General features: G+C 69.5%; 53 protein-coding genes and 1 riboswitch. Of the genes, 30 read left to right on the plus strand and 23 right to left on the minus strand.

The genetic code is table 11. The features are described 5' to 3' along the window. Positions 1-111 precede the first annotated feature (111 nt). The 5 genes from FGX59_RS12020 to FGX59_RS12040 form a co-directional block, all read right to left on the minus strand. Positions 112-774: a phosphoribosylanthranilate isomerase gene (locus tag FGX59_RS12020; protein ID WP_138466776.1), complete on the minus strand. Its 663-nt coding sequence runs from the start codon at positions 772-774 to the stop codon at positions 112-114. Positions 775-778: 4 nt separating this feature from the next. After that, complete coding sequence (locus tag FGX59_RS12025) at positions 779-1,147, minus strand: LapA family protein (protein WP_138466777.1); 369 nt, start codon at positions 1,145-1,147, stop codon at positions 779-781. Positions 1,148-1,162: 15 nt separating this feature from the next. After that, positions 1,163-1,450, minus strand: coding sequence for an integration host factor subunit beta (gene ihfB, locus FGX59_RS12030; RefSeq protein WP_138466778.1), 288 nt, complete (start codon positions 1,448-1,450; stop codon positions 1,163-1,165). Between the two features lie 249 nt (positions 1,451-1,699). Next, the gene (gene rpsA / locus FGX59_RS12035) at positions 1,700-3,400 is read right to left on the minus strand and encodes a 30S ribosomal protein S1 (RefSeq protein ID WP_138466779.1); all 1,701 of its coding nucleotides are present in this window, start codon (positions 3,398-3,400) and stop codon (positions 1,700-1,702) included. A gap of 219 nt (positions 3,401-3,619) precedes the next feature. Then, complete coding sequence (locus FGX59_RS12040; RefSeq protein WP_171060621.1) at positions 3,620-4,249, minus strand: nitroreductase family protein; 630 nt, start codon at positions 4,247-4,249, stop codon at positions 3,620-3,622. Between the two features lie 214 nt (positions 4,250-4,463). On the opposite strand from FGX59_RS12040, the gene queC reads away from it, so the two are divergent. From queC to queE, 3 genes are read left to right on the plus strand one after another with little or no spacing between them, the layout of a single operon-like run. Next, complete coding sequence (gene queC, locus FGX59_RS12045) at positions 4,464-5,165, plus strand: 7-cyano-7-deazaguanine synthase QueC (protein ID WP_138466781.1); 702 nt, start codon at positions 4,464-4,466, stop codon at positions 5,163-5,165. Then, positions 5,165-5,518, plus strand: coding sequence for a 6-carboxytetrahydropterin synthase (locus FGX59_RS12050; RefSeq protein WP_138466782.1), 354 nt, complete (start codon positions 5,165-5,167; stop codon positions 5,516-5,518). Before queC ends, FGX59_RS12050 begins: the two co-directional genes overlap by 1 nt. Beyond that, the gene (gene queE / locus FGX59_RS12055; protein WP_138466783.1) at positions 5,515-6,222 is read left to right on the plus strand and encodes a 7-carboxy-7-deazaguanine synthase QueE; all 708 of its coding nucleotides are present in this window, start codon (positions 5,515-5,517) and stop codon (positions 6,220-6,222) included. The genes FGX59_RS12050 and queE overlap by 4 nt, the downstream gene beginning before the upstream one ends. 14 nt (positions 6,223-6,236) lie before the next feature. Here the strand turns inward: queE and FGX59_RS12060 are convergent, their stop codons facing one another. The 3 genes from FGX59_RS12060 to trmB form a co-directional block, all read right to left on the minus strand. After that, positions 6,237-6,848, minus strand: a complete 612-nt coding sequence (locus FGX59_RS12060) for a d(CMP) kinase (RefSeq protein WP_138466784.1) — start codon at positions 6,846-6,848, stop codon at positions 6,237-6,239. Positions 6,849-7,303: 455 nt separating this feature from the next. Then, positions 7,304-8,647 (minus strand): 3-phosphoshikimate 1-carboxyvinyltransferase, encoded by a 1,344-nt coding sequence (gene aroA / locus FGX59_RS12065; RefSeq protein WP_138466785.1) that lies wholly within the window; start codon positions 8,645-8,647, stop codon positions 7,304-7,306. Between the two features lie 34 nt (positions 8,648-8,681). Then, positions 8,682-9,398, minus strand: coding sequence for a tRNA (guanosine(46)-N7)-methyltransferase TrmB (gene trmB, locus FGX59_RS12070; protein WP_171060629.1), 717 nt, complete (start codon positions 9,396-9,398; stop codon positions 8,682-8,684). 287 nt (positions 9,399-9,685) lie between these two features. Here trmB and FGX59_RS12075 point away from each other — a divergent pair, with 287 nt between their 5' ends. Then, entirely contained in the window at positions 9,686-10,156 is a 471-nt protein-coding gene (locus FGX59_RS12075; protein WP_138466787.1) for a hypothetical protein, read from the plus strand. Between the two features lie 69 nt (positions 10,157-10,225). On the opposite strand, the gene FGX59_RS12080 is transcribed toward FGX59_RS12075, so the two are convergent. Further along, positions 10,226-10,720 (minus strand): hypothetical protein, encoded by a 495-nt coding sequence (locus tag FGX59_RS12080; protein ID WP_138466788.1) that lies wholly within the window; start codon positions 10,718-10,720, stop codon positions 10,226-10,228. Between the two features lie 102 nt (positions 10,721-10,822). On the opposite strand from FGX59_RS12080, the gene FGX59_RS12085 reads away from it, so the two are divergent. Continuing rightward, a complete protein-coding gene (locus tag FGX59_RS12085; RefSeq protein WP_138466789.1) occupies positions 10,823-12,037 on the plus strand; it encodes a hypothetical protein in 1,215 nt (404 codons plus the stop codon). A gap of 63 nt (positions 12,038-12,100) precedes the next feature. On the opposite strand, the gene pgi is transcribed toward FGX59_RS12085, so the two are convergent. Genes pgi through zwf form a run of 3 tightly spaced genes read right to left on the minus strand, consistent with a single transcriptional unit; the run spans position 12,101 to position 15,837 of the window. Continuing rightward, on the minus strand, positions 12,101-13,711 hold the full coding sequence (gene pgi / locus FGX59_RS12090; protein WP_138466790.1) for a glucose-6-phosphate isomerase: 1,611 nt from the start codon (positions 13,709-13,711) through the stop codon (positions 12,101-12,103). 12 nt (positions 13,712-13,723) lie between these two features. Next, positions 13,724-14,389 (minus strand): 6-phosphogluconolactonase, encoded by a 666-nt coding sequence (gene pgl, locus FGX59_RS12095; RefSeq protein ID WP_138466791.1) that lies wholly within the window; start codon positions 14,387-14,389, stop codon positions 13,724-13,726. Beyond that, complete coding sequence (gene zwf, locus FGX59_RS12100) at positions 14,386-15,837, minus strand: glucose-6-phosphate dehydrogenase (RefSeq protein WP_138466792.1); 1,452 nt, start codon at positions 15,835-15,837, stop codon at positions 14,386-14,388. The genes pgl and zwf overlap by 4 nt, the downstream gene beginning before the upstream one ends. Before the next feature lie 142 nt (positions 15,838-15,979). On the opposite strand from zwf, the gene FGX59_RS12105 reads away from it, so the two are divergent. Next, positions 15,980-16,939, plus strand: coding sequence for a radical SAM protein (locus FGX59_RS12105; RefSeq protein ID WP_138466793.1), 960 nt, complete (start codon positions 15,980-15,982; stop codon positions 16,937-16,939). 65 nt (positions 16,940-17,004) lie between these two features. Next, a complete protein-coding gene (locus tag FGX59_RS12110) occupies positions 17,005-19,053 on the plus strand; it encodes a tetratricopeptide repeat protein (RefSeq protein ID WP_138466794.1) in 2,049 nt (682 codons plus the stop codon). On the opposite strand, the gene FGX59_RS12115 is transcribed toward FGX59_RS12110, so the two are convergent. Further along, positions 19,050-20,087, minus strand: a complete 1,038-nt coding sequence (locus FGX59_RS12115) for a hypothetical protein (protein ID WP_138466795.1) — start codon at positions 20,085-20,087, stop codon at positions 19,050-19,052. The two genes, FGX59_RS12110 and FGX59_RS12115, sit on opposite strands and share 4 nt — an antisense overlap. 149 nt (positions 20,088-20,236) lie before the next feature. Between FGX59_RS12115 and FGX59_RS12120 the strand changes: the two genes are divergently transcribed. After that, positions 20,237-21,526, plus strand: a complete 1,290-nt coding sequence (locus tag FGX59_RS12120; protein WP_138466796.1) for an O-acetylhomoserine aminocarboxypropyltransferase/cysteine synthase family protein — start codon at positions 20,237-20,239, stop codon at positions 21,524-21,526. 43 nt (positions 21,527-21,569) lie between these two features. Here the strand turns inward: FGX59_RS12120 and FGX59_RS12125 are convergent, their stop codons facing one another. Next, positions 21,570-22,265, minus strand: a complete 696-nt coding sequence (locus FGX59_RS12125; protein WP_138466797.1) for an SIMPL domain-containing protein — start codon at positions 22,263-22,265, stop codon at positions 21,570-21,572. 122 nt (positions 22,266-22,387) lie between these two features. Here FGX59_RS12125 and FGX59_RS37555 point away from each other — a divergent pair, with 122 nt between their 5' ends. The 3 genes from FGX59_RS37555 to FGX59_RS12135 all read left to right on the plus strand — a co-directional run bounded on the left by FGX59_RS37555 (position 22,388) and on the right by FGX59_RS12135 (position 26,742). Continuing rightward, the gene (locus FGX59_RS37555) at positions 22,388-24,397 is read left to right on the plus strand and encodes a hypothetical protein (protein WP_171060622.1); all 2,010 of its coding nucleotides are present in this window, start codon (positions 22,388-22,390) and stop codon (positions 24,395-24,397) included. Positions 24,398-24,498: 101 nt separating this feature from the next. Beyond that, positions 24,499-26,427: a cation:proton antiporter gene (locus tag FGX59_RS12130; protein ID WP_138466798.1), complete on the plus strand. Its 1,929-nt coding sequence runs from the start codon at positions 24,499-24,501 to the stop codon at positions 26,425-26,427. Positions 26,428-26,430: 3 nt separating this feature from the next. Then, positions 26,431-26,742 carry an MmcQ/YjbR family DNA-binding protein gene (locus tag FGX59_RS12135; RefSeq protein ID WP_138466799.1) on the plus strand — a complete coding sequence of 104 codons (312 nt, stop codon included), beginning with the start codon at positions 26,431-26,433 and terminating at the stop codon, positions 26,740-26,742. Positions 26,743-26,764: 22 nt separating this feature from the next. Here the strand turns inward: FGX59_RS12135 and cobT are convergent, their stop codons facing one another. After that, positions 26,765-27,781 carry a nicotinate-nucleotide--dimethylbenzimidazole phosphoribosyltransferase gene (gene cobT / locus FGX59_RS12140; protein ID WP_138466800.1) on the minus strand — a complete coding sequence of 339 codons (1,017 nt, stop codon included), beginning with the start codon at positions 27,779-27,781 and terminating at the stop codon, positions 26,765-26,767. 42 nt (positions 27,782-27,823) lie between these two features. Here cobT and FGX59_RS12145 point away from each other — a divergent pair, with 42 nt between their 5' ends. From FGX59_RS12145 to FGX59_RS12175, 7 genes are all read left to right on the plus strand, one after another. Beyond that, positions 27,824-28,609: an adenosylcobinamide-GDP ribazoletransferase gene (locus tag FGX59_RS12145; RefSeq protein ID WP_138466801.1), complete on the plus strand. Its 786-nt coding sequence runs from the start codon at positions 27,824-27,826 to the stop codon at positions 28,607-28,609. A 341-nt stretch (positions 28,610-28,950) separates the two neighbouring features. Beyond that, a complete protein-coding gene (gene urtA, locus FGX59_RS12150; RefSeq protein ID WP_138466802.1) occupies positions 28,951-30,228 on the plus strand; it encodes an urea ABC transporter substrate-binding protein in 1,278 nt (425 codons plus the stop codon). Positions 30,229-30,305: 77 nt separating this feature from the next. After that, entirely contained in the window at positions 30,306-31,910 is a 1,605-nt protein-coding gene (gene urtB, locus FGX59_RS12155; RefSeq protein ID WP_138466803.1) for an urea ABC transporter permease subunit UrtB, read from the plus strand. 247 nt (positions 31,911-32,157) lie between these two features. Further along, positions 32,158-33,261 carry an urea ABC transporter permease subunit UrtC gene (gene urtC / locus FGX59_RS12160; RefSeq protein ID WP_138466804.1) on the plus strand — a complete coding sequence of 368 codons (1,104 nt, stop codon included), beginning with the start codon at positions 32,158-32,160 and terminating at the stop codon, positions 33,259-33,261. Beyond that, on the plus strand, positions 33,258-33,995 hold the full coding sequence (gene urtD / locus FGX59_RS12165; RefSeq protein ID WP_138466805.1) for an urea ABC transporter ATP-binding protein UrtD: 738 nt from the start codon (positions 33,258-33,260) through the stop codon (positions 33,993-33,995). Before urtC ends, urtD begins: the two co-directional genes overlap by 4 nt. A 26-nt stretch (positions 33,996-34,021) precedes the next feature. After that, a complete protein-coding gene (gene urtE, locus FGX59_RS12170) occupies positions 34,022-34,717 on the plus strand; it encodes an urea ABC transporter ATP-binding subunit UrtE (protein ID WP_138466806.1) in 696 nt (231 codons plus the stop codon). A 106-nt stretch (positions 34,718-34,823) separates the two neighbouring features. Then, positions 34,824-35,324: an NUDIX hydrolase gene (locus FGX59_RS12175; RefSeq protein ID WP_171060623.1), complete on the plus strand. Its 501-nt coding sequence runs from the start codon at positions 34,824-34,826 to the stop codon at positions 35,322-35,324. Between the two features lie 1,223 nt (positions 35,325-36,547). Here the strand turns inward: FGX59_RS12175 and metK are convergent. The 5 genes from metK to FGX59_RS12200 form a co-directional block, all read right to left on the minus strand. Then, positions 36,548-37,729, minus strand: a complete 1,182-nt coding sequence (gene metK / locus FGX59_RS12180) for a methionine adenosyltransferase (RefSeq protein ID WP_138466807.1) — start codon at positions 37,727-37,729, stop codon at positions 36,548-36,550. Between the two features lie 4 nt (positions 37,730-37,733). Continuing rightward, positions 37,734-37,785, minus strand: a riboswitch (SAM-SAH riboswitch). A 38-nt stretch (positions 37,786-37,823) separates the two neighbouring features. Beyond that, positions 37,824-39,422: an apolipoprotein N-acyltransferase gene (gene lnt / locus FGX59_RS12185; protein WP_240722411.1), complete on the minus strand. Its 1,599-nt coding sequence runs from the start codon at positions 39,420-39,422 to the stop codon at positions 37,824-37,826. Continuing rightward, entirely contained in the window at positions 39,403-40,299 is an 897-nt protein-coding gene (locus FGX59_RS12190) for a hemolysin family protein (RefSeq protein ID WP_138466808.1), read from the minus strand. The genes lnt and FGX59_RS12190 overlap by 20 nt, the downstream gene beginning before the upstream one ends. A 2-nt stretch (positions 40,300-40,301) precedes the next feature. After that, a complete protein-coding gene (gene ybeY, locus FGX59_RS12195; protein ID WP_240722415.1) occupies positions 40,302-40,838 on the minus strand; it encodes an rRNA maturation RNase YbeY in 537 nt (178 codons plus the stop codon). After that, positions 40,810-41,838 (minus strand): PhoH family protein, encoded by a 1,029-nt coding sequence (locus tag FGX59_RS12200; protein WP_138466809.1) that lies wholly within the window; start codon positions 41,836-41,838, stop codon positions 40,810-40,812. Before FGX59_RS12200 ends, ybeY begins: the two co-directional genes overlap by 29 nt. Before the next feature lie 271 nt (positions 41,839-42,109). Here FGX59_RS12200 and FGX59_RS12205 point away from each other — a divergent pair, with 271 nt between their 5' ends. Beyond that, positions 42,110-42,463, plus strand: a complete 354-nt coding sequence (locus tag FGX59_RS12205; RefSeq protein WP_138466810.1) for a DUF4870 domain-containing protein — start codon at positions 42,110-42,112, stop codon at positions 42,461-42,463. A gap of 24 nt (positions 42,464-42,487) precedes the next feature. Here the strand turns inward: FGX59_RS12205 and miaB are convergent, their stop codons facing one another. Continuing rightward, complete coding sequence (gene miaB, locus FGX59_RS12210) at positions 42,488-43,813, minus strand: tRNA (N6-isopentenyl adenosine(37)-C2)-methylthiotransferase MiaB (protein WP_138466811.1); 1,326 nt, start codon at positions 43,811-43,813, stop codon at positions 42,488-42,490. A 158-nt stretch (positions 43,814-43,971) separates the two neighbouring features. On the opposite strand from miaB, the gene FGX59_RS12215 reads away from it, so the two are divergent. Beyond that, positions 43,972-44,757: a hypothetical protein gene (locus FGX59_RS12215; RefSeq protein ID WP_138466812.1), complete on the plus strand. Its 786-nt coding sequence runs from the start codon at positions 43,972-43,974 to the stop codon at positions 44,755-44,757. 4 nt (positions 44,758-44,761) lie between these two features. Here the strand turns inward: FGX59_RS12215 and FGX59_RS12220 are convergent, their stop codons facing one another. Then, positions 44,762-45,388 (minus strand): lysozyme inhibitor LprI family protein, encoded by a 627-nt coding sequence (locus tag FGX59_RS12220; RefSeq protein WP_138466813.1) that lies wholly within the window; start codon positions 45,386-45,388, stop codon positions 44,762-44,764. 89 nt (positions 45,389-45,477) lie between these two features. Continuing rightward, positions 45,478-45,903, minus strand: coding sequence for an iron response transcriptional regulator IrrA (gene irrA, locus FGX59_RS12225; protein ID WP_138466814.1), 426 nt, complete (start codon positions 45,901-45,903; stop codon positions 45,478-45,480). Between the two features lie 168 nt (positions 45,904-46,071). Here irrA and fabA point away from each other — a divergent pair, with 168 nt between their 5' ends. From fabA to FGX59_RS12275, 10 genes are all read left to right on the plus strand, one after another. Continuing rightward, entirely contained in the window at positions 46,072-46,578 is a 507-nt protein-coding gene (gene fabA / locus FGX59_RS12230) for a bifunctional 3-hydroxydecanoyl-ACP dehydratase/trans-2-decenoyl-ACP isomerase (protein ID WP_138466815.1), read from the plus strand. Positions 46,579-46,615: 37 nt separating this feature from the next. Continuing rightward, positions 46,616-47,842 carry a beta-ketoacyl-ACP synthase I gene (fabB, locus tag FGX59_RS12235; protein ID WP_138466816.1) on the plus strand — a complete coding sequence of 409 codons (1,227 nt, stop codon included), beginning with the start codon at positions 46,616-46,618 and terminating at the stop codon, positions 47,840-47,842. A gap of 7 nt (positions 47,843-47,849) precedes the next feature. Then, complete coding sequence (locus tag FGX59_RS12240) at positions 47,850-48,638, plus strand: enoyl-ACP reductase (RefSeq protein ID WP_138466817.1); 789 nt, start codon at positions 47,850-47,852, stop codon at positions 48,636-48,638. Between the two features lie 70 nt (positions 48,639-48,708). After that, the gene (locus FGX59_RS12245) at positions 48,709-50,019 is read left to right on the plus strand and encodes a hypothetical protein (RefSeq protein ID WP_138466818.1); all 1,311 of its coding nucleotides are present in this window, start codon (positions 48,709-48,711) and stop codon (positions 50,017-50,019) included. A gap of 31 nt (positions 50,020-50,050) precedes the next feature. Continuing rightward, positions 50,051-51,262, plus strand: coding sequence for an acyl-CoA dehydrogenase (locus FGX59_RS12250; RefSeq protein ID WP_138466819.1), 1,212 nt, complete (start codon positions 50,051-50,053; stop codon positions 51,260-51,262). 106 nt (positions 51,263-51,368) lie between these two features. Then, complete coding sequence (locus tag FGX59_RS12255) at positions 51,369-52,274, plus strand: protoglobin domain-containing protein (protein WP_138466820.1); 906 nt, start codon at positions 51,369-51,371, stop codon at positions 52,272-52,274. A gap of 3 nt (positions 52,275-52,277) precedes the next feature. After that, positions 52,278-52,637 (plus strand): STAS domain-containing protein, encoded by a 360-nt coding sequence (locus tag FGX59_RS12260; RefSeq protein WP_138466821.1) that lies wholly within the window; start codon positions 52,278-52,280, stop codon positions 52,635-52,637. Next, a complete protein-coding gene (locus FGX59_RS12265; protein WP_240722419.1) occupies positions 52,634-53,053 on the plus strand; it encodes an anti-sigma regulatory factor in 420 nt (139 codons plus the stop codon). Before FGX59_RS12260 ends, FGX59_RS12265 begins: the two co-directional genes overlap by 4 nt. Continuing rightward, on the plus strand, positions 53,038-53,682 hold the full coding sequence (locus tag FGX59_RS12270; RefSeq protein WP_138466822.1) for a SpoIIE family protein phosphatase: 645 nt from the start codon (positions 53,038-53,040) through the stop codon (positions 53,680-53,682). The genes FGX59_RS12265 and FGX59_RS12270 overlap by 16 nt, the downstream gene beginning before the upstream one ends. Beyond that, positions 53,679-54,797 (plus strand): ATP-binding protein, encoded by a 1,119-nt coding sequence (locus FGX59_RS12275; RefSeq protein ID WP_138466823.1) that lies wholly within the window; start codon positions 53,679-53,681, stop codon positions 54,795-54,797. Before FGX59_RS12270 ends, FGX59_RS12275 begins: the two co-directional genes overlap by 4 nt. The last annotated feature ends 146 nt before the right edge of the window (positions 54,798-54,943 follow it).

Below are 54,943 nucleotides of genomic sequence, written 5' to 3' on the forward strand. Positions count from 1 at the left end.
ATTGTCCCCGCCCCCCGGGAGGCCGGAGCCTCCCGGGACGCGCGGACCGGACCGGGGCGAAAAGCGCCCCGAAGCGGGCCCCCAAGGGGGCCCTTCCGCGTCGCGGAGACCTCAGCGCAGGATCGGCACCGGATCGACGGAGACCTGGGCCGCCGCGATGAAACGCGCGACCTTCTCCGCGTCCTTGATCCCGGGCGCGCTTTCCACCCCCGAGGAGACATCGACATTGGGCGCGCCCGTCAGGGTCACCGCCTCGGCCACGCTGTCCGGCGTCAGCCCGCCCGCCAGCATCCAGGGCCGGGCAAAGCGCTTGCCCGCCAGCAGGCGCCAGTCGAAGGCCAGGCCGTTGCCGCCCGGCAGGACCGCGTCCTTCGGCGCCTTGGCGTCGAGCAGGAACATGTCCGCCACGCCGTTGTAGCGCGCCACCCCGGCGACATCATCGGCCGTGGCGATGCCGAGCGCCTTCATCACCGGCATCTGGAAGCGCTCCTTCACGGCGGCCACTCGCTCGGGGCTTTCGCGGCCATGGAGCTGCAGCAGGTCGAGCGGCACGGCCGCGGTGATCGCCGCCAGCGCGTCGTCATCGGCATCGACCGTCAGCGCCACCTTGCACACGCCCGCGGGCACGGCAGCGGCCAGCGCCGCCGCCTGGTCGAGCGAGACGCAGCGCGGGGATTTCGCGAAGAACACGAAACCGACAAAGGCGGCCCCTGCCCGGGTCGCCGCCTCCACCTGGTCGCGGGCCGTCAGCCCGCAGATTTTCACGCCTGTCATCGGTTCAGCGCGCCGGCGCGGTTTCCTCGACCATCACGAGCACCGGGTCCTTGCCGGCATTCTCGCGGGCCTTCATCTTCTTCACCTCGGCCTGCAGCTCCGCCTTGGACTGGCGGCCCTTGACGGCCTCGTGGCGGTGCTTGTACTCGCGCAACCATTCCCAGAAGAAGCCGAGCACGAGGCCCAGCACCAGGAAGCCGATGGCGACGCCCCAGAGCGGCACCGAGACCGGCCCCATCAGGGCGTTGAGCCCGATGAAGCTCTCCAGCGTCTCCGGCAGGATCACCAGCTCGACGATCTGGCGGTTGGCATAGAAGATGGTGATCAGCGGGATCGCGATGAGGATCGCGATGGCAATCTTGACGTAACGCATGGTTCTGGCCCGGTCCTATTCTTCCTCGTCGTTCAGGCGGTCGCGCAGCAACTTGCCCGTCTTGAAGAATGGCACGTGCTTCTCCTCCACCTCAACCGCCTCGCCAGTGCGGGGATTGCGGCCAATTCTCGCGTCGCGCTTCTTGACCGAGAAGGCGCCGAAACCGCGCAGTTCAACGCGGTCGCCGCGGGCCATCGCCTCGATGATCTCCTCGAAGATCGTGTTCACGATTTTCTCGACGTCGCGCTGATACAGGTGCGGGTTTTCGTCGGCTATTTTCTGGATCAGTTCCGACCGGATCATCAAGGCCCTCCTCAGCGCTGCCCTTGTCTGTGCGAACCTACAGGGAAATCTCCACACGCAGGAAGGGTTTTCTCTCGTAATCCACAGAAATGGCAAGAGAAATGCACGCAGCCGGCCAGAAATTCGCGCTTCGGCCCGTGCCGCGCCGCGGCATCGGGTGCACAGGCACCGCCCATCTGCCCGAATCGCAGGCAAGAAAAAAGGCGGCCCCCGGAGGGACCGCCCTGAATTCGCCACTGACCGGATGGATCAGTTGTCGCCGCCCTTCAGCGCGGCGCCCAGGATGTCGCCGAGCGATGCGCCGGAGTCGGAGGAACCGTACTGTTCGACGGCTTCCTTCTCTTCGGCGATCTCGCGGGCCTTGATCGACAGACCCAGGCGGCGCGAGCGCGCGTCGATATTGGTGACGCGGACATCGACCTTGTCGCCGACCTGGAAGCGCTCGGGGCGCTGCTCGGCACGGTCGCGGCTGAGGTCGGAGCGGCGGATGAAGGACTTCATGCCTTCGTATTCCACTTCGATCCCGCCATCTTCGATCGCGGTGACGTTCACGGTGATGATCGCGCCGCGCTTGACGCCGTCAATCGCCTCGGCGAACGGATCGCCGCCCAGGGCCTTGACGGAGAGCGAGATGCGCTCCTTGTCGGTGTCCACCTCGGTGACCACGGCCTTGACCAGGTCGCCCTTGCGGTAGTTGCCGATGACATCCTCGCCGCGGCCTTCCCAGGTCAGGTCGGAGAGGTGCACCATGCCGTCGATCTCGTCGTCGAGACCGATGAACAGGCCGAACTCGGTGATGTTCTTGACTTCGCCTTCGACCTCGGTGCCCACCGGATGCTTCTCTTCGAAGACTTCCCACGGGTTGCGCATGGTCTGCTTCAGGCCGAGAGAGACACGGCGCTTGGCGGAGTCGATCTCCAGCACCATGACTTCCACTTCCTGCGAGGTGGAGACGATCTTGCCGGGATGCACGTTCTTCTTGGTCCAGGACATTTCCGAGACGTGAACGAGACCCTCGACGCCCGGCTCCAGCTCGACGAACGCGCCGTAGTCGGTGATGTTGGTGACGCGGCCGGTATGGACGGTCTCCAGCGGGTACTTCTGCTCCACCGAATCCCACGGATCGGCCATCAGCTGCTTCATGCCGAGGCTGATGCGGTGGGTTTCCTTGTTGATCTTGATGACCTGGACCTTCACGGTCTCGCCGATCGACAGGATCTCCGAGGGGTGGTTGACGCGGCGCCATGCCATGTCGGTGACGTGCAGCAGGCCGTCAACGCCGCCGAGATCGACGAACGCGCCGTATTCGGTGATGTTCTTGACGACACCGTCGACTGCATCGCCTTCGGACAGCTTGCCGATGACTTCGGCGCGCTGCTCGGCGCGGGACTCTTCGAGGATCGCACGGCGCGACACCACGATGTTGCCGCGGCGGCGGTCCATCTTGAGGATCTGGAACGGCTGCTTGAGACCCATGAGCGGGCCTGCGTCGCGCACCGGGCGGACATCGACCTGCGAGCCCGGCAGGAACGCGACCGCGCCGCCGAGATCGACGGTGAAGCCGCCCTTGACGCGGTTGAAGATGGCGCCTTCGACGCGCTTCTCTTCGGCATAGGCTTTTTCGAGACGGTCCCAGGCTTCCTCGCGGCGGGCCATCTCGCGCGAGATCACGGCTTCGCCGCGCGCGTTCTCGACCTGGCGCAGGTAGACTTCGACCTCGTCACCGATGGTGATGTCGGGAGCCTCGCCGGGATTCGCGAATTCTTTGAGATCGACCCGGCCTTCCATCTTGTAGCCCACGTCGATGATTGCCTGGCCGGCTTCGATTGCCAGCACGCGGCCCTTGACGACGTTGCCTTCGGTCGGGGTCTCGAGTTCGAAGCTTTCGTTAAGGAGGGCTTCGAATTCCTCCATGGATGCGTTCGCCATGTGGCTCCGGTTTTCCTTCATGTCATGTTGCTGGCCGAGCGGTTGTCTCCGCCGGTCTTAGGATTGGTCTGTCGCGTCTGGAACGGAGGGCCACACATAAACAAAACGGGCCGGAGCTTTCCCCGACCCTGCCCGCGTCCCGGCTCTGACGGCCTTCGACGCTGCGCCATATAGAGGCAAATTCGCGCAATGGCAAGCACGGGCGGCGCGAAACCCGCCGCCCGGCCCCGCCATGGCCCGTCAGGCGATGACGGTGAACAGCTCGTCGGCCGGCTTGCGCACCTTGGCCATGCCCTGCAGCCAGTCGCCTTCCTCGGCGCGCACGCCCAGCGGCAGCAGCGTGACCGAGCGCAGGCCCTTCTCGCGCAGGCCGAGAATCTCGTCGACCTTGGCGGGATCGAAGCCCTCCATCGGGGTCGAGTCGACCTCCAGCTCGGCGGCGGCGGCCAGCGCGAAGCCGAAGGCGATATAGGCCTGGCGCGCGGCGTGGTCGTGGTTCACTTCTTCGGTGCGCGGCAGGTACATGCCCTTGAGGCGTTCGTAATAGGCGGCCAGCGTCTCGGAGGCGCCGCGCGCCTTCTGGGTCTGCTCCAGCACCGCGTCGATGCGCTCGGCCGTGTAGTTGTCCCAGGCGGCGAAGACCAGCAGGTGCGACCCCTCGGTGATCTGCGGCTGGCCGAAGGAGGCCTCGCGGATCTTCTCGCGCAGCGCGGGATTGGTGACCACGAAGACCTCGAAGGGCTGCACGCCCGAGGAGGTCGGCGCGAAGCGGATCGCCTCGAGGATCTTCTCGACCTTCTCTTCCGGAACGGACCGGGTCGGATCCATCTTCTTTACGGCATAGCGCCAGTTGAGCTTGTCCAGCATCACTTGAACTCCTGACAGGACGGGACCGGCCGCGAGTCGGCCGGTGTTGCCGACAAGCTAGGTGCCGCAGTGCAGCGATTGCAACCTGCCCTGGCGCACAGCCGGGTTGCGCCCAGGAGAGACCTGCGCGCCGCCCATGGACATCCGCGCGCCGGGAAACTAGGCAGGGCGCCACCCGGTCGCAGCCTACCCGGGCAACAAAACAAGGACTGACACCATGAAGACGACCCTGGTCTGCTACGGCGGACTCGATTCCGTGTCGCTCGCGCATGTGCTGCATGCCGCGGGCGATCTTTCCCGCCTTGTCTCCTTCGATTACGGCCAGCGCCACCGCAAGGAGCTCGACAGCGCCGCCGCCTGCGCGGCGCGGCTCGGCGTGCCGCATCACGTCATCGACCTGCGCGGCGTCGGCGCCGCGCTGACCGGCTCGGCGCTGACCGACGATCTCGACGTCCCCGACGGGCACTATGCCGAGGAGACGATGCGGATCACCGTCGTGCCGAACCGCAACGCGATCATGCTGGCCATCGCCTACGGGATCGCCGCGGCCAATGGCGACGAGGCCGTGGCGACCGCCGTGCATGGCGGCGACCATTTCATCTATCCCGACTGCCGCCCGGCCTTCACGCAGGCCTTCGACGCGATGCAGCGCGCCGCGCTCGACGGCTATGCCGAGGTGGCGCTGTCGACGCCCTTCGTCCACCGCTCGAAGGCCGATATCGTCGCCGCGGGCGCCGCGGCCGGGACGCCCTTCGCCGAGACCTGGTCCTGCTACAAGGGCGGCGCGCGGCATTGCGGGCGCTGCGGCACCTGCGTCGAGCGGCAGGAGGCCTTCGCCCTGGCCGGCGTCGCCGATCCGACGGAATACGAGGATCCGGACTACTGGCGGGCGGCCGTCGCGGCGCGGGAGGACGGCTGATGTACCGCATCTCGAAAGAATTCGCCTTCTCCGCCTCGCACTGCCTGTCGCATCTGCCGGAGGGGCACCAATGCGCGCGGCTGCATGGACACAACTATGTCGTCGTGGTGGAGCTGGCCGCGGCCGGGCTGAATGCCGACGGCTTCGTGCGCGACTACCACGAGCTTAAGCCGCTGAAGGACTATATAGACGCCGCCTTCGACCACCGGCACCTGAACGACGTTCTGGACGTGCCCTCGACCGCCGAGAACCTGGCGCGGCATTTCCATGACTGGGCGAAGGCGCGCTGGCCGGAAGTGTCCGCGGTGAAGGTCTCGGAGACGCCGAAGACCTGGGCGGAGTACCGGCCGTGACCCTGCGCATCTCGGAAATTTTCGGCCCCACGATCCAGGGCGAGGGCGCGCTGATCGGCGAGCCCACGGTCTTCGTGCGGGCCGGCGGCTGCGATTTCCGCTGTTCCTGGTGCGACAGCCTGCATGCGGTGGAGAGCCGCTTCCGCCATGACTGGGCGGTGATGGAGACCGGCGAGATCTGGGCCGAGATCGAGCGGCTCTCGGGCGGGCTCCCGCTGACCGTCTCGCTTTCGGGCGGCAACCCGGCGATCCAGGATTTCGGCCCGCTGATCACGCAGGGCCGCGCGGCGGGCTACCGCTTCGCCTGCGAGACCCAGGGCTCCGTCGCCCGGCCCTGGTTCGCCGGTCTCGACATGCTCGTGCTGAGCCCGAAGCCGCCCTCCAGCGGCGAGACCACGGACTGGGACGCCTTCGCCGACTGCCTGGCGATGGCAGGCGACGGGCCGCAGGTGGTGATGAAGATCGTCATTTTCGACGACGTCGACCTGGCCTGGGCGCGGGCGGCGGCCGACCGGCACCCGGAGCTGCCGCTCTACCTGCAGCCGGGCAATCCCGAAAGCGACCCGTCGGTGGCGGTCGACCAGGAGAAGGCGACCGCGCGGCTCGACTGGCTCGTGGCCGAGGTTCTGGGCACGGGCTGGTTCCGGCCGCGGATCTTGCCGCAGCTGCATGTGCTGCTCTGGGGCAACAAGCGGGGCGTCTGACGCCCCGCAGCCGGTCAGACCGCCATCTTGGCGATCACCGCCGCGCCGGCCATCTCGATCGCTTCCTCGATGGTCAGCTCCGACGTGTCGAGCAGCAGCGCATCCGCCGAGGCGGTCATCGGCGCCGTGTCGCGGCCGGCATCGCGCATGTCGCGGGCGCGCAGATCGGCCAGCACCGCCTCGATGGTCAGCGACGGGTCCTTCTGCGACAGCTCGGCATGGCGCCGCTTCGCCCGCACGTCATCCGTGGCGGTGACGAAGAGCTTCACCTCCGCCTCCGGGCAGATCACCGTGCCGATATCGCGCCCGTCAAGCACCGCCCCGCCCTCGCGCCGGGCAAAGTTCTTCTGGAAGTCGAGCAGCGCCGAGCGCACTTTCGGCATCGCCGCCACGCGCGAGGCGACCTGCCCGACCTCGGCCGTGCGCAGCCCCTCGGCACGCAGATCCGCCGATTGCAGCGCCAGCGCCGCGGTCAGCGCGTCCTCGCCCGCCATCACCCGCCGCGCGGTGGCGCGGTAGAGCAGGCCGGTATCGAGATGGCCGAAGCCGAACTGCGCCGCCAGCGAGCGGGCAATCGTTCCTTTACCGGCCGCGGCCGGACCGTCGATGGCAACGGTGAATTTCATCGCGCTTCCCCGCAATTTCGCTTTCAGCCTCCCTATCCAAGCCGCCTGCCCCTGACAACCGCGCCGCCACGCCGGAGCGGGAAAATCGACGGCACCGCCGGCACCTGGGCGGAGATGCGCCCGCCGCGCGCGCGGCCGGGGGCCCGGCCCGCATGTGGCCCCTGTCGCGCGACGGCCTCCCCCCCGGGTCACGACCGGAAAGAGGCGCGAAGCCTCCGGCGCCCTCTTTGCCAGCGGCCCCTTCCCTGCAAGCGGGCCCGCGGCGAGGACCGCCCCCGGGGACCTGCCGACGCGCGGCAGAGCTCGGCCGAACGGCCCGCCTGCCCTGCGGAGCCGCGGCAGGCTACAAAGCGGGGATCCGGCAACGAGAGATGCCTGCTGGAAAGACTACCGCGCGGAGGCACACCGTCACGACGGCCCGCCGGGACCAGCTATCGCGGCAGCCGGCGGCGGGGCTAGGCGCGCTGCAGATCGGCGCCGAGGCCGATCATCAGGGGAACGAAATCCGGGAAGGAGGTGGCGACCGGCCCGGCATCGTCGACCGTCACCGGCTGCCGCGCCGCCATGCCGAGGCAGAGGAAGCTCATCGCGATCCGGTGGTCGAGCCGCGCCGCCGCGGTCGCCCCGCCCGGCACGCCGCCCGGGCCCATGCCATGGACCGTCAGCATGTCCTCGTCCTCTTCGACGCGCACGCCCATCGCCTCGAGCCCGCGGGCCATGGCGTCGATCCGGTCGCTTTCCTTCAGCCGCAGCTCGCGGATGCCGCGCATCACCGTGGCGCCTTCGGCATTCGCCGCCAGCACCGCCAGCACCGGGTATTCGTCGATCATCGAAGCTGCGCGCGCGGGCGGCACCTCGACGCCCGAAAGCACCGAGTGGCGGACCCGCAGATCGGCGACTGGCTCGCCGCCCTCGACGCGCAGGTTGCCGCGCTCCAGATCGGCGCCCATCTCGGCCAGCGTCTCGTAGAACCCGGCCCGCGCCGGGTTCAGCCCGATCCCCGGCACCAGGATCTCCGAGTCGGGCACCAGCAGCGCGGCCGCCACCGGGAAGGCGGCGGAGCTCGGGTCGCGCGGCACGGCAAGGGAGCGGTGCCCGAGCTCGGGCCGCCCGGTCAGCGTTATGACATGGCCCTCGGGCGTGACCTCGGTCGTGATCTCGGCACCGAACTCCGCCAGCATCCGCTCGGTATGGTCGCGGGTCGCGACCGTCTCGATCACCACGGTCCGGCCCGGCGCGTTCAGCCCGGCCAGCAGCATCGCGGATTTCACCTGTGCCGAAGGCACCGGCGTCGCGTAGCGCACCGGCAGCGGATCGGCCGCGCCCGCGAGCGTCATCGGCAGCCGTCCCCCGGACCGGCCGAAGGCGCGCGCGCCGAAAAGCGCCAGCGGCTCCGTCACCCGCGCCATCGGCCGCGCCCTGAGCGAGGCGTCGCCGGTGAAGGTCGCCGTGATCGGAGAGGTCGCCATCGCCCCCATGACGAGCCGCGCGCCGGTGCCGGAATTGCCGCAGTCGATCACCTCGGCGGGCTCGGCGAAGCCGCCGACACCGACGCCATGGACCGACCAGTTGCCCGCGCCGTGGCGGATCACCTCCGCGCCGAAGGCCTGCATCGCCCGCGCGGTGTCGAGCACGTCCTGCCCTTCGAGCAGCCCGGCGATCTTCGTCTCTCCCACCGCCAGCGCGCCGAGGATCAGCGCGCGGTGCGAGACCGACTTGTCCCCCGGCACGAAGGCCGTGCCGCGCAGCGGGCCGCTGGCGCGCGAGGTCATCGGGGTGGCGGAGCCGTGGGAGGCCATCGGGTCGTCTCCTGGTCGCGGGCCGCGGCGCGGCCTAGAGGCGGCGGAAGGTCAGGTAGTGCGGGGTGCGCCCCTCGCGCAGCGCCTTCTGCTCGTAGCGGGTCGAGATCCAGTCGTCCCAGGGCTGGCGCCAGTCATCGGGCCCCTCGGCCAGCCATTCGAAGGCCGGATCGGGCATCAGCTCTTCCAGCGTCTGGCGGACATAGTCGGGAATGTCGGTCGCCACGCGGAAGATCGCGCCCGGCTTCAGCACGCGCGCCAGCGGGTCGAGATAGTCGCGGGTGACGAAACGGCGGCGGTGGTGCCGCTTCTTCGGCCAGGGATCGGGATAGAGCAGGAAGGCGCGGCTGATCGAGGCATCCGGCAGCACGTCGAAGAGATCGCGCACGTCGCCGGGATGCACGGCGAGGTTTTCCACCCCCGCCTGGCGGACCTTGCCCAGCAGCATCGCCACGCCGTTGATATAGGGCTCGCAGCCGATGAAGCCGGCCTCCGGATGCAGCGCCGCCTGGTGCACCATGTGCTCGCCGCCGCCGAAGCCGATTTCCAGCCAGACCGGCTTGCCGCCGAAATGCGCCGCCGGGTCGAAGACCTGCCGCTCGTCATTGTCGCGCCGCGAGATGCCCGGCAGCGCCAGCTCCTCGAGGTCGTCCTCGAGATAGCCCTTCTGGCTGTCGCGCAGATGCTTGCCCTGGCGCCGCCCGTAGAAGTTGCGCCAGCCGCCCTTCGGTATGCTCTGATCCTGTCCCATGGCGCGCGGGATGCGGCAGGGGCGCGCGAAGGTCAAGACGGAATGCATCTCCTGCCGCGCCTGCGGGAGCGCGCGCAATGCCGGAGATCGTTTCCGCCTGCAAGCCAATTCACGTCTGTTTGTTGTGCAGTTTTGCACATCATGCGGAGCGATCCGGACAGTTTTGATCCTCAGTGCAGGAGCCTAAATCCCCCTCATCCGAGGCGGCCACTGGTGCCGCCGAGATGAGCGCCCCTCCCGGCGCAGAGATGCACGCGCCCGTCCCGGCGCAGAGAAAGGAAAGACCCATGATCAATAAATTTGCCTTTGCCGCCTTCGCCCTCGCCGCTTCCGGTGCCGCCGTTGCCGCGCAGGCCAATGACCAGCTCGCCCGTTCGCTGGGGATCGACACCGGCGCCTATAGCAGCACCCAGCTGGTGCAGCTGCGCAAAGCCCTGGAAGAAGGCGACAGCCAGCGCGTGTCCTACATCGTCGATGGCCCGGCCATGGGCGGCGTGACCGCCTCCGACCAGCTGGCAGCCAGCCTGAATGTCGAGCCCGGCACCTACACCGCCGCCGAGCTGGTCGCCCTGAAAGGCGCTGTCGAGGATGACAACGTCTCCCGCGCCGCCTATGTCACCGGCGCCAACCAGGTGACCTCGCGCGACAGCGCAACCGCCGGCAGCCAGCTGTCCCGCTCGCTGGGCGCCACCTCCGATGCAGGCACCGCCGCTCTGGCCGCTGCCTATCTCGAGGAAACCGGCCGCGGCGACGACTGATCCGGAACACCTCTCCAATGGTGGAAAGCGCCCCCTCGCGGGGCGCTTTTTCCGTATCTGCCGCCCCGTTCACGGCACCGTGGCGAAGCGCGCCGGATAGGCGCGCGCGAACCAGCTGACCGCGGCGGGGCTGCGCAGGAGCACGCAGCGCGGCGTTCCCCGCCCGTGGCAGGCCGCGGCCAGCCGCAAGGCCGGCGCCGGGTCGTAGCTCCGCGCCGCCTGCCAGTCCGTGTCCCTTTCCCCGTGCAGGACACGCTGCCGCGCCAGCCGCCAGAGGCGCCGCTCGACCGGCAGGTCGATCGCCACGACCAGATGGCCGCGCGCCGCCAGATGCGGCCAGGCGGCGGGCGCGGCCGTGGCGATGATCCAGTCCGGACGGCGCGCCGCCTCGAGCGCGGCGGCGATCTGCGCCCCCGCCTCCGGCCCCTCGCCCGGCACGCCGGGCGCCACGACCGGCAGGCCAGACATCCCGGCGATCTCCGCCGCCAGCGTGCGGCGGCCCGATCCGGGACCGCCGATCACCAGGATCCGCCGCACCGCGACGGGCTGCCTGCCCGGAGCCATCCGCGCCTCCTTCGCTGCCTCCTCTTGACCTCGGTCAAGGTACATCTCCGGCGCGGCAGCCCATACACATTTCATGATGTGAATATGAATGGAGCCGGAGCCATGGCAAGATCCCTCTCTCGCGCCGCCGACCGCTACTCGCCTCTCTACTTCCTCGCCTCGCTCGGGGCCGGCGGGCTGGCCGTCACCTTCTTCATGTACCTGATGTTCTGGGTGCCGCATCCGGGCCAGCCGGTGCCGGTCTTCGAAGATCTGGCGCAGGTCCTCGCCACCGGACCGGCCTGGCTGCGCGCCGCGACCGTGATCGCGGCCAGCGGCATCGCCCTTCTGGCCGTGGCGAATCTGTGGCTGCTCTTCTGGAACCTCGCCCGCTACCGCCGCTTCGCCGCCGCGCCGGGCTTCGCCGCCTTCCGCGCCTCGAATGCCGAGACGCAGATCCTCGCCATGCCGCTGGCCATCGCGATGTCCGTCAATGCGGGCTTCATCCTCGGGCTGGTCTTCGTGCCGGGGCTCTGGCGCGTGGTCGAGTACCTCTTCCCGGCCGCGCTGCTGGCCTTCGGCCTGACCGGCTGGCTGGCGCTGGCCCAGGCCGGGCGGTTCCTGCGCCGGGTGCTGACCCGGCCCGGCAGCTTCGACATCGAGGCCAACGGCTCCTTCGCGCAGATGATGCCGGCCTTCGCCTTCGCCATGGTGGCGGTGGGCTTCTCCGCCGCCGCGGCGATGAGCCAGGTGCCGCTGACCGTGGGCGCCGCGCTGGTCGGATCGACCTTCTTCGCCATGGCCGCCGCGATCTGGGCGGGGGCCGCGGCGGTGATCGCCCTGCCCGCGATGCTGCGCAACGGCGTCGCCCCCGAATCGGCGCCGACGCTGATGGTGGTGATCCCGATCCTCACCGTGCTCGGCATCATGATGATCCGCCAGGATCACGGGCTGCACGCCACCTTTGACGGCCATGTCGCCAAGGTGGAGACGCTGATGATGCTCTCGAAGATCCTCTCGGCGCAGATCCTCGCCGGGATGGCCGGTCTGGCAGTGCTGCGGGCACAGGGCTACGGCGCGCGGTTCCTCTGGGGCGGCACGCCCTCGGCCGGGGCCTTCGCGCTGATCTGCCCGGGCGTGGCGCTGTCGGTGATGCTGCAATTCTGGATCGGCAAGGGGCTGGTCGCGACCGGGCTCGTCGCCAGGTTCTCCCCCGCCTTCTGGGGGCTGACCGGGATCGCGCTGGCGCTGCAGGCGGCCATGCTGGCGCTGATGGCCTATCTCGCCTGGCAGCATTTCGCGCGGCACCGCCCGGCGGTGGAACTTCCCGCGGAATGAGCCGCGACGCAAAAAGGCCCGGAGCGCACGCCCCGGGCCTTTCCGCACTCCCTGACGGGCCGCTCAGCCGTGGCTGCGGATGTAGTCCACCAGCATCGCGGTCGAGCCGTCCTTGTCTTCCGTCCCGGTCTCGCCCGCCAGCACCGGCCCCAGCGCCTTGGCGAGCTCCTTGCCGAGCTCCACGCCCCACTGGTCGAAGCTGTTGATGCCGAGGATCACGCCCTCGACGAAGACCCGGTGCTCGTAGAGCGCGATGATCTGGCCGAGGATCCCGGGGGTGAGCTGCGGATAGACCAGCATGGTCGAGGGCCGGTTGCCCGGAAAGACCCGGTGGGCGGCCTGCCGCTCCAGCTCGTCGCCCTCGAAGCCCGCCTTCTCCATCAGCCCGCGCGCGACCTCCATCGGGCGGCCAAGGAGCAGCGCCTCCGCCTGGGCGAGGCAGTTGCCGACCAGCAGCTGGTGGTGATGCGCCAGCTCGGGCTCGTGGCCCTTCGCGGCGACCATGAATTCGCAGGGCACGACGCCGGTGCCCTGGTGGATCAGCTGGTAGAAGGCGTGCTGGCCGTTGGTGCCGGGCTCGCCCCAGACGATCGGGCCGGTGACAGTGACCGGGGCAGAGCCGTCCATGCAGACCGACTTGCCGTTCGATTCCATCTCGAGCTGCTGCAGATAGGCCGGCAGCCGCGCCAGGCGCTGGTCATAGGGCAGCACCGCGCGGCTGGGATAGCCGCAGACCTGGTGGTGCCAGATGCCGACCAGCGACAGCAGGACCGGCAGGTTCTCGGCCAGCGGCGCGCTGCGGAAATGCGCGTCCATCTCCGCCCCGCCCTTCAGGAAGGCGCGGAAATCGTCGGCGCCGATGCCGATCATCAGGCTCAGCCCGATCGGCCCCCACATCGAATAGCGCCCGCCGACCCAGTCGGCGAAGCCGAAGACGCGGCTGGCGTCGATGCCGAAGGCGGCGGTCTTCTCGGCCGAGGTCGAGACGGCGGCGAATTGCGCGGCCGGATCCGTGACCGACTTGCCCATCCAGGCCTTGGCGGTCTCGGCATTGGTCATGGTCTCGATCGTGGTGAAGGTCTTCGAGGAGACAATCACCAGCGTCGTTTCCGGATCGAGCTCCGCCAGCGTCTCGGCGATCTGCGCGCCGTCGACATTCGAGACGAAATGCAGCTTCGGCCCGTCGGCATAGGGCGACAGCGCCAGCGCCGCCATGGCGGGTCCGAGATCCGAGCCGCCGATGCCGATATTGACCACATCGGTGATCTTGCCGCCCTGCCCCTGGAAGACGCCCGAGCGGACATCCTCGGCAAAGGCCGCGCAGCGCGCCAGCGTCGCGCGCACGTCGGGCATGACGTCCTCGCCGTCGACGATCACCGAAGCATCGAGGTTGCGCAGCGCGGTATGCAGCACCGCGCGGCCCTCGGTATCGTTGATCTTCTCGCCCGCGAACATCGCCTCGCGCCGCGCCTCGACGCCGCGATCCGCGGCCAGCCCGGCCAGCAGGCCCAGCGCCTCCGCGTCGATCGAGGTCTTGGAATAGTCGAACAGCATCTCGCCGAGCCGGGCGGAAAAGCCCTGCGCGCGGCCGGGATCGGCGGCGAAAAGATCGGCGATCCGGCTGCCTGCGGTCGCGGCGCGATGGGCCGCCAGCTTCTGCCAAAACTCAGACATGGTATTCTACTCTCACTCTGCCCAGTGGATGGTGGCGTCGCCGAGCACAGTACGGATCGGCGCGTCTTTCGCATCGTGGAGCTTTGCCGCAGTCTCCAGCGCCGCGCGCTTCTCGGCGCCGGTGATCAGCACATGGATCGACATCGCCGATTTCAGCGCCCGCCCCGAGAGCGTCACCCGCGGCTCCAGCCCGTCCTGCGGCGTCATCGTCACCACCGCGGGCGCGTCGGGCGCCAGCGCCGCCTCGAGCTCGGGCGCGCCGGGAAAGAGCGAGGCGGTGTGCATGTCCGCCCCCATGCCCAGAAGCAGCAGGTTCAGCGGCAGATGCGCCTCGACCTCCTGCTGCAGCGCCTCGAGCTGCACCGCCGGGTCGATGGCGAAGGAGACGAATTTCGCCGCCGCGGCCTTGCCGGTCAGCAGCCGCTCGCGGATCAGCCGGGTGTTCGAGCGCTCGGAGCTTTCCGGCACGCAGCGCTCGTCGCCGAGCATCACGGTGACATTCTCCCAGTCGAGATCGACATCGCAGAGATTGTCGAAGACCGGCCCGGGCGTCGATCCGCCCGGCACCGCCAGCGTCGCCGTGCCGTTCGAGGCCAGCGCGGCGCGCAGCTCGCCGGCCATCATGTTGGCGACGTCGATCATCATCATTTCCCGGTCGGGATAGGTGACGAGGTTCATCCCTTGATCTCCCTCCAGCTCCGCCCCGAGCGGTGCAGCAGCGCCAGCGACTGGTCGGGGCCCGAGCTGCCCGGCTCGTAGGGGATCGGGCGGTCGTGCTTCTCTTCCCATTCCTGCAGGATCGGGTCGGTCCAGGCCCAGGCGGCCTCCACCTCGTCGCCGCGCATGAAGAGCGTCTGGTTGCCGCGGATCACGTCCATAATCAGCCGTTCATAGGCGTCGCTGCCTGCCGCCTCCTGGCCGAAGCGCTCGGCGAAGGTCATGTCGAGCGGCACGTCGATCAGCCGCATGCCGCCCGGGCCCGGCTCCTTGATGGTGACGCGCAGGTCCATGCCCTCGTTCGGCTGCAGCCGGATGACCAGCTGGTTCGGCATGCCGCCGGCATCGGCGTCGAAGATCGAATGCGGCGTCGCCTGGAAGGTGATGACGATCTCCGACACCCGCGCCTTCATCCGCTTGCCGGTGCGCACGAAGAAGGGCGTGCCCTTCCAGCGCCAGTTGGAGATCGACAGCTGCATGGCGATGAAGCTCTCGGTCATCGAGCCGGGATTCTCCACGTCGTCGAGATAGCTCGGCGTGTCCGGCCCGGCGGCGTACTGGCCGCGCACGGTATGTTCGCGCAGCGCCGGGTCGAGCGCGCGGATCACCTTCAGCTTCTCGTCGCGCACCGCGTCCGGATCCATCTTCGCGGGCGGTTCCATGGCGATCAGGCAGATCAGCTGCATGATGTGGTTCTGCACCATGTCGCGCATCGCGCCGGAATGGTCGTAGTAGCTGCCGCGGCCGCCGACGCCCACGGTCTCGGCCACGGTGATCTGGACGTTGTCGATGTACTGGTGGTTCCAGAGCGGCTCGAAGAGGATGTTGCCGAAGCGCACCGCCATCAGGTTCTGGACCGTCTCCTTGCCCAGGTAGTGGTCGATCCGGTAGATCTGGTCTTCCTCGAAATGCTCCGCCAGCGAGGCGTTGAGCGCCCGGGCCGAGGCGAGGTCGTGGCCGAAGGGCTTCTCCACCACGATGCGGCTGTCGCGCAGCGCCAGCCCGTGGGTCCGCAGCCGCTCGGCGATGTCGCCGAAAAGCGAGGGGCTGACCGAGAAGTAGAAGGCGCGCACGACATTCTCGCGCAGCTTCGGCTTCATCTCGTCCCAGCCGCCCTCGCCCTTGGCGTCGACGCTCTGGAAATCGAGCCGGTCGAGGAAGCTGGCGACATCCGACGGACGGCAGTCCGAGGGCGACAGGAATTCGTGCAGCGCGGCACGCACGAAGTCGCGGTAGCCGCCCGCGTCCATGTCGCCGCGCGCGGCGCCGATGATGCGCGCCTCGGGCGGCATCTGGCCGGTGACGAAGCGGCGGTAGAGACCCGGAAGGATCTTGCGCCGGGCAAGGTCCCCGGTCCCGCCGAAGATGACCAGGTCGAAATCCTCGACCGGAATAATGCGTGCTGCCATGATCCTGCCCCAGCTTCCTGCCCCGCATCACTGGCGGGGCGTCTTCAAATCGTCCCTGTTCACAGCTCCGACAGCGGAGCCCGCGATCCTTTGCCGATCCCCGCAGGCGGGATATGTTGCCCGGCAGACGACAGGGGGACCGATGAAAGACCATCCCGATCACGCCATGCCCGCCCTGGGCAACAAGTTCCGGCACCGGCATGTTACCGCTAAAGGAGAGACCCGCGCAACCGTGCCCCTCCGCGACCCGAAGACACTGTGGTTCAATACCGGCACGCTTTGCAACATCGCCTGCGCGAACTGCTACATCGAGAGCTCGCCCGTCAATGACCGCCTGGCCTACCTGTCGCCGGCCGAGGTCGAGGACTACCTGCGCCAGCTCGAGGCGCGGCGCTGGGGCGTGTCCGAGATCGGCTTCACCGGCGGCGAGCCCTTCATGAATCCCGGCATGATCGACATGGCGGAAGCGTCGCTGGCGCGCGGATACGAGGTGCTGATCCTGACCAATGCGATGCAGCCGATGATGCGGCCGCGGGTGCAGGAGGGTCTCCGGCGGCTGAACGCGGCCCATCCCGGCAGGATGACGCTGCGCGTCTCGCTCGACCATTACGGCGAGGCCCAGCACGATGCGGAACGCGGCGCCGGCAGCTATGCGCGGACGCTCGACGGGATGGACTGGCTGCGCGACGCGGGCATCGCGATGACGGTGGCCGGGCGCACCATCTGGGGCGAGACCGAGGCCGCGGCGCGCGAGGGCTTCGCCCGGCTCTTCGCGACGCGCCACTACGCCATCGACGCCGCCGATCCGGCCGCCTGCGTGCTCTTCCCCGAGATGGACGAGACCGTCGACGTTCCCGAGATCACGACCGCCTGCTGGGACATCCTCGGCAAGTCGCCGGACAGCGTGATGTGCGCCTCCTCCCGCATGGTGGTCAAGCGCAGAGGCGCCGCGCGCCCCGCGGTCCTGGCCTGCACGCTGCTGCCCTACGACCCGCAATTCGAGCTGGGCGAGACACTGGAGGAGGCCGAGGCCGACGTGGCCCTCAACCACCCCCATTGCGCCAAGTTCTGCGTGCTCGGCGGGGCCAGCTGCTCGGGCTGAGAAGCCGGGTTTGCATGCGGCCGGACGCCCGGTATTCCTTGACCATGTGTTGAGAATGATTGCCGATGCCCGACCTGCCCGAGCGCCTCTTGAATGCCGCCGACCTGCTGGTGCGGGTGCTGTCGGTCGCCGTCGATCCCACGGGGCTGAGCGCCGCCGGTCATGTGGTCGGCGGGATGATGAACCTGCGGACGGTGTTTTCACGCAAGGATGCTGCCGCGCCGCTGGCGGCGCAGATCGCGCAGGGCTTGCAGGCGCGCTTCGCCACCGGCGACTGGCCGGACGAAGCGGAGGTGCTGTTTCCGCAGATGCTGGAATCGGCGATGCCCGCTCCGTCGGACCTTGCCGCTGGGGACCTGAACGCCGGGCGGGTGCTGGATCGAATGGCCGCGCGGCTTGCAGACATGGATCCGGAGTTCCGCCGCGCGGGGATGATCGAGGGCTTCCGCCGCTGGCTCGAACCGGTTCTTGCCGGGCTGCTGGCTGACGCGACCTTTTCATCCGCACTTGCCCCGGTCATTGCGACGGAAGCGCTGAACCGGCTGACACGGATCGAGACGGCGCTCGCCCAGCTTGCGGCGCAATACGGCTCGGTCGGCGAGGCGCTCGACTCGGTCGGGGCGCTGGCAAGGGCGAGCGCCGACCAGTTGGAGGCGCTGGCGACCCGCTTCGGGATCGCCGATGCCTTCGAGCGGAGCTCCGGGGAGCTGCGCGAGCTGCTTGAACAGAAGGCCAAGGACTACCGCGCGCTCTTGCGGCAGGTGGAGGGTCTGGACGATCGGGTGGCGGCGATTGCGACCCTCAAGGGCGCGGCACAGGACGCGATCCGGCGCGGCGATCTGGAGGAGGTGGAGACGCTCCTGTGCCGCGTCGACGAGGTCGAGACCGAGATCGCGGCGGAAACCAAGCTGGCCCGCGCCGACAACGCCCTGCTACGCGGCCGGGTGGGGGAGGCCTACCGCATCCTCTCCGCCGCCGCCGACAGCTTTGGCAGCATTGATCCGGCCGAACCGGCACGGCGGCGGATCAACTACGGGAGCCAGCTCCGTGCGCACGGATTGCGCTATGGCGGGATGGGACTGGCCCACGCCATAGACATGTACAGGGCAGATCTGTGGCGGATCTCCCAGAAGGCACAGCCGCAGCTGAGAGCCGAGCTGCAGAACAATCTGGGCCTAGCCCTGCAGGACCTGGGCGGCCGCACCGCCGGAGAGCCGGGCACCGACATGCTGGCCGAGAGCGTCTCTGCCTTCCGCGACGCCCTCGCCGTCTTTACCGCGGACACCCAGCCGCTGAACTGGGCGATGGCCCAGAACAATCTCGGGATCGCGCTAGCGCAGCAGGGCAGACGCACGGCCGGCGATCCGGGGACGATCCTGTTTTCCGACAGCGCCAACGCCTGCCGAGAGGCCCTGACCGTCTACACGCGGGACGCGCACCCGCAGGACTGGGCCATGACCTTGAACACTCTCGGCCTTGCGCTTCAGGAACTGGGGCGGCGCACGGCCGGCGGGGCGGGCATCGATTTCCTTGCGGAAAGCGTCGCTGCATTTCAGGAGGCCCTCGCCATCTACACCGAGGACGCTCTGCCGCTGGAATGGGCCATGACCCAGAACAATCTTGGCGTCACTCTTGCCCAGCAGGGAAGACGCACGGCCGGAATGCGTGGCGTCGGGCTGCTTGCCGAGAGCACAGACGCCTATCAGAAGGCGCTCGCCATCCATACCCCGGATGCGCACCCGTTCGACTGGGCCATGACCCGGATGAATCTCGGCGCTGCCCTTCTGCAGCAGGGCATCCGCACCGCCGGAGAGGCCGGCACCAGCCTGCTGGACAGGAGCGTCGAGGCCTTTCGCAGCGCCCTCGCGATCTACACCCGGGAGGCAGAGCCGCTGCAATGGGCCACGACCCAGGAGAATATCGCGATAGCGGAGGAGGCTCTGGCCAGGCACGACGCCTGTACCGACCGCGCGGCGGCGCTGGCGCGCGCGCTGTCGGCGGTGGAGCGCGCGCTGGCCGTCTACGATCCGGTGCATCTGGGCTTCTACAACGAGAAGGCCAGCCGGCTAAGGCAGCAGATCCTCGACGTGCCCGGACGCGAGACGCCGGGCTAGAGCGCGAAGATCGCCGCCCAGCCGCCGAAGAGGAGCAGCGGGAAGACGTAGCGGGAGACGCGGTCGAGCCGCCGCGCGGCACGCTTGTCCGACGGCCGGCCCTCGCCGCCCTTGTTCACCTGCCAGGCGATCAGCGACTCCACCATCGACAGGAACACCAGCCCCACCGCCCAGATCAGCATCCGGTCCATCACCGTCAGGTAGCCCAGCGTCGGCAGCTGCCCGGCGATCGACAGCGAGAAGGCGATCGCCGTCAGCATCGCCGTGGCGCCCAGCCCGATGCGGAACTCGAACCGCTCCGGCGCGCCCCAGAAGATCGACCAGGACATCGCCACCACGAAGCTCAGGGGCAGCAGCACCCGGTAGATGTAGTAGGTCGCCTCGCGCTTGGCGGTGATCGTCAGCGACAGCACGCTGGCCGGGTGGTCGAGCGCGGCAAGGGAGCGGACCTCGGACGACAGCGCCGCCCCCTCGACATCCCAGCCCTCGACATTCAGCCGGTCGGCGATCCGGGGCGCGGCGTCCGCGGGCACCAGGACCAGCTGCTCCGGCGTCATGTCGGGGGCCAGAACGCGGATCTCGAAGGCCTGGCGGTCGAAGGGGAAGCGCTCCAGCCGGTGGTAGGAGGAGATCCAGCCGGTATAGCGCTGGATGTAGCGCACCCGGCCGTTCTTCCCGACCGAGACCTGATTGCGCGAGATCCGGAAGGCCTCGCGCAGCGAGGCGGAATTGCCCAGCATCACCGGCGGGAACCAGACGTCGCTGACCGCGAAACGGCAGCCGTCGAGCCCGTCGAGCCGTGGGTCGGTCCATTCCATCACCATGCGCAAATCGAGATCGACATTCTGGTCGGCATCGCTGACGCCGAGGAAATCCGCCACAGCGAAGGAGACCGCGACCTCGACCGGGCCGCTGCCCGGAAAGGGCGCCTCCTCGGTGCGCAGCTCGGGCAGCGCGCAGGCGGCGAAGGTCATGGCAGGCAGGCAGGAAAGCAGTAGGAAAAAGGCGCAGAACCGTCCGAATAGCCGCCGCATGATCTCCCCCCAAGCATCTGGACTGCCTCAGCTATCCACAAAGCCGGGGCGTCGCGCAATAGCGTTGCGCCCCCGCAGGTTGCGGCGCCAAATCCGTTGAGAAGCCCTGCCGGATCGCCTAAGCCTTGCAGCCAAGAGGGAGGACAGACATGACCGACGCACCCGACTACGGCTTCGACACGCTGCAGATCCATGCAGGCGCCGCGCCGGACCCGGCCACTGGCGCGATCCAGACGCCGATCTACCAGACCACCGCCTATGCCTTCCGCGATGCCGAGCATGCCGCGAAGCTCTTCAATCTCGAGGAGATCGGCTACATCTATTCGCGGCTGACGAATCCGACGGTCTCGGCGCTGGCAGCGCGGATCACCGCGCTCGAGGGCGGCGCAGGCGGCATCTGCTGCTCGTCGGGCCATGCGGCGCAGATCATGGCGCTGTTCCCGCTGATGGGACCGGGGCGCAACATCATCGCCTCCACCCGGCTCTATGGCGGCACGGTCACGCAGTTCAGCCAGACCATCCGCCGCTTCGGCTGGTCGGCGAAATTCGTCGATTTCGACGATCTCGACGCGCTCGAGCATGCCATCGACGGCGACACCCGCGCGATCTTCTGCGAGTCGATCGCCAATCCGGGCGGCTACATCACCGATCTCGACGCGGTCGCCGAGATCGCCGCCGGAGCGGGGCTGCCGCTGATCGTCGACAACACCTCGGCCACGCCCTATCTCTGCCGCCCGTTCGAGCATGGCGCGACCCTCGTCGTGCATTCCGCCACGAAGTACCTGACCGGCAACGGCACGGTGACCGGCGGCGCGGTGATCGACAGCGGCACCTTCGACTGGACGGCCTCGGACAAGTTCCCGTCGCTGTCGCAGCCCGAGCCCGCCTATCACGGGCTGACCTTCGCGGCGCTGGGGCCGATGGCCTACACGTTCCACTCCATCGCCATCGGCCTGCGCGACCTGGGCATGACGATGAACCCGCAGGGCGCGCATTACACGCTTTGCGGGATCGAGACGCTGAGCCTGCGGATGGAGCGCCATGTCGCCAATGCGAAGGCCGTGGCCGCGTGGCTGGAGAAGGATCCGCGGATCTCGCGGGTGACCTATGCCGGGCTGGAAAGCTCGCCCTGGCACGACCGGGTGGCGCGGATCTGCCCGAAGGGCGCGGGCGCGCTCTTCACCTTCGGGGTCAAGGGAGGCTACGAGGCCTGCGTCAAGCTGGTCGACAGCCTGAAGCTGTTCAGCCATGTCGCCAATCTCGGCGATACCCGGTCGCTGATCATCCATTCCGCCTCGACCACGCACCGCCAGCTTTCGGAGGCCCAGCAGGTCGCCGCGGGCGCAGCGCCCGACATGGTGCGGGTGTCGATCGGGATCGAGGACGTGCAGGACCTGATCGCCGATCTGGACCAGGCGCTGGCGATCGCCACCGCCTGAGGATGGTCGCGGCCGTCCCTCAGGGGGCGGCCGCGCGCCAGGGCTACTGCTCCAGCGCGAAGACGATGGTGATCTGCTCGCTCACCGTCAGGGCGCCCGGCGCCACCGGCACGCCGCCATCGGCCATGGCCAGCCGCGCGGCGAATTCGGGACGGGCGCCGCCGCCCCCGGCCTCGCCGATCGACAGGATCGGGCCGCGTTCCACCCCGGCCGCCTCGGCAATGAGCGCCGCGCGCGCCATCGCGTCGGCCACCGCGTCGCGGCGGGCGTCGTCGCGCGCCATCGACGGGTCCTGCAGCCCGAAGCTGAGCCCGCGGAAGCTGTTGGCGCCTTCGGACACCACCTGGTCGAGAATGCCGCCGAGTGCGTCGAGATCGCGCACCGTCACCCGCAGCGTGTTGCCCGCCTCGAAGCCCAGAAGCCGCGGCGGCCGGTTCACGTCGTCGCGCGCCCGCTCGTAGACCGGGTTCAGCGTCAGCCCCGCGGTCTGCACGTCCTCGGCCGCCACCCCGGCGCCCGAAAGCGCCTTCAGCACTGCCGCGATCCGCGCCGAGGCCTTGCCCATCGCCTCTTCCGCGCTGTCGCCCTGCTCTTCGACACCCAGCGTCACAGTGGCCATGTCGGGCAGCACCTGCACCTCGCCCTCGCCCGTCACGGTCAGCTCGCCTGCCGTCTCGGACCAGCCGATTGCGGGCAGCGCCATCGCGCCCGCCAGTGCAATCGCAAAGATCTGCCTCATTTTAACCGCCTCCCGGTAATTTCCGTCAATCCAGTGTTTACCGCATATAGTGTCGGGATATCTGGATATGCTATAGTCATGCAAAACCAAGACCTGCCGAAAAGCAGGTGAAGAGCGGAAACATGCAACCGAACCTGGCCCTGTCCCTGTCCACCGACGAGGTGGTGCTCTATGCCGGCCTTCCCGAAGGCTGGCAGCGTCTCGGCCGCGTCGCGATTGCCGAGCGCAATCTCGGCCTGCAGATGTCGGTGCTGCGGCGGATCGCGCAGAGCCATTGCGGCCCTGCGCCCTATGACACGCTGCTCTGCGTGCCCGCCGACCAGGTGCTCTGGACCCGGTTCGACCAGGACGGCGTCGGCGGCAGCCCGGCCGAGATCGACGCGCATATCCGCCGCTGCCTGGCCGATGCCACCCCCTATCCGCTCGAGGCGCTGCGCTTCGACTGGCGCCGCAGCGGCGCCGGGATCGATGTCGCGGTGATCGCGCAGGAGACGCTGGAAGAGGTCGAGGAATTCATCTCGGGCCACGGTTTCCGCCCGGCGGGCATCGCCGCCCTGGCCGAACCCGGCGCGGGCTTCGAGGGCACCGCCTGGTTCGGCCTGGCCGGGGCGCCCGCCGTGCCGGACGGGCGCGAGGTGATCGCCGCGCCGCATGCCGGGAACGCCATCGCGCTCGACAGCGCCCTGCCCGCCGCGCCCGCCGAGATGGCCGCGCCCCAGGCGCCGCCGCGCGCCCCGGCCGCGCCCGCCCCGGCGCCGCGCCGCTCGGCCGCCGCAACGGCCGCGCGCCATGGCCGCAAGCTTGCCGGCTACATCCTGCCGGGCCTCCTGACCGCCGGTCTGTGCACCGCGCTGGCGATGGCCGCCTTCTACCTGCCCGATGGCGGCATGCCCGATGCCGAGCTGGCCGCGCTGACCGCCCCTGCCGCCAACGACGCGGCCTTCGCCGCGGATGACGGGCTCGAGCTCGATGGAGAGGAGCCCGGCTCCGAAGCCGAGGCGCTGCTTTTCGACACCGCCCCCGCCGAACCGGACGCCGCCGCGGCGGCAGATGCCGCGCTTTCCGGCGATCCGCTGCCGGTCGAGGCCGCTCCCGGAAGCGGCGACGGGCTCGAGGGCAGCTTCGTCGCGGTCGCCCCGGTCTCCATCGCCCGGCTCGGCGGCTGGAGCGCCGACGACCTGGCCCAGCCCAGCGTCGACATCGTCGCGCAGCGCGACGCGCTGGCGCTGAACCAGCAGGAGGTCGAGCCGGCCCGGATCCTTCCGGTGGCGATGACGCCGCCGCCGCGGCCGGACCAGGACCGCAGCCAGACCGATGCCGCGGGCTTCGTGCGGCCGAGCGCGGCGGGCAACCCCGCCCCCGGCGGCTACCTGGTCAAGACCGGCACGCCGCCGCGCCTGCCCCTCGCCCGGCCCGCGCCCGATCCCGCGGACGAGCTGGTCACCCGGCTGGCCGATGCCGGCACCGCCTCCCCGGGCGAGCGGCCGCGCAAGCGTCCCGGCAACCTGCCCGAACAGGTGGAGCGCCAGCAGCTCGGCGGGCTGACCTCGAACGAGCTGTCGCGGCTGCGCCCGCGGCCGCGCTCGGGCGATGCCGCCGCGGTCGCCGTCGCGATCTTCGCCGCGCGCAATCCGGTGCCCCTGCCCGCGGTGCCCGAGATGCCCGCGCTGACCGCCTCGGACGACACGGCGCGCCCGGCGCCGCGGCCCGGCAACCTGCAGGACCGCGCCCATGCCGCCCAGGTCGCCATGGCGCGCGACGCCGCCCAGGCCGCTGCCGCCGCCTCGACCGCCGCCGTGCTGACCCGCCCGGCCGCCGCGGCCGCCCCGGCCCCGACCAAGACCGCCGCCCCGGCCGTCCGCGCGCCCGACACCGTCCCGGCCCAGGCGCCGGGCAATGTCGCGCGCCGCGCCACCGACGACAACGAGATGAACCTGCGCCGGGTGAACCTGCTCGGCACCTTCGGCAAGCCCGGCGCCCTGCGCGCGCTGGTGCGCATGCCCAACGGCAATGTCGTCAATGTCTCGGTCGGCGACCGGCTGGACGGCGGCAAGGTCGTGGCCATCGCCGAGGGCCAGCTGCGCTACCAGAGGAAGGGCCGCAACGAGGTCCTGAACATGCCCAGCGGCTAGGACCGCCCCGGCTGCCATCATGCCGCGGAGGCACGTTTTCCGGTCGCCCGGCGGCGCCCGTCGTCTATACCTGTTGCTGACCCCCTGATCCGGACCGCGCCATGGAAAGCTTCCTGTTTCAAGCCACGCTCTACCTGACAGCCGCGGTCATCGCCGTGCCGCTGGCAGCACGGCTGGGGCTGGGCTCGGTCCTGGGCTACCTGGCGGCCGGGCTCTGCATCGGGCCGCTCCTGGGGCTGGTCGGCAACGAGGTCGGCGAGCTGCAGCATTTCGCCGAATTCGGCGTCGTGATGATGCTGTTCCTGATCGGGCTGGAGCTAGAGCCGCGGGCGCTGTGGGACATGCGCCACCGGCTGCTCGGGCTCGGCGGGCTGCAGGTCGCGGGCTCGACGCTCCTGATCATGGGCGCGGGGCTGGCGCTCGGGTTCGGCTGGCGCGAGGCGCTGGCGATCGGCCTGGCCTTCTCGCTCTCCTCCACCGCGATCGTGCTGCAGACCCTGTCGGAAAAGGGGCTGATGCAGACCGCGGGGGGCCGCTCGAGCTTCTCGGTGCTGCTGACCCAGGACATCGCGGTGATCCCGATGCTGGCCTTCCTGCCGCTGCTGGCGCTGCCGGTGCTCGGCGCCGCCGATGGCAGCTTCACCATGGTCGGCGCGGGCGGCGGCGGCGGGGCGCTCGAGGACCTGGCCGCCAACGAGCATGCCGAGGCCCTGGCCGCGATGGTCGACCGGCTGCCGGGCTGGGGCGTGACCCTGGTCACGCTGGGGATCGTCGCCGGGATCATCCTGGCCGGGCTCTACCTGATCCGCCCGGTCTTCGCCTATATCCACAATGCCCGGCTGCGCGAGCTGAACACCGCGCTGGCGCTCTTGATCGTCATGGGCATCGCCTTCCTGATGAGCATCGTCGGCCTCTCTCCGGCGCTCGGCACCTTCCTGGCGGGCGTGGTCCTGGCCAGCTCGGAATTCCGCCACGAGCTCGAAAGCGACATCGCCCCGTTCAAGAGCCTGCTCCTGGGGCTCTTTTTCATCACCGTCGGCGCGGGCATCGATGTCGGCCAGCTCGCCGCCGAGCCGGTGCGGCTGATCGGGCTGACGCTTGCGGTCATGGCGCTGAAGGGGCTGGTGCTCTTCGCGCTCGCCTGGCTCTTCAAGCTGCGCCAGCGCGACCGCTGGCTCTTCACGCTGGGCCTCGCCCAGGCCGGGGAGTTCGGCTTCGTCCTGGTCGGCTTCGCGCTGCAGCAGCGGGTCATCCCCGGCAGCCTCGGTCCGACGCTCTTCCTCGTGATCGCGCTGTCGATGCTGCTGACGCCGCTCTTCTTCATCCTCTACGAATATGTCTCGAAGCGCCTCGCCGAGGCCGATGCCGAGGAGCAGGCCGCCGACGAGATCACCGAGCAGGGCCCGATCATCATCGCCGGGATCGGCCGCTTCGGCCAGGTGGTGAACCGGATGATCCAGATGTCGGGCTTCCGCGCGGTGGTGCTGGACCACGACCTCTCGACCATCCGGCTGATGCGCCGCTTCGGCTTCAAGAGCTTCCTCGGCGACCCGACCCGGCCCGAGCTGCTGCATGCCGCGGGCCTTGCCAAGGCGAAGGTGCTGGTCGTGGCGATGGACGACAAGGACGCCTCCACCCGGATCGTCGCCTATGCGAGGAAGGAGCGGCCCGACCTGCACATCGTCGCCCGCGCCTATGACCGGGTGCATGTCTACGAGCTCTACCGCGCCGGGGCCGACGACATCGTCCGCGAGATGTTCGACTCCAGCCTGCGCGCCGCGCGCTACGTTCTGGAGAACATGGGGCTGAGCGAATACGAGGCCGCCGAGGCCGAGCGCGCCTTCTACAAGCACGACCGCCACGCCATGCTGGAGCTGGCCGAGGTCTGGAAGCCGGGCATCTCGGTTGCCCAGAACGAGGCCTATGTCGAGCGCGCCAAGGAGCTGAACAAGGAGATGGAGACCGCCATGGTCACCACGCTCGGCGAGGAGATCGAAACCGCCGAGATGCGCCGCAGCGAAGGCGGCTGAGCGGTGACCGGGGCGGAGTTCGACACCCTGGCGCGGGGCCTCGCGGGCAGCACCGCAAGGCCGCATTTCGACCGCATGGCTTACCGCGTGCGGCGCAACTTCGCCACGCTGGCGGCCGACGGGCAGAGCGCCAATCTCTGCCTCTCCCCCGAGGAGCAGGCGCATTGGTGCGCGCTCCTGCCCCGGGCCTTCGCGCCGGTGCCGAACAAATGGGCCGCGCGCGGCTGGACCACCGTCGCACTGGCCGCGATCGATGCGGGCGGGCTGCGCCCGGCGCTCGACGCGGCCTGGCGCAGCGCGGGCGGGCAGGACTGAGCGCCCCGCCCCGCCAGCCAGGTCAGTCGCGTTCCGAGACCCCGGCCTCGCCGAAGCTCGCCATGCCCGAATGGCAGGCCACCGCCGCCTTCAAGAGCGGCACCGCCGCCGCCGCGCCCGAGCCCTCGCCCAGCCGCAGGCCGAGCCGCAGGACCGGCTCCATCCCCAGCGCATTCAGCAGCCGCAGATGCGCCGACTCGGCCGAGCAATGCCCCGCCACCGCATGGTCGAGCCCGCCGAACACCGCCTGGGACAGCACCGAAGCCGCCGCGCAGGAGATGAACCCGTCGAGCACCACAGGGATTCGCAGCACGCGCGCGCGGGCATAGGCGCCGGTCATCGCCGCGACCTCGCGCCCGCCGAGGCAGCGCAGGATCTCCACCGGGTCGCCCGCCTCGATCGCATCGGCATGCAGGTCGAGCGCCGCCTCCACCGCGGCCGCCTTGCGCGACAGGCCGTCCTCGTCGACGCCGGTGCCGCGCCCGACCCAGGTGCCCGCGCCTCCGCCGTAGAAGGCCGCCGACAGCACCGCCGCGATGGTGGTGTTGCCGATGCCCATCTCGCCCGCGACGAACAGGTCCGCGTCCGGATCGACCGCCTCCCAGCCCGCCGAGAGCGCGGCGCAGAGCTCCGCCTCGGTCATGGCCGGGCCTTCGGTGATGTCGCCGGTCGGGGTGTCGAGATCCAGCGGATGCACGCTCAGATCCGCCCCCGCCACGCGGGCGAGCTGGTTGATCGCCGCGCCGCCCTCGCTGTAATTGGCGACCATCTGCACGGTCACCTCCGGCGGATAGGCGGAGACGCCCTTGGCCGCGACGCCGTGATTGCCCGCGAAGATCGCGATCTGCACCTTCTCCAGCTGCGGCCGCGCGTCGCCGCGCCAGGCAGCGTACCAGAGCGCGAGGTCCTCGAGCCGTCCGAGCGCCCCCTCGGGCTTGGTCAGAAGCGCGTTGCGCGCCTCCGCCCCGGCGCGCGCCTGGGTGTCGGGTCCCGGAAACCGTGCAAGCTCTGCCTTGAATTCCTCGATGGTCTTGAACATGGATGGCCTGCCTTCCGCCTCTACCTCTGCCAAGGACGCGCCATGCCTGCCCGCCCCGGACCGCTCTTCGATCTGCGCGACATTCCAGCCGCTCTGGGCTTGCTGACGCGCTTGCCGGTGAAGGTCAACACCGCGTTCGCGCTAACACGCGGCGCCGCCGCGGCCTGGGCCTGGCCCCTGGCAGGCGCCGCCGTGGCGGTGCTGGCCGGCGGGACCGGCTGGGCGGCGCATCACTGGGGCGGGCTGGCGCCGGGGCTGGCGGCGGGGATCGTCCTGCTGCTCCAGGTGCTCCTGACCGGGGCGATGCACGAGGACGGGCTGGCCGACTGCGCCGACGGGATCTGGGGCGGCTGGACCCGCGCCCGGCGGCTGGAGATCATGAAGGACAGCCGGATCGGCGCCTATGGCGTGCTGGCGCTGGTGCTGGTGACCGGGCTGCGCTGGCAGGCGCTGGCGCTGGCGCTGCCCCTCGGCGCGGCGGGCTGGGGGGCCGTCCTTGCCGCCGCGATGCTCTCGCGCGGGATCATGGCCGGGGCGATGGCGCTCTTGCCCCATGCCCGGCCCGGCGGGCTCGCCGCCTCGGCCGGGCGGCCCTCGCGGGTGACGGCGGCGGCGGCGCTGGCGCTCGGGCTCCTGCCGCTCTTGCAGCCCGGGGGCAACGCCCTCGCCCTCGCGGCGCTGGCGGCCATCGCGCTCGCCGCCGGGCTGGCGCGGCTCGCGCGCAAGCGGCTCGGCGGGCAGACCGGCGACGTGCTCGGCGCGCTGCAGCTTTGCTCCGAGACCCTCTTCCTGGTCCTCGCCCCCGGCCTCGCGGGTGCCGGAGGCTGAACACCGCGCCGCTTCGGCCCCGGTTTCGGCAAAGTTCCGCCGGTCGGCCCTGAGCGGGTTTTTCACGATCTGCCCATGGATCGTACACAATCGCAAAAAGCGCAGGCAGAGTCCGGCCAAAACCGCCGCTCGCGCACTGCTCCCGCCAGTTCACAGTTCCGTCACACTGCCCCGCCGGCAAACCCTCCTTCGCAGGCGCTGCCCGTTGGCGGCGCGCCAGAGGGGAGGTCCGGCGCCATGCCGGGCGTCCGGAGACAGGAGACGGCGGGGGGACAGCGGCGCGGGCACCTTTGAGGGCACCGGCCGGCCGAGCCGTCCGAGCTTTTAGGGGAAACCGCTACATGACCAGATTCACCAAGACGCTGACCGGTTTCGGCGCCGCTGCGATGCTGATGGGCTCCACGGCCATGGCGCAGGAAGACACGATCAAGATCGGCATCCTGCACTCGCTCTCGGGCACGATGGCGATTTCCGAGACGACGCTCAAGGACGCCATGCTGATGCTCATCGAAGAGCAGAACGAGGCGGGCGGCGTGCTCGGCAAGACGCTGGAGCCGGTGGTCGTCGACATCGCCTCGGACTGGCCGCTGGCCAACGAGAAGGCGCGCCAGCTGATCGAGGCCGACGGCGTCGACGTGGTCTTCGGCTGCTGGACCTCCTCGTGCCGCAAATCGGTGCTGCCGGTCTTCGAGGAGCTGAACTCGATCCTGTTCTACCCGGTGCAGTACGAGGGCGAGGAATCGCAGCGCAACGTGTTCTATACCGGCGCCTCGCCGAACCAGCAGGCGATCCCGGCGGTCGACTACCTGATGGAGAACGAGGGCGTGGAGCGCTGGGTGCTGGCCGGGACCGACTATGTCTATCCCCGCACCACCAACAAGATCCTCGAGGCCTACCTGAAGGACAAGGGCGTCGCGGAAGAGGATCTGATGATCAACTACACGCCCTTCGGCCATTCCGACTGGCAGACGATCGTCTCGGACATCAAGGAATTCGGCTCGGCCGGCAAGAAGACCGCGGTGGTCTCGACCATCAACGGCGATGCCAACGTGCCGTTCTACAAGGAGCTCGGCAACCAGGGCATCTCGGCCGAGGACATCCCCGTCGTCGCCTTCTCGGTCGGCGAGGAAGAGCTCTCGGGCCTCGATACCGCGCCGCTGGTCGGCCATCTGGCGGCCTGGAACTACTTCATGTCGATCGACACGCCGGAGAATGACGCCTTCATCGAGAGCTGGTGGGATTTCATCGGCTCCGAGGAGCGCGTCACCAACGACCCGATGGAGGCCCATTACATCGGCTTCAACATGTGGGTGAAGGCGGTCGAGGCGGCCGGCACCACCGATGCAGACGAGGTCATCGCCGCGCTGCCGGGCACCGAGACGCCGAACCTGACCGGCGGCATCGCCACCATGCTGCCGAACCACCACATCACCAAGCCGGTCTTCGTCGGCGAGATCCAGGATGACGGCCAGTTCGACGTCGTCTGGGAGACCGACGACCTGGTGCCGGGCGACGCCTGGTCCGACTACCTGCCGGAATCGGCACCGCTGATCTCCGACTGGGTGGAGCTGGCCTGCGGCAACTACAACACCGAGACCAAGACCTGCGGCGCCGAGTGACCCGCGCCTGAGCCACCGGGCGGCCCCCGTTCCGCGGGGCCGCCCTTCCCGTCCCGTCTCCCGCCGGAGGGTTTCCATTGCGGCTCCTGCCCCGCCTGATCCTGTCCATCGCGCTCCTTCTCTGGGCGCCCTTCGTCCTGGCCCAGAGCCTCGAGGAGCTGGTCGCCGCCCTGCCCGAGGGCAGCTATGACGACCGCGCCGCCGTGATCGCGCAGATCGCCGCCACCGGCGACGACCGCGCGCTGAAAGTGCTGGAAGTGCTGCTGGCCGGCGATCTCGAGCAGCTCGATTCGAACAGCCGCATCGTCGAGATCTACGGCCAGGGCCGGGACGATTTCGCCCGGGACATCCTGACCGGCGAGGATTACGGCGAGGTGCCCTCGCGCGGCTCCTCCAAGGTGCGGGTCAATAACAGCCTGCGCCGCGACATCCGCACGGCGATCGGCACGATGACGCTGCGCCATCCCGATCCGGCGCGGCGCCTTGCGGCCGCGCAATCCGCCTTCCGCAGCCCCGATCCCGAGCAGGCCGAGCTCCTGGCCGAGGCCGCCGCCGCCGAGGCCGATCCGGAGGTCGCCCGCGCGCTTGCCGAGGCGCTGGCCGTGGTGACGCTGGCCGGGGACGGCGCCGCGGAGGCCAAGATCGCCGCCATCTCGGTGATGCGCGACCGCGGCGACACCGAGGCGCGCACCGTGCTCTCCTCCGCGCTGGACAACGGCGATCCGCAGGTCGCCGCCGCCGCAGAAGAGGCCGTGCGCCATATCGAGCAGATGCAGCGGCTCTGGGGCATGGCGCAGAATGTCTGGTTCGGCCTGTCGCTCGGCTCGGTGCTGCTCCTGGCCGCGATCGGGCTGGCCATCACCTTCGGCGTGATGGGCGTGATCAACATGGCCCATGGCGAGCTGGTGATGCTCGGCGCCTACACGACCTTCGCGGTGCAGGAGGCGATCCGCTCCTCCTTCCCGGCGCTCTTCGACTGGTCGCTGCTGATCGCGGCGCCGCTGGCCTTCCTGGTCGCGGGCGGGATCGGCGTGGCGATCGAGCGCGGCGTGGTCCGCTTCCTCTACGGCCGGCCGCTGGAGACCCTGCTGGCCACCTGGGGGATCAGCCTCATGCTGCAGCAGCTGGTGCGCTCGATCTTCGGACCGAACAACCGCGAGGTCGGCAACCCCTCCTTCATGTCGGGCGCCTTCGAACTGGGGCAGATGACGGTCACCTGGAACCGGCTCTGGATCCTGGTCTTCGCGCTGGCGGTCTTCGCGGTGCTGCTCTTCGTGCTGAAGAAGACGCCGATCGGGCTGCAGATGCGCGCGGTGACGCAGAACCGGGCGATGGCGGCGAATATGGGCATCCGCACCGGCTGGGTCGACGCGATGACCTTCGGGCTGGGCGCGGGCATTGCCGGGCTGGCGGGGGTGGCGCTGAGCCAGATCGACAACGTCTCGCCCAATCTCGGGCAGAGCTACATCGTCGACAGCTTCATGGTCGTGGTCTTCGGCGGCGCCGGGAATATCTGGGGAACGCTGGCCGGGGCCTTCTCGCTCGGGATCGCCAACAAGTTCCTCGAGCCCTGGACCGGCGCGGTGCTGGCGAAGATCCTGGTGCTCGTCTTCATCATCCTCTTCATCCAGAAACGGCCCCGCGGCCTCTTCGCGGTGCGCGGACGGGCGGTGGACGCATGACCGGAAAACAGGCGCTCCCGCCCGTCATCGACCCGCCGCTGCGCGGCCCGTCTCTTCCCGTTGGGCCGGGCCGCTCCGCGGCCCTCGGGGACATCGGCCGGCCACGGTGCCCGGCAGCCGCGCGCCAGCGCGGCCCGGCCCAACGGGAGGCGCTGCGCGGCAGCGCGGCAACGACGGGCGGGAGCGCCCCTTCTCCCCTTGCCCGGCGCCGCCGCCTTCCCTCCAGCCAGCTGACCCGGAGCCTGCCATGCTGAGCCTGATCGACCGCCGGATGGGCATCTTCCTCGCCGGCCTCTTCGTCCTGACCGTCGCCGTCCCGGTCGGCAACCTCGCCCTCGACGGGCAGCCGGTCCCCTCCTATATCGTCGCGCTCCTCGGCAAGTACCTCTGCTACGCGCTCCTCGCCGTCGCGCTCGACCTGGTCTGGGGCTATTGCGGCATCCTCTCGCTCGGCCATGGCGCCTTCTTCGCGCTCGGCGGCTACGCGATGGGCATGCACCTGATGCGCGAGATCGGCCCGCGCGGCGTCTATGCCAATCCGCTGCTGCCGGATTTCATGGTCTTCCTGAACTGGGACAGCCTGCCCTGGTACTGGCTGGGCTTCGACATGTTCGGCTTCGCGCTCCTCATGGCGCTAGCCGTGCCGGGGCTCCTGGCCTTCGTCTTCGGCTGGTTCGCCTTCCGCTCGCGCGTCACCGGCGTCTATCTGTCGATCATCACCCAGGCGATGACCTATGCGCTGATGCTGGCCTTCTTCCGCAACGAGATGGGCTTCGGCGGCTATAACGGCCTGACCGACTTCAAGGACGTGCTCGGCTTCAGCCTGCAGGCCGACACCACCCGCGCCGGGCTCTTCGTGCTCTCCGCCCTCGCGCTGGCCGCGGGGCTGCTCGTCGCCAAGGCGATCACCTCCTCGAAGCTCGGCAAGGTGCTGATCGCGATCCGCGACGCCGAGAGCCGGACGCGCTTCATCGGCTACCGGGTGGAGGAGTACAAGCTCTTCGTCTTCGTCGTCTCCGCGATGATGGCCGGGCTCGCCGGCGCGCTCTACGTGCCGCAGGTCGGCATCATCAATCCCGGCGAATTCAGCCCCGCCAACTCCATCGGCATCGTCATCTGGGTGGCGCTCGGCGGCCGCGGCACGCTGGTCGGCGCCGCCATGGGCGCGATCATTGTCGGCTTCGCCCAGACGCTCTTCACCTCCTGGTTCCCCGAGCTGTGGCTCTTCGCGCTCGGCGGGCTCTTCGTCTTCGTCACCATCTTCCTGCCCCAGGGCGTGCTCGGGCTGATCGAGAGCCGCCTCGGCCGCAAGCCGCCCCCCGCCCCGGCACCAGAGGAGGCCAGCGCATGAGCGTCCAGCTGCTGCTCGACGGCGTCAACCGCAGCTTCGACGGGTTCAAGGCGATCAACGACCTGAGCCTGACCGTGGAAAAGGGCGAGCTGCGCGCCATCATCGGCCCGAACGGCGCCGGCAAGACCACGATGATGGACATCATCACCGGCAAGACCCGCCCCGATACCGGCAAGGTGCTGTGGAACCAGTCGGTCGACCTCACCCGCTCGGACGAGGCGGGCACGGCGCGGCTGGGGATCGGGCGGAAATTCCAGAAGCCCACGGTCTTCGAGACCCAGACGGTCGAGGACAATATCGCCCTCTCGCTGAAGGAGGACCGCTCGGTCTGGGCGACGCTCTTCTACCGCCGCTCGGCCGAGGACAGCGCGCGGATCGCCGAGCTGCTCGCGCTGGTCAAGCTCGACCATGTCGCGGGCTGGATGGCGGGCGATCTCTCCCACGGGCAGAAGCAGTGGCTGGAGATCGGCATGCTGCTGGCGCAGGATCCCGAGCTGCTGCTGGTCGACGAGCCCGCCGCGGGGATGACCGATGCCGAGACCATGCGCACCGCCGAACTGCTGCGCCAGATCGCGGGCAAGCACACGGTGATCGTGGTCGAGCATGACATGGATTTCGTCCGCGCCCTCGGCTGCCGGGTCACCGTGCTGCACCAGGGCCATGTTCTGGCCGAGGGCTCGCTCGACCATGTCTCCGCCAACGAGCAGGTGATCGAGGTGTATCTTGGCCGCTGACCGCCCCTTCGCGAAGGACCCCGCCCATGCTTGAAGTGAAGACGATCGACCTGCATTACGGCGCCGCCCAGGCGCTGCGCGGGGTCAGCCTGACCGCCGAGCCGGGCAAGGTCACCACCGTGCTCGGCCGCAACGGCGTCGGCAAGACGACGCTGCTGAAATCCATCGTCGGGCGGCAGGCGATCTCGGGCGGCTCGATTACCTGGGAGGGGCGCGAGATCTCGAAGCTGCGCTCGGACATGCGCGCCCGCGCGGGCATCGCCTCGGTGCCGCAGGGGCGCGAGATCTTCCCGCTGCTGACCGTTCAGGAGAACCTGGAGACCGGCTTCTCGATCCTGCCGCGGGGCAGCCGCAAGGTGCCCGGCGAGGTGTTCGAGCTGTTTCCGGTCCTCAAGGAGATGCTGAACCGCCGCGGCGGCGACCTTTCGGGCGGGCAGCAGCAGCAGCTTGCCATCGGCCGCGCCATGGTGATGAAGCCGCGGCTGCTGGTGCTCGACGAGCCGACCGAGGGCATCCAGCCCTCGATCATCCAGGATATCGGCCGCGCGATCAGCTACCTGCGCGACAAGGGCGAGATGGCGATCCTGCTGGTGGAGCAGTATTTCGACTTCGCCCGCGACCTCTGCGACACGTTCCATGTCATGGATCGCGGCCAGATCATCAAGGCGGGCACCCGCGCCGAGATGAACGAGGAGGAGATCCGCGGGATGATGACCGTCTGACCCCGGCTTCCGGCCCCGGTTTGCGCAGGCCAACTGCCTGCGGAAAGACCGGAATGTCATGAATATCTGTATTTCCGGATCGCCGCCCCCGCGCTAGTGTCGGGGCATGGAGGAGCTGAAACAGATTGCCGCCCTTCCGGTCGCATTCGGCCGGAAAGGCGGCGCGAAGGTGCTGCTTGTCACCTCTCGCGATACCGGGCGCTGGGTCGTCCCCAAGGGCTGGCCCATGGATGGCAAGAAGCCATGGGCCGCCGCCAAGATCGAGGCGCTGGAGGAGGCCGGCGCCATCGGCAGCATCCGCGACGAGCCGCTGGGCAGCTACGGCTATGCCAAGCGCCTGTCCGACGGCAGCGCGCTGCCCTGCCGGGTCGATGTCTATCCGATGGTCGTCACCAAGCTGAAGCGGCGCTGGAAGGAGCGCAAGGAACGCAAGCGGCGCTGGGTCGGCGCCGCGAAGGCGGCCGGCATGGTGGAGGAACCGGAGCTGCAGGAGATCTTCCGCCAGCTGGCCGCGGGCAGTGCCCTGCCCGGGCCCGAGGGCGCACGCTGGCGCCCCGATCCGGCGCCCGGCCCGCGCGGCCCGAAACTGCTGCCCGCCGCCGAATAGCGACGGGCCACGGCGCGCTCAGGAGCGGCCCGGCGCCGGTTCCGGCAGTCCGGGCCGCTTGTCCCCACACGAAGGAACGGTCCGGTCCGCCGCGCCGTCCCGGTTTCGCTTCTGCCGGCTGAAGATGCCGCGGCCATGCGTCCGCCCGGCTTTCCGCGGCGCTGGACTTTCCCGCCCAACCGCATATCGCGCGTTCGTCCATGGTACCTGGCCCGGAAACGCCCGGGACCGCCCTCACCCGGTCATCTCCGGCGATGCAGCTGGCAGGCCGGACAGGCAGCCCTGCCCTCCGATGACCGGGCGCCTCGGGCCGTGCTTGCCGACAAGCACGTGATCCGCACGGATCCCCCCGGAAAAGACCGATCCTCCCGGCGCGCGCCGCGACCCCCATCGCCAGGATGTCCTCTGCCGCATAGGCCGGCATCTCGGGCACTAGGCCGCCATTGCGCGCTGTTCAGTCAGCGCGGGCAGCGCCAGTCCTTCATCTTTCGAGAGGCTGCCGCGGCGCCACCGGCGCAACGCACCCGTCTCATGCCCGTGCCAGTTCCGGGCCTTGCACCCCGAACGCACCCTGATGCGCAACGGTGCCCCCGGCTGGTCACTGCGCGACGCCAATGGCTCTGCGCGGCCGTGCAACCGGCGCCAGACGTCGTACTCCCCCCCTGGCCGGGACGCGTGCCGCGACCACGCTATCAGGTCCCGGAGACAGAAGGGCGACGATCCCTCGCCATGCCGGCCTCGCCGGGAAACGCGCAGCCTTCCTGGCAGGGTGCTGAAAAAGTTCCCCGGGCGTCCTCGAGCTGGAAACCGTTCCGAATTTGGCCGGGGCCGCTCCCGGAATTGAGCAGGTCCAGCCGCCATCATGACCATTTTCCCGGTCTTCTCCGCAGCCTCCGCAGCCGGGCAGACGTCTTCAGCACCCTGGCTAGATGTGCTGCCGGAGAATTCCGGTCCTCTCGGATGGAAAAGAGACGGCGAAGGAAGACCTCCCTCTTCCATCCCGGCAATGCGCGGAGACCGGACCTCCCGACCATGGGGCCAAGCGATGCCCGCTTCCCGCCTCCCCGCTTGCGAAGCCTGCGCGCCTTGCAGCGGCCAGTGTCCCGCAGGCGCGCCCCGCCGCGGCCCAGGCCGGGGAGCTGAAACGGAAAACGCGCCGCAGGGGTCCTGCGGCGCGTCGATGCAGAGCGCGGCCGGGTGGTCCGGCTGTGCCTTGTCTTGTGTCAGAGAGCTTCGGCCAGCGCCTCGGCCAGGTCGGTGCGCTCCCAGGAGAAGCCGCCATCGGCCTCGGGCTCGCGGCCGAAATGGCCGTAGGCTGCGGTGCGCTGGTAGATCGGCTTGTTCAGCCCCAGATGGGTGCGGATGCCGCGCGGGGTCAGGTTCATGACCTTCGGGATGGCCGCCTCGATCAGGCTTTCATCCACCGTGCCGGTGCCGCCGGTGTCGCAGTAGATCGACAGCGGCTCGGACACGCCGATCGCGTAGCTGAGCTGGATGGTGCAGCGATGCGCCAGGCCCGCCGCCACGACGTTCTTCGCCAGGTAGCGCGCGGCATAGGCCGCCGAGCGGTCCACCTTGGTCGGATCCTTGCCCGAGAAGGCGCCGCCGCCATGGGGCGCAGCGCCGCCATAGGTGTCGACGATGATCTTGCGGCCGGTGAGCCCGGCGTCGCCATCCGGCCCGCCGATCACGAACTTGCCGGTCGGGTTCACCCACCATTTAGTGGCATCCGTCAGCCAGCCCTCGGGCAGGACTTCCTGGATGAAGGGCGTCACCACCTCGCGCACGTCGTCCGAGGTCATGGTCTCGTCGAGATGCTGGGTCGAGAGCACCAGCGAGGTGACCTCCACCGGAATGCCGTTCTCGTAGCGCACGGTCAGCTGCGACTTGGCATCCGGACCCAGGACCGGCGCCTCGCCGGACTTGCGCGCCTCGGCCAGCCGCTTGAGGATCTTGTGGGCGTAGAGGATCGGCGCCGGCATCATCTCGGGCGATTCGTTGACCGCATAGCCGAACATGATGCCCTGGTCGCCCGCGCCTTCGTCCTTGTTGTCGGCGGCGTTCACCCCCTGGGCGATATGGGCGGACTGCTCGTGCAGCAGGTTGGTGATCTCCACGGTCTCGTGGTGGAACTTCTCCTGTTCGTAGCCGATGTCCCGGATGCAGTCGCGGACGATGCCGTCGATGCCCTCCATATAGGCATGCAGCTTGGCCTGGTCGGAGAGGCCGATTTCGCCGCCGATGACGACTCGGTCGGTCGTGGCAAATGTTTCGCAAGCAACGCGCGCTTCGGGCTCTTCGGCCAGCAGCGCATCAAGAACGGCGTCCGAGATCCGGTCGCAGACCTTGTCGGGGTGGCCTTCGGACACGGATTCAGAAGTGAAAATGTAATTTTGTCGGGACATCTGGTGCTCCATTAAGGGGTTACATCCGCCACGCCAGGAAGCCGTTGTGGCAGCATCGACAAGCGGTACGCCGCCGCCCGGGGAAAGGCAATTGCTATCTTCTCGACCAGGCGAAGAACGCGAGCCTGCGGCGCGCGAAGAGGCTGTCGGCGAAGAGCCGGGCCGCGGCGGCGAGAATCGCGAAGATCACCGGCCAGTTGCCGAAGCGCGAATAGAGCGTCGGCGCCGTGGCGGGCGGCAATGCGCGGTCGATCACCCCGGCGGTGTTCAGCGCCAGGCTGGCGATGATCCGGCCCTTGGGGTCGATGATCGCCGAGATGCCGGTATTGGCCGAGCGCACCAGCGGCAGCCCCTGCTCGATCGCCCGCAGCCGCGCCTGGTCGAGATGCTGCTGCGGTCCGGACATCTGGCCGAACCAGGCGTCATTGGTGATCTGCACGATCCAGTCGGGCCGCGGCAGGCCGCGCGGGCCGGCATGGCGCGGGAAGATCGCCTCGTAGCAGATCAGCGGCAGCACCTTGCCGAGCGGTCCGAGATCGATCAGCTGCGAGCCCGGCCCCGGGGAGAAGCCGCCGAGCGCGTCGGTCGCCAGCCCCGCCAGCCCCAGCCGCGCCGCCAGCTTGCCGCCCGGGAAGTACTCGCCGAAGGGCACCAGGTGGAACTTGTCGTAGACCGCCTCGACCTGGCCGCCCGGGCCGATCACCGCCAGCGCGTTGCGCAGCTCCTCGCCGACGAAGCGCTGCGCCCCGGCGATCACCGGCTTGCCGCCCGCCGCCTCCGAGACCCGGGCATCGGGCCCGGCGCCAAGCTCAAGCAGGTAGGGCAGCGAGACCTCGGGCCAGACGACGATGTCGGGATCGGCGCCGGTCTCGCTCGAGGTCAGCGCCAGCTTGCGGTCCCAGAAGACCGGGATCATCTCGGGCTTCCATTTCAGCGACTGGGTCTCGTTCGGCTGGATCACCCGGACCATCGGCCCGGGCGGCAGGTCCATCGCGTCATAGCGCCCGATCATCCCCTCGCCCACCAGCGTGCCGCCGCACCAGGCCAGCACCGCGAGGCCGGAGAGCAGCAGCGCGCGGCGCGAGGCATGCCAGACCGACAGGGTCAGCACCCCCACCGAGAGGCAGCCGGTGAAGAGCGTCAGCCCGTGCGTACCCCAGACCGAGGCGAGCTGGCCGATCGGGTGATCGACCCAGACCGAGCCGATCAGCGCCCAGGGAAAGCCGGTGAAGAGCACGCTGCGCAGCATCTCGGCCACGCTCAGCGCCAGCACGGCCGCCAGCGCGCGGCGCGGCGCATCGCCGGTGCCAGGCGCTGGCCGCCCCCAGGAGACCCAGAAGGCCGCGGCCCAGAACAGCGCCAGCCCCCCCGCCATCAGCACGATGGCGAAGGGCGCCATCCAGCCGTCGCGGGCGGCATCGACCATGAAGGGCTCGACGATCCATTGCAGCGCCACCAGGAAATAGCCGGTGGCCAGCATCCAGCCGAGCCAGCCCGCCTGCCTGCGGGAAGGGGCGCGGCCATGCATCCGCAGCCCCGTCGCCAGCGCCAGGACCGTGACCAGCGGCAGCTTGAACGGCGCCAGGCCGAGCGCCATCATGCCGCCCAGCCACAGCATCACCAGCCGTGCGAGCCACGGCCGCCGGTCCACCATCTCCAGGATGTCGGAGAGCTCAGTCCTCGCCCGGTGCATCATCGAGCAGCCGCACCCGCATCCGCTTGATGGTTCTGGGGTCGGCGTCGAGGATGTCGAATTCGACGGCTGCCTGCGGATGCGGGATGATCTCGCCCCGCGCAGGCACGCGGCCGGTCAGGATGAAGACCAGCCCGCCCAGCGTGTCGACCTCTTCCTCGAAATCCGGCCCGGTCAGGCGGCGGCCGATGGCCGTCTCGAATTCCGCCAGCGGGGCGCGCGCGAGCGCGATGAAGCTGCCCGGCTTCTCCTGGCGCCATGGATCGGCCTCGACCTCGTCATGCTCGTCCTCGATCTCGCCGATCACCTGCTCGATCAGATCCTCGATCGTCACCAGCCCGTCCGTGCCGCCGTACTCGTCGATCACCAGCGCCATGTGGCGCCGCTGGCTCTGCATCTTCTGCAGCAGAACCCCGATCGGCATGGAGGGCGGCGCGTAGAGAATCGGCCGCAGGATCGCCCGCAGGTCGAAATCCTCGTCGCGATGTCCGTTGAAGCCGTAATGCAGCGCCACGTCCTTGAGGTGGACCATGCCCAGCGGCGTGTCGAGCGTGCCCTCGTAGACCGGCAGCCGCGAGAATCCGCTTTCACGGAAGATACGGATCAGCTCCTCGAGGGCGATGCCGACCTCGACGGCCACGATCTCCACCACCGGCACGGCGACGTCCTCGACGCGCATGCGGCGCAGATTCGACAGTCCGGGCGTGGCATGGCCGGGGTGATGGCCATTTGCCTGGCCATCCTGCGCAGACATTTCATCATCCTCCTCCTCGCCCTTGCGCCAGCGATTGAGGAGGCGCGCAAGCACCCCGGGTTCGTCGGGGTCGGTCCCGCTTGCGTCGGTAGAAGGGGGTATCGACCCTTCGGCGTCAGACATCGTCACTTTCCGTTAAAAGCCTCTTCTGCCCCATCCAGGAGATAGGGGTTCGAAAGGCCCATTTCTGCGAGTATCGCCACCTCGAGCCCTTCCATCAATGCGGCGTCTTCGTCGCGGATATGGTCATAGCCGAGCAGATGCAAAACCCCATGGACCAGAAGATGCCGCAAATGATCCTCCAGGGGCTTGCCCATCGCCTCGGCTTCGGCGCTGCAAGTCTCCCAGGAAATGGCGATATCTCCAAGTTCCGGCTCGGCTTCCGAGAGATCCGGCGGCTCGCCCGCGGCATCGGGCTGCAGGTCGGTCGACGGCCAGCTCAGGACGTTGGTGGGACGGGGCTTGTCGCGGAAGGTGCCGTTCAGCTCGGCGATGCGGGCATCGTCGCAGGCAAGAAGGCACAGCTCGTAGGCACCGGGATCGAGTCCCAGATGCGACAGCGCCGCCGAGGCGGCCTCGTTGGCGAGGCGGTCGAGCCCGACCGCCTCCCATGGGTCATGTTCTATGACGATATCAACCGGATTGTGCATCCGCCGCGTCATACGCTTCAATGATCCGGGCTACCAGAGGGTGCCGCACCACATCCTTAGCCGTGAAGTAACTGAAGGAGATGCCGCTGACCCCCTTGAGCAGGCTCTCCGCCTCGCGCAGGCCCGAAGTCACGCCGCGCGGCAGGTCGATCTGGCTGCGATCGCCGGTGATCACCATGCGCGAGCCCTCGCCGAGTCGCGTGAGGAACATCTTCATCTGCATGGTCGTGGCGTTCTGCGCCTCGTCGAGCACGACGAAGGCATTCGACAGCGTGCGGCCGCGCATGAAGGCCAGGGGCGCGATCTCGATCTTCTTCTCTTCCATCATCTTCTGGACCTGCTTGCCCGGAAGGAAGTCGTTCAGCGCGTCGTAGAGCGGCTGCATGTAGGGATCGACCTTCTCCTTCATGTCGCCGGGCAGGAAGCCGAGCCGCTCGCCCGCCTCCACCGCCGGACGGCTGAGGATGATCTTGTCGACCGCGCCCTGGTTGAACATGTGGACGCCGACCGCCACCGCCAGGTAGGTCTTGCCCGTCCCGGCCGGGCCGATGCCGAAGCACAGCTCGTTCTTGAACAGCGCCTTGACATAGTCCTTCTGCGCCTCGGTGCGCGGGCGGATGGTCTTCTTGCGGGTCTCGATCTCGACATCGGAGGCGGCGAACATCTCCATCTGGCCGTTGCCGCCCTCGCGCGGGCGGGCCTCGCCCATGCGCAGGACGCCGTCGATATCGCCCGGCTCGATATGCTGGCCCTTCTCGAGCCGCAGATAGAGCGTGTCGAGCACCTCCATCCCTTTCAGCCGCGCCTGCGGCTCGCCCATCAGGACAAGCTGGTTGCCGCGGCGGATGATCTGCAGATGCAGCGCATGCTCGACCTGGGCGAGGTTGCGGTCGAATTCGCCGCAAAGTTCGACAAGCAATCGGTTGTCGGGATATTCCAGTACGATCTCCGGCACGTCATGGTCAGCGGGCGGGGACAGGACTTCGTGCGGCAAGCATCTCTCCTTGGACATGGGCCTGTCCCAAGCGTGCCGCCAGACACGCCCCCTGGCAAGGGCTCCCGACGCAATCTTCATCATTCTGCCACAATTTGGGGGCCAACCGCGACAACATGGCAGGTCTGGTGCCCAGCAAGGCGCCATCTGGCGGCCCGTCACCGGCCGGAACCTGCCGGGCGCGGGACCGAGTCCCGTTAACCTTCATTGACAGGCGGCCGCATGGCCGGGATGGTCGCGGTAAATTCCCGCCCATCGCGTTCAGTCAAGCCTAGCAAGGAGCATTTCCATGAGCACCGAAGACAGCAACGTCGCCATCAGCGAGAACAAGCTGCCGCTGGTCACCTACATTCTCTACATTGCGGGCGTCGTGCTGCCGATCCTGTCGCTGGCCGGGGTGATCGTCGCCTATGTCAGCCGCGGCGAGGCGCCCGACTGGCAGAAGACGCATTACACCTACCTGATCCGCACCTTCTGGATCGGCCTGCTCTTCGGCTTCGTCAGCACCGTGCTGCTATTCGTCGGCATCGGCGTGCTGCTGCTGATCGCCACGGCGATCTGGTACCTGGTGCGCACCATCAAGGGCGTGCTGACCTACAACAAGGGCCAGCCGGTCGCCAATCCGGAAACCTGGCTGGTCTGACCGGCCGCCCCGGCGCCGCCCGGCTCAGGCCAGGCGGCCGCCAAGCGAATTCGGCCCGGCCTCGGTGATCTCCACCTCGGCGATCTGGCCGATCAGGCTCTCGGGCGCCTGGACATGGACGGCCTGCAGGTATTCGGACTTGCCGACCAGCTGGCCCTCCATCCGCCCCTTCTTCTCGAAGAGCACGCTCGCCCGCCGCCCGACCATCGCCTGCTGGTGCTCGAACTGCTGGCGGTTCAGCAGCTCCTGCAGCCGGGCCAGGCGCGCGCTGGCAACCTCGGCCGGGACCATCCGGGCCTCCTTCTCGGCCGCGGGCGTGCCCGGGCGCGGGCTGTACTTGAAGGAATAGGCCTGGCCGTAGCGGACCTCTTCGACGAGCCGCATCGTGTCCTCGAAATCCTCGTCCGTCTCGCCGGGGAAGCCGACGATGAAATCGCCCGACAGCAGCAGATCCGGCCGCGCCGCGCGGATGCGCGCGATCAGCGCCACGTAGTCCGCCGCCCTGTGCTTGCGGTTCATCGCCTTGAGGATCCGGTCCGAGCCCGACTGCACCGGCAGGTGCAGATAGGGCATCAGCTTGGCGCAGTCGCCATGGGCGGCGATCAGGTCGTCCTCCATGTCGTTCGGGTGCGAGGTGGTGAAGCGGATGCGGTCGAGCCCGTCGATTTCCGCCAGCTGGCGGATCAGCCGCGCCAGCCCCCAGGCGCCGCCTTCGGCCTCGCCGTGATAGGCGTTGACGTTCTGGCCCAGCAGCGTGATCTCGCGCACGCCGCGCTCCACCAGATCCTGCGCCTCTTCCAGCACGCGCGCGACCGGCCGGCTGACCTCGGCGCCGCGGGTATAGGGCACCACGCAGAAGGCGCAGAACTTGTCGCAGCCCTCCTGCACGGTCAGGAACGCCGTCGGCGCGCGCCGCGCCTTCGGCCGCTTGGCCAGATGGTCGAATTTCAGCTCTTCGGGGAAATCGGTGTCGAGCGCCTTCTTCCCCTTGCCCGCCGCCTCTTCCAGCTCGGGCAGGCGGTGATAGGCCTGCGGGCCGACGACCAGGTCGACCATCGGCTGGCGCGCCATGATCTCGGCGCCCTCGGCCTGGGCCACGCAGCCCGCCACGCCAATCTTCAGATCGGGCTTCGCCTTCTTCAGCGGCTTGAAGCGGCCGAGCTCGGAATAGACCTTCTCGGCGGCCTTCTCGCGGATATGGCAGGTGTTCAGCAGGATCATGTCCGCGTCGTCGGGCGTGTCCGTCGTGACATAGCCCTTGCCGCCCATGGCCTCGGCCATGCGCTCGCTGTCATAGACGTTCATCTGACAGCCATAGGTCTTGATGTAGAGCTTCTTCGGCTCGGCCATGACGGCACCTCGGACACGGACAGGAAATTTGCGGACAGGATGATTGCCGGTCCCTACACGCATTGGCCGCGCGCCGCAACGCCGGAGGCCCCGCCGCCGCTGCGCAGGGCTTTGTTAACCGCGATCGGCCAAGGCTCGGCCAGCGATCCGGAGCCGTCATGCATTTCCCCAGCTACAGCCGCCTTCTGCGCGCCCTGCGCCCCGCGCTCCGCCGCGGGCCGGTGGCGCTGGTAATGGCGGAGGATGCGCTTCTCGCCGCCGAGACGGCCGCCTGGGCGGCGGCGGCGGGCATCGCCTGCCGCCTCGCGCTCGGCCCGGCGGAACCTCCCGCGGGGGACTGGACCGGCACGGCGCCCTTCGATGCGCATCACCCCGCGGCGCTGGCGGTGGCCGCCAATGCACTGATCCGCGCCGCGCCCGGCAGCTGGATCCTGCCGCTCCGGAACGGCGAGCGGCCGGTCTGGCCGCATGGCGACAGCCGCCCCCTGCCCGATCTCTTCGCCTTCCTCGAGGACGAGCGGCGCCCGGTGCTGGGCGGCGTCGTGCTCGACAGCTATCCCGCCGGAGACGGCTGGGCGGCGGATCTGGAGGGCTATTCCGAAGAGGACGGCGCGATCCATGGCGGGCTGAGGGAGCGAATCGGTCCCGCCTGCCCGGCGGCGGGCCGGCGGATCGACCGGGCGCTGGCCTTCCGCGCGCGGCCCGGCCTGGCGCTCGATGCGGCGGGACGGCTGAATGACCCCGGTCTCGACCGCCGCCACGGCGCCTGGCACCGCAGCCCGGCCGGGGCGCTGGTCTCGCCGCGGGTCTGGGCCTGGCTGGAGGCGCAGCCCGATCACGACTGCCGCAGCCTGCCGCGGGTCTGGGCGGGGTCGCTGCCGCTTGACGGGACGGCGCGGCAGCTGGCGGATCACGGCTTCCTGGAGCCCGGCCAATGGGCCTGAGCGCTCACTCCGCCTCGGTGCAGCTCATCTCGGCGCCGTCGGGATCGGGATCGCGATAGGTCGCCTCGTGCCCCTTCATCCAGATGTAGCGCCCGAAGCTGCCGTCATAGCGCGACCCCGAGCCGGTCCGGACCACGACGCCGGTATCGATCGTGTCGCCACGCTCGAAGCGCACCGCGGGCAGTTCGGTATCGTAGAAGATCGTCACCACCTCGTTGGCGGGATTGCCGTCGCAGATCCAGGTGGCCATGCCGACCGGCTCCTCCAGCATCCACTGCGACACCAGCTCGGCCTCGCGGCGCAGGTAGCTTTCCTCGACGCAGGCGCGCAGATCGTCCGTTTTCCAGCACTCGTCGCGGCCCTTGATCCAGCCGCGCTGATAGGCGCGCAGATCGTCGGCGGCCTCTTCGGCCCCGGCATCGAGCCCCTCGGCCAGGGCCAGCGCGGCGGCATAGCGCTCCGCCACGCGGCGGTCGAGCGCGGCCAGCGCGGCATCCTCGCAGACCAGGGTCTCGGCAGAGCTCTCGGCGGCGGTGCAGTCGAAGGACGGGCCCTCCTGCGCGGCGGCAGTCCCCGCCAGCGCGAGGACGGGCGGCACCAGGGCGGAAAGTCGGAAAACGGGTCGCGGCATGGCAGGGCTCCTGAGGGAAAATGGCTGCCCGACCCTGTCAGCCCCGCGGGGCGCCGCCCATGCAGCGCCGCGCCGCGGGCGGCGCGGGATCAGGCGCTGGCCTTGGGCCGCAGCCGGATCACCACGTCGACCTTGGCGATTTCCATCCCGGCCGGCGGCTCGGGCAGATGCGAGATCGTCATCTCCGCCGCCGGGGCGTCGGTCAGGTCCGAGGAGTTTTCCCAGTAGAAATGCGGGTGGTCGTCGGTGCGGGTGTCGAAGTAGCTCTTCGAGCCGTCGACCGTCACCTCGTGGACCAGCCCGGCGTCGCAGAAGGCGCGCAGGGTATTGTAGACCGTGGCCAGGGCCACTTTCTCGCCGCGCTCCAGCGCGAGGGAATACAGGCTCTCGGCGGTGACATGCCGGTGCTCTCCGTCGCCGACGAGGAGCGTTGCGAGCGTCAGGCGCTGCCGCGTCGGGCGGAGTCCTGCGCGGCTGAGCCAGGTGCTAGCGCGCTCTGCTTGCGTCTTGGGCATGATCCTAAACATCTCCTTCGCCGGTTTTATAGGGCAAAGACTCCAGTATCTGCAAACAAAATCCCGGAGCGGCCGCGACGGCAGGCGGCCTCCGGCTCCCCTTGCCCTCTTGCGCGCGGGGGTGCTAGAGGGTGCAACCTAAGAAAACGACCGGAGAAGGAAGGCTGCATGGCCGATCACCCAACCCAGTTCGACAAGGACGGCCTGCTGAAATGCGCGCGCGGAGAGCTCTTCGGGCCCGGCAATCCCCAGCTGCCTCTGCCGCCGATGCTGATGATGGACCGCATCACGGATATTTCCGCTGATCGCGGCGAACACGGCAAGGGCCATGTGGTCGCCGAGTTCGACATCAATCCCGAGCTGTGGTTCTTCTCCTGCCATTTTCCGGGCGATCCGGTGATGCCGGGCTGTCTCGGGCTCGACGGGCTGTGGCAGCTGACCGGGTTCAACCTGGGCTGGCGCGGCATGCTGGGGCGCGGCCGCGCGCTCGGCGTCGGCGAGGTGAAGTTCACGGACATGATCACCCCCGCCACCAAGCAGATCGTCTATCACGTCGATTTCACCCGTGTCATGGACCGCAAGCTCAAGCTCGGGATTGCCGACGGCAAGATCTTCGCCGACGGAAAGCACATCTACACCGCCACCGGCATGAAGGTCGGGCTGTTCTCCGACTGAGCGCCGGTTCCGGCCCAACTCCGAAAGGACCACGAGGATGCGCCGAGTCGTCATCACAGGTCTGGGCGTGATCTCCCCGCTGGGGATCACCGCAGACGAGGTCACCGAAAGCCTGCGCACCGGCCGCTCCGGCGTGCGGCGCGAGGAAACCTATGCCGAAATGGGGTTCCGCAGCCAGATCGCGGCGATCCCGCAGATCAATCTCGCGGAGCATGTCGACAAGCGCGCGCTGCGCTTCATGGGACCGGGCTCGGCCTATGCCTACCTGGCCATGCGGCAGGCCATCGCCGATGCCGGCCTCTCCGAGGCAGAGGTCTCGAACGAGCGCACCGGCCTGATCGCGGGCTCGGGCGGGCCGTCGACCTCGGCCATGCTGCTGGCGCATGAAAGCGTCAAGAAGACCGGCGCGACCAAGCGGATCGGGCCCTTCGCGGTGCCCAAGTGCATGTCCTCGACGGTCTCGGCGAACCTCGCGACCAGCTACAAGATCAAGGGCATCAACTACTCGATCACCTCGGCCTGCTCGACCTCGCTGCACTGCATCGGCAATGCCGCCGAGCAGATCCAGATGGGCAAGCAGGACGTGATGTTCGCCGGCGGCGGCGAGGAAGTGGACTGGACGCTGTCCTGCCTCTTCGACGCGATGGGCGCGATGAGCTCCAAGTACAACGACACCCCCGAGACCGCCTCGCGGCCCTTCGACGTGACCCGCGACGGCTTCGTCATCTCGGGTGGCGGCGGCATGCTGGTGCTCGAGGAGCTGGAGCACGCGAAAGCGCGCGGCGCCAAGATCTACGCCGAGATCATCGGCTACGGCGCAACCTCCGACGGGGCCGACATGGTCGCCCCCTCGGGCGAGGGCGGCGAGCGGGCGATGCGCATGGCGCTGGCCACGCTGGGCGAGCGCAAGGTCAGCTACATCAACGCCCACGGCACCTCGACGCCGGTCGGCGACGTCACCGAGGTCGAGGCCGCGCGGCGCGTCTTCGGCGAGGGCAATGTCCCGCCGATCTCCTCCTCGAAATCCCTGGCCGGCCACAGCCAGGGCGCGACCGGGGCGCTCGAATCCATCTACACCCTGCTGATGATGGAGCACGGCTTCCTGCAGGCTTCGGCCAACATCACCGAACTCGACCCCGGCATCCGCCCGGGCGAGGTCCTCACCGAGACCCGCGAGGGTGTCGAGATCGACTCGGCGCTGACCAACAGCTTCGGCTTCGGCGGCACGAACGGCTCCATGATTTTCAGCAAGTACCAAGGTTAAGAGTAGCATGCCTGAGCTGATGACCGGAAAGCGCGGCCTGGTGATGGGGGTCGCCAATGACCGCTCCATCGCCTGGGGAATTGCCAAGGCACTGGCAGCGGAGGGGGCGGAACTCGCCTTCTCGTACCAGGGCGAGGCCTTCGGCAAGCGGGTCCAGCCGCTTGCGGCGAGCCTCGGCTCGGACTTCCTGATGGATGTCGACGTCACCAGCGACGAGAGCCTGGACGCCGCCTTCAAGCAGATCGAGGAGCGCTGGGGACGGCTCGACTTCCTCGTCCACGCCATCGCCTTCTCGGACAAGTCCGAGCTGGCCGGGCGCTTCATCAACACCAGCCGCGCGAATTTCCAGAACTCGCTGACCATCTCCTGCTATTCGCTGATCGACCTGGCGCGCCGGGCCGCTCCGTTGATGGCAGAGGGCGGCACGATCCTGACCCTGACCTACCAGGGCTCGAACCGCGTCACCCCGTTCTACAACGTGATGGGCGTGGCCAAGGCGGCGCTGGAATCGGCCGTGCGCTACCTCGCCAACGACCTGGGCCCGCAGGGGATCCGGGTCAACGCGATCAGCCCCGGCCCGATGAAGACGCTTGCGGGCGCGGCCATCGGCGGGGCGCGCAAGACCTACCGCGCGACCGAGGCCAACGCCCCGATGCGCAGCAATGCCACGCTCGAGTCGATCGGCGGCACCGCCGTCTACCTGGCCTCCGACATGGGCGCCTGCACAACCGGCGAGATCATCCGCGTCGATGGCGGCTACCACGTGCTCGGCATGCCGCAGCCCGAAAACCTCTGATCCGGGCCCGGCCGAACGGCCACAGTTCCTTCCGGCCGGGCACTGACCGCCCCTCCGGGAGGAGCCTTCCATGTTCGTCATCGCCGATACCGAGCGGCTCGTCGCCGACGGGGTGCTCACCGCGCCCCAGGCCGCGGAGCTCGAGTCGCGCGCCCGCGCCTCGATGGTGGAGCTCGCCGCCGGGCTGCTGCTGAGCTTCGGCATCCTCGCCGCCGCGGGCGGGGTGATCTTCTGGCTGCGCGACGCGATCGCCGTGGCCCTCTGCGGCAGTGCCGCCGTCGCCGCCGGGCTCGCGCTGCGCGCCTGGGCGCCGCGGCTCCTCCAGCTCTTCGGCACCGCCGCGCTCCTGACCGGGGCGGGCATGCTCCTCGGCGGCAGCGCGGCCGAGCTCCTGTGGAACCACCCTGCCCTTGCCGGTCCGGTCATGGTCCCGGCCGGGGCCCTCGTGCTCATCGCCTGCGGGCTGCTGATCGGTAAGCGGCCGGGCGAGGGCTTCGCGCTCTCGGCGATCCTGCTGATGGGGCTCGCCATGCATCTCGGCGGGCTCTACCGGCTGCTTACGCCGCTCGACCCGCAGGCGCCCTGGCACGGCGCCGTCGCGGCAGGGTTCTGGGCCTATGCCGCGCTGCTGCTGGCTGCAGCCGGGCGGATCACCGACCTGCGCTGGGTCACCGTGCTGGCGATCCTGCCCTTCGCGCAGATCCTGTCGCTGGGGCTCGGCACCGGCGGCGGGCAGTACCTGCTCTTCATGCTCGACGATCCGACCATCGCGCTCCTGCAGATGGCGGCGCTGGCCGGGCTCTGCCTGCTCCTGCTGCCGCGGCTCGGCCGCACCGGCGCGCGCCATGCCGCCGTGCTGCTGCTGGCTGCGCTGATCCTCGCCAATCTCTGCGCGTTCGCCGGGTCGATGGCGGGCGACACGGTCGGCTCCACCTGGTTCGCGCCGCGCTATGCCGATTTCTCCGCCCCGCCGCTCTCCGCTGACGCCACCGCCGCCGAGCGCGCCCAGTGGCAGGAGGCGCTGCGCGCCGCCGGCGACCGCTACGATGCCGCCCTGGCCGCCTGGAAGGACCGCGCGCTGACCATTTCCGAGGGCGCCTACAGCCTGGTCTGGGCGCTTGCGCTGGCCGGGCTGATGCTGTGGTCGGCGATGGGGCTCCATCGCGGCGTCTTCAACGCCTCTGCCGCCTTCGCCGTGCTCCATGCCTATGCCCAGATCTTCCTGCGCTTCGACGGCCAGCCCCTGGCCTTCGTCATCGCCGGACTCGCCGCGATCCCGCTGGCCTGGGGCGCCCGCCAGGCCAACCGCTGGCTCGCCGGACGCGCCGCCCTGCCGCAGGCGGACGGGCCGGGCCTTCCGCCCGGCGCGAACGGGGGCTAGGCTCGCCGCGAGTCGAAGCGGAGGACCCCAGATGAAAGACCATGCCGAGGGCCACGGCCCGTCCCTCTCCCGTTTCTCCTGGGAGGATCCCTTTCATCTCGAGGCGCAGCTGGCCGAGGAGGAGCGCATGCTGCGCGACGCCGCCCGCGCCTTCGCCGCGGACAAGCTGGCGCCGCGGATCACGCAGGCCAACCGCGAGGAAACCGTGGAGCCCGCGATCTTCGCCGAGATGGGCGCCGCCGGGCTGCTTGGCGCGACGATCCCCGAGGAATACGGCGGGCTCGGCGCGGGCTATGTCACCTACGGGCTGATCGCCCGCGAGGTGGAGCGGATCGACTCGGGCTACCGCTCGATGATGTCCGTGCAGTCCTCGCTGGTGATGTACCCGATCCATGCCTATGGCTCGGAGGCGCAGAAGGCGCGGCTCCTGCCGAAGCTCGCCGCGGGCGAGATGATCGGCGCCTTCGGCCTGACTGAGCCCGATGCCGGCTCCGATCCGGGCAGCATGAAGACCCGCGCCGCGAAAATCGACGGCGGCTACCGGCTGACCGGCTCGAAGATGTGGATCTCGAACGCGCCGATCGCGGATGTCTTCGTCGTCTGGGCTAAATCCGAGGCCCATGGCGGCAAGATCCGCGGCTTCGTGCTGGAAAAGGGCCTGAAGGGCCTCTCGGCGCCGAAGATCGGCGGCAAGCTCTCGCTGCGCGCCTCGGTCACGGGCGAGATCGTCATGGACGGGGTCGAGGTCGGCGAAGACGCGCTGCTGCCCGGCGTCGAGGGGCTGAAGGGCCCGTTCGGCTGCCTCAACCGCGCGCGCTACGGCATCGCCTGGGGGGTGATGGGCGCGGCCGAGGACTGCTGGCTGCGGGCGCGGCAATACGGGCTCGACCGCCGCCAGTTCGGCCGCCCGCTGGCGCAGACCCAGCTTTTCCAGAAGAAGCTCGCCGACATGCAGACCGAGATCGCGCTGGGGCTGCAGGGCGCGCTCCGGCTCGGGCGGATGATGGACGAAGGCGCCGCCGCGCCCGAGCTCATCAGCCTGATGAAGCGCAACAATTGCGGCAAGGCGCTGGAGATCGCGCGGCAGGCCCGCGACATGCATGGCGGCAACGGCATCTCCGAGGAATTCCACGTCATCCGCCACATGGTGAACCTCGAAACGGTGAATACCTACGAGGGCACGCATGACATCCACGCGCTGATCCTCGGCCGCGCCCAGACCGGCCTGCAGGCGTTCTTCTGACCGGACCGCCTAAGCCGGGCCGGGAAAACCGGACCGGCTTCACCAAACATTATCCGTTTTCGCTCCAAGCTCGGCCCGGCAGGAACTCCCAGCTGCGGAAAGCGACATGGACGATATCATTGCCTCTTCGACCGGCGGCCACGGCCAGCCCGGCGATGGCACGGCAGACCAGCTCAGATGGTTCGACATCACCGACACCGACCGCCGCCGGGCGGAGGCGCTGGCGGAGACGGCCGGGGATGTGGCCGACGAGATCATCGAGGCGTTCTACGCCCATCTGCTCAGCTTCGAGGACGCCCGCCGCCATTTCCGCACCGATGCCCAGATCGAACGGGTCAAGCGGGCGCAGCAGACCTATTTCCGAGAGCTGCTCTCGGCCCCGCTGGACGCCGGCTATGTCGAGAACCGCCGCCGGATCGGCCGGATCCACGAGCGCGCCGGGGTGACGCCGACCCTCTATGTCGGCGCCTATGCCTACTACCTGCACAGCCTCGGCCATCTGGTGATGGACCGCCGCGGCCAGGACCCGCAGGCGGTTCCGCTGCTGCTGTCGCTGATCAAGATCGCGCATTTCGACATGGCGCAGGCGCTGGAAACCTATGTCGAGGCGCGCGAGGCGACAATCGAGCAGCGGGAACGCGAGATGAGCGAATTGCCCACCCCGGTCCTGCAGCTGCGCGACGGGCTCCTGCTGATCCCGGTGGTCGGCACGCTCGACAGCTACCGCGCGCGGTCGCTGACGGTGAAGCTGCTGGAGGGCATCCGCGACCACCGCGCCAAGGCCGTGGTGCTCGACATCACCGGCGTCGCCGCGGTCGACAGCGCGGTCGCCAACCACCTGATCCAGACCATGACCGCCGCGCGGCTGATGGGGGCGACCTCGGTGCTGACCGGGCTCTCGGCCGATGTCGCCCAGGCGCTGGTCAAGATCGGCGTCACCGGCGAGACGCTGCGCACCGCGGGCGACCTGCAGCACGGCATCGAGATCGCCGAGCGGCTGCTGGACGGCTGACGGATGGCGGTCCGGGTTCCGATCCTGCGCCAGGGACGCACGCTGATCGCCTCCTTCCAGGACGATCTCAGCGACAGCGACATTCTCTCGCTGCAGGGCCGCGTGCTGGAGGACGTGATCCGCCACCGCGCCACCGGGGTGATCTTCGATGTCAGCGCGCTCGACGTTCTGGACAGTTTCGGCACCCGCACGCTCAGCGACATCGCCGCCGCGGTGCAGCTGCGCGGCGCTCGCATGGCGATCGTCGGCATCCAGCCCGAGGTCGCCTTCTCCATGGTGCTCCTCGGCCTGACGCTCAGCGACGTGCCGACCGCGCTCGACCTGGAAACCGGGCTGGCCCTGCTCGCGCGGGCCGTGCCGTGACCAGCATCGAGCTGCCCGCCGAGCATATCCAGCGGATCGAGCGCGACGGCGACGTGGTGGCCGCGCGGCAGACGGGACGCCGGATCGCCGCCGAAATGGGCTTCGGCCGTCCCGAGCAGGCGCTGATCGCCACGGCGATTTCCGAGCTCGCGCGCAACATCGTCTCCTATGCGGAGCGCGGCAGCATCACCTTCCGTGCCGAGGACCACGCCGGCCGCCGCGGGCTGCGCATCGTCGCCGAGGACCGGGGCCCCGGCATTCCCGATCTGGCCCAGGCGATGTCGGACGGCTTCTCGACCGGCAACAGCCTCGGCCTCGGCCTTCCCGGCACCCAGCGGATCATGGACGAATTCGACATACGTTCGATCCCGGGCGAAGGCGTCACGGTGACGGTCGCGAAATGGATATCTCGGTAGCCGGCGGGCAGATCGCCCCCCGCGGCCAGGGCAGTGCACTCGGCTGGGGCATGGCGTCGAAGCCGAAGATCCGAGGGCAGGTCTCGGGCGACGGCTACCTGATCCGCTGGATCTCGGACCGGCTGCTGGCCGCGGTGGTCGACGGGGCGGGATCGGGCCGCGAGGCCGCTGCCGCGGCCAATGCCTGCCTCGCCGTGCTGGCCGACGCGATCCCGCCCGATCTCGCCGCCATCTTCGCCGCCTGCGACAGCGCTCTCGGCGGCACCCGCGGCGCCGCGCTCGGCCTTGCGCTGATCGACCCGGCCCGCGCCCGGCTCGACTGGGCGGCGATCGGCGACATCGACGCGCTCCTGCTGCAGCCTGTCCCGGACGGCCAGCCCCGGCGCCACGCGATCATCAAGCGCGGCGGCACGCTTGGTTCCACCCCGGCACGGCCGCTGGTCCAGGCGCACGGCCTCGGCCCCGGCGACCTCCTTGTGCTGGTGACCGACGGCATCGCCCGCGGCTTCGGCGGCCGGATCGCGCCGGATGCCGCCCTGCGCGAGATCGCCCATGACCTGGTGCGCAATGCCGCCGGGCCCGCCGATGACAGCCTGGCGCTGGTCCTGCGGCTGGAGGACCAGCCATGACCGCCGCCCGGGACGCGCTGGCCGGGGACTATGCCACGGCGCTCGGCGCCTATGCCGCACAGGGCGAGGAGACCGACCTGATCGCCGCCTTCCAGCTTGCGCGCGCGGGCATGGCCCTCGGCATTTCACTGACCGAAATCTGCGAGATCCACCAGGCCGCCGCCGCCGCCCTTGCAGACGCTACGGCGCAGCGCCGGGCAGAGGCTTTCCTGCTCGAGACGCTCACCGTCTACGACATGGCGCTGCGCGGCCATCTCGACACCAACCGCCAGCTCAGCCAGGAGGTCGAGGAGCGCCAGCGCGTCGAGGAGGACCTGCGCCGCGCCAGCTTCGCCCTCGCCCGCCAGCGCGACAACCTGGAGGCCGAGGTCCAGAAGCGCACCGAGCAGGTCGTCGCCGTGCTGGACGAACAGCATCGCAGCAACTTCGCGCTGCGGCTGCAGAACCGCGAGCAGGCCGAATTCGCCCTTGCCCTCGCGGAGGAGCTGGCGGGCCCGGCCGACGCGCTCGTCCAGGGGCTGCGGAACCTGGAGGCGGAGCTGGGTCCGGAGCTGTCAGCCGCCGCCCGCAAGCTCTGCGACCGCCAGGCCGCCGCCCTTTCGCGGCTGCAGCAGCTGGCCGACGACCTGCACGCCCATTCCGCGACGGTCGATGCGGCGCCGGAGATGGCGACCGTGCCGCTCGGCCCGCTCGTGGCCTCCGTCCTGGATGACCTGCAGGCCGAGGGCGAAGCGACCGTCACGCCCCTGCCCGATATCCGCGGCGACGAAATTCAGCTGCGGATCCTGTTCCGGCATCTGGCCGGCAATGCCCTGAAGAACAGCGGCCCGGGCCAATCCCCTTCGGTCGAGATCAGCTGCTCCGCCCATGACGGCAAGTTCGCGGCCATCACGCTGCGCGGTCACGGCACACGTCTTTCCGGGGGTCAGGAAGAAAGCGCCCAGGGCCGCTTCCCTGCGATCCATCCCCCGGCACGCCATGCCGGTACCGGTCTGGGCCTTGCCATCTGCCGATGCATCCTGGCCCGGCATGGCGGCACGTTGCGCCTCGACCCCGCAGAAGGCGGCGGCACATCTGCCCGGCTCACGCTGCCCCGCGCGTCTACCCGTCGCTAGGATCGCCGCGCCGCCCTTTCCCGCAAGGGCGGAACGGACGGTGCCTGCGCTCACGCGCAGTCTGGCGCGCCCTGCTTCCGAACCTGCCCCTCGCTCCCGAACCAGAAGCGAGGGCACATGGAGCGAGCGGAACAATGCAGACAGCC

The organism is Poseidonocella sp. HB161398 (assembly GCF_005870025.1).
In the GTDB taxonomy this organism is placed as follows: Bacteria; Pseudomonadota; Alphaproteobacteria; order Rhodobacterales; family Rhodobacteraceae; genus Mangrovicoccus.

What these genes read in the sequence shown, in the direction of transcription:
- FGX59_RS12050 (WP_138466782.1), top strand. Translation starts at nt 5,165, where the DNA reads ATGTACCGCATCTCGAAAGAATTCGCCTTCTCCGCCTCGCACTGCCTG.
- fabB (WP_138466816.1), top strand. Translation starts at nt 46,616, where the DNA reads ATGCGCCGAGTCGTCATCACAGGTCTGGGCGTGATCTCCCCGCTGGGG.
- pgi (WP_138466790.1), bottom strand. Translation starts at nt 13,711, where the DNA reads ATGTCTGAGTTTTGGCAGAAGCTGGCGGCCCATCGCGCCGCGACCGCA.
- FGX59_RS12200 (WP_138466809.1), bottom strand. Translation starts at nt 41,838, where the DNA reads ATGTCCAAGGAGAGATGCTTGCCGCACGAAGTCCTGTCCCCGCCCGCT.
- urtD (WP_138466805.1), top strand. Translation starts at nt 33,258, where the DNA reads ATGAGCGTCCAGCTGCTGCTCGACGGCGTCAACCGCAGCTTCGACGGG.
- FGX59_RS12020 (WP_138466776.1), bottom strand. Translation starts at nt 774, where the DNA reads ATGACAGGCGTGAAAATCTGCGGGCTGACGGCCCGCGACCAGGTGGAG.
- FGX59_RS12190 (WP_138466808.1), bottom strand. Translation starts at nt 40,299, where the DNA reads ATGTCTGACGCCGAAGGGTCGATACCCCCTTCTACCGACGCAAGCGGG.
- ybeY (WP_240722415.1), bottom strand. Translation starts at nt 40,838, where the DNA reads ATGACGCGGCGGATGCACAATCCGGTTGATATCGTCATAGAACATGAC.
- zwf (WP_138466792.1), bottom strand. Translation starts at nt 15,837, where the DNA reads ATGGCAGCACGCATTATTCCGGTCGAGGATTTCGACCTGGTCATCTTC.
- FGX59_RS12130 (WP_138466798.1), top strand. Translation starts at nt 24,499, where the DNA reads ATGGAAAGCTTCCTGTTTCAAGCCACGCTCTACCTGACAGCCGCGGTC.
- fabA (WP_138466815.1), top strand. Translation starts at nt 46,072, where the DNA reads ATGGCCGATCACCCAACCCAGTTCGACAAGGACGGCCTGCTGAAATGC.
- metK (WP_138466807.1), bottom strand. Translation starts at nt 37,729, where the DNA reads ATGTCCCGACAAAATTACATTTTCACTTCTGAATCCGTGTCCGAAGGC.
- FGX59_RS12125 (WP_138466797.1), bottom strand. Translation starts at nt 22,265, where the DNA reads ATGAGGCAGATCTTTGCGATTGCACTGGCGGGCGCGATGGCGCTGCCC.
- rpsA (WP_138466779.1), bottom strand. Translation starts at nt 3,400, where the DNA reads ATGAAGGAAAACCGGAGCCACATGGCGAACGCATCCATGGAGGAATTC.
- irrA (WP_138466814.1), bottom strand. Translation starts at nt 45,903, where the DNA reads ATGCCCAAGACGCAAGCAGAGCGCGCTAGCACCTGGCTCAGCCGCGCA.
- pgl (WP_138466791.1), bottom strand. Translation starts at nt 14,389, where the DNA reads ATGAACCTCGTCACCTATCCCGACCGGGAAATGATGATGATCGACGTC.
- FGX59_RS37555 (WP_171060622.1), top strand. Translation starts at nt 22,388, where the DNA reads ATGCAACCGAACCTGGCCCTGTCCCTGTCCACCGACGAGGTGGTGCTC.
- ihfB (WP_138466778.1), bottom strand. Translation starts at nt 1,450, where the DNA reads ATGATCCGGTCGGAACTGATCCAGAAAATAGCCGACGAAAACCCGCAC.
- FGX59_RS12255 (WP_138466820.1), top strand. Translation starts at nt 51,369, where the DNA reads ATGGACGATATCATTGCCTCTTCGACCGGCGGCCACGGCCAGCCCGGC.
- FGX59_RS12115 (WP_138466795.1), bottom strand. Translation starts at nt 20,087, where the DNA reads ATGCGGCGGCTATTCGGACGGTTCTGCGCCTTTTTCCTACTGCTTTCC.
- cobT (WP_138466800.1), bottom strand. Translation starts at nt 27,781, where the DNA reads ATGTTCAAGACCATCGAGGAATTCAAGGCAGAGCTTGCACGGTTTCCG.
- queC (WP_138466781.1), top strand. Translation starts at nt 4,464, where the DNA reads ATGAAGACGACCCTGGTCTGCTACGGCGGACTCGATTCCGTGTCGCTC.
- FGX59_RS12110 (WP_138466794.1), top strand. Translation starts at nt 17,005, where the DNA reads ATGCCCGACCTGCCCGAGCGCCTCTTGAATGCCGCCGACCTGCTGGTG.
- FGX59_RS12250 (WP_138466819.1), top strand. Translation starts at nt 50,051, where the DNA reads ATGAAAGACCATGCCGAGGGCCACGGCCCGTCCCTCTCCCGTTTCTCC.
- FGX59_RS12215 (WP_138466812.1), top strand. Translation starts at nt 43,972, where the DNA reads ATGCATTTCCCCAGCTACAGCCGCCTTCTGCGCGCCCTGCGCCCCGCG.
- FGX59_RS12060 (WP_138466784.1), bottom strand. Translation starts at nt 6,848, where the DNA reads ATGAAATTCACCGTTGCCATCGACGGTCCGGCCGCGGCCGGTAAAGGA.
- urtE (WP_138466806.1), top strand. Translation starts at nt 34,022, where the DNA reads ATGCTTGAAGTGAAGACGATCGACCTGCATTACGGCGCCGCCCAGGCG.
- FGX59_RS12025 (WP_138466777.1), bottom strand. Translation starts at nt 1,147, where the DNA reads ATGCGTTACGTCAAGATTGCCATCGCGATCCTCATCGCGATCCCGCTG.
- miaB (WP_138466811.1), bottom strand. Translation starts at nt 43,813, where the DNA reads ATGGCCGAGCCGAAGAAGCTCTACATCAAGACCTATGGCTGTCAGATG.
- trmB (WP_171060629.1), bottom strand. Translation starts at nt 9,398, where the DNA reads ATGGGACAGGATCAGAGCATACCGAAGGGCGGCTGGCGCAACTTCTAC.
- FGX59_RS12175 (WP_171060623.1), top strand. Translation starts at nt 34,824, where the DNA reads ATGGAGGAGCTGAAACAGATTGCCGCCCTTCCGGTCGCATTCGGCCGG.
- FGX59_RS12075 (WP_138466787.1), top strand. Translation starts at nt 9,686, where the DNA reads ATGATCAATAAATTTGCCTTTGCCGCCTTCGCCCTCGCCGCTTCCGGT.
- FGX59_RS12275 (WP_138466823.1), top strand. Translation starts at nt 53,679, where the DNA reads ATGACCGCCGCCCGGGACGCGCTGGCCGGGGACTATGCCACGGCGCTC.
- urtC (WP_138466804.1), top strand. Translation starts at nt 32,158, where the DNA reads ATGCTGAGCCTGATCGACCGCCGGATGGGCATCTTCCTCGCCGGCCTC.
- FGX59_RS12220 (WP_138466813.1), bottom strand. Translation starts at nt 45,388, where the DNA reads ATGCCGCGACCCGTTTTCCGACTTTCCGCCCTGGTGCCGCCCGTCCTC.
- FGX59_RS12270 (WP_138466822.1), top strand. Translation starts at nt 53,038, where the DNA reads ATGGATATCTCGGTAGCCGGCGGGCAGATCGCCCCCCGCGGCCAGGGC.
- FGX59_RS12240 (WP_138466817.1), top strand. Translation starts at nt 47,850, where the DNA reads ATGCCTGAGCTGATGACCGGAAAGCGCGGCCTGGTGATGGGGGTCGCC.
- FGX59_RS12245 (WP_138466818.1), top strand. Translation starts at nt 48,709, where the DNA reads ATGTTCGTCATCGCCGATACCGAGCGGCTCGTCGCCGACGGGGTGCTC.
- FGX59_RS12105 (WP_138466793.1), top strand. Translation starts at nt 15,980, where the DNA reads ATGAAAGACCATCCCGATCACGCCATGCCCGCCCTGGGCAACAAGTTC.
- FGX59_RS12260 (WP_138466821.1), top strand. Translation starts at nt 52,278, where the DNA reads ATGGCGGTCCGGGTTCCGATCCTGCGCCAGGGACGCACGCTGATCGCC.
- FGX59_RS12205 (WP_138466810.1), top strand. Translation starts at nt 42,110, where the DNA reads ATGAGCACCGAAGACAGCAACGTCGCCATCAGCGAGAACAAGCTGCCG.
- aroA (WP_138466785.1), bottom strand. Translation starts at nt 8,647, where the DNA reads ATGGCCTCCCACGGCTCCGCCACCCCGATGACCTCGCGCGCCAGCGGC.
- lnt (WP_240722411.1), bottom strand. Translation starts at nt 39,422, where the DNA reads ATGCACCGGGCGAGGACTGAGCTCTCCGACATCCTGGAGATGGTGGAC.
- FGX59_RS12120 (WP_138466796.1), top strand. Translation starts at nt 20,237, where the DNA reads ATGACCGACGCACCCGACTACGGCTTCGACACGCTGCAGATCCATGCA.
- urtA (WP_138466802.1), top strand. Translation starts at nt 28,951, where the DNA reads ATGACCAGATTCACCAAGACGCTGACCGGTTTCGGCGCCGCTGCGATG.
- FGX59_RS12085 (WP_138466789.1), top strand. Translation starts at nt 10,823, where the DNA reads ATGGCAAGATCCCTCTCTCGCGCCGCCGACCGCTACTCGCCTCTCTAC.
- FGX59_RS12080 (WP_138466788.1), bottom strand. Translation starts at nt 10,720, where the DNA reads ATGGCTCCGGGCAGGCAGCCCGTCGCGGTGCGGCGGATCCTGGTGATC.
- FGX59_RS12145 (WP_138466801.1), top strand. Translation starts at nt 27,824, where the DNA reads ATGCCTGCCCGCCCCGGACCGCTCTTCGATCTGCGCGACATTCCAGCC.